The organism is Mycobacterium sp. Soil_C_30, assembly GCF_057656995.1.
This window is the reverse complement of sequence record NZ_JBDGJH010000013.1, coordinates 57,672-115,342: the sequence shown is the minus strand read 5'-3', so window position 1 is coordinate 115,342 and position 57,671 is coordinate 57,672. Positions and strand designations below refer to the sequence as shown.

Here is a 57,671-nt window from a genome sequence, read left to right as displayed (position 1 = left end):
GAGGTGCTGCCGCCGCGCGGCCCGGACGCGCCGCACTCTCCCGCTATCAACCTCCAGTCGCCGCCGTCGACCAGGCCGCGACGAAACAGCACAAGCGCGATACCCGACACCTGTTGCATTGCTCGTCACCTCCTGGCTGTCTGCGGCACACCCCGCACCTACGCGGTGGACACTTCCGCGGCCGTTTCAGGGCCGGCCGTGTCGACCCGAATAGTCGGTGATCAGGGCTGTACTTCAATCGACTTGAAGAAGTTTAAGTCCATGTGACCCACGCCGCAACAAAACCGCCCACGTATTAGAGCGCCGGCGCCAGGCTCCGTTTCACGCCGCGGCCGCTGAGTCGACCGGTGCGTTTCAGCGCATATGAACGCACCCGCGTCTATGGCCGCCCTGTGGACCGATCGACGACGCGTAATGTGGACGCACATTCGGCTCGGCACCAAGGTTTTGGGGTGCAGCCTCCTCGAGGAGCCAAGCCCGCCACATCCCGAACTGTTCAACTAAGGTGAAGAGAGACCCGGGCTCGCCCGGCGAGAGTTTTTTTCAGTAGGCCAGAAAATCGTTTGATCTTATTGAAATGGGTGTTACCCTTCCCTCGTGGCTGAGCAGCAGACGACGATGACGGGAATGCGGGTCATCTCCCGCGACGAGTGGGGGCCCGATAGCGGCTTGCTCGAAAGTGGTACGTGGCGCGAGATCGTGGGGCCCGATGCCGGCGCCAAGTGCCGCGGTCTCTTCGACCTGCAGTTCGTCGATGACGGCAGTTCAGTGCCCCTCACCCACACCTCGGAAGCGGCGTATTACGTTGTGGCAGGCTCGGGTTCGGTCATTCACGACGGTGCAGACGAGTCCGATGCCCAGCCGTTGAGCGAGGGCTCGATGGTGCATGTCCGCCCCAACACGACATACCGGTTGCGGGCCACCGCGGGCACCCGCATCGTCGGCGGCCCCTGCCCGGGTGACGCCCCCCTCAACGGGGCGCCCGCGGTGCCGTCCCCTGCCGCCGACGTCTGGCCCGAGATCTCCGTTCATCACCGGGACAACCCCGGCCTGCTCGTCCCGTTCATCTCCAACGACGCCCGACTGGTCGTCTGGCTCGGTGTCGGCGCCGTCGCCGCCAACATGAACTACGTCGTCCTCGAACCGGGCGAACGAAACCGCGAGCACGTGCACGCCTACTCCGAGGACACCATCCACATCCTCGAGGGCCACGGCACCGCCGAAAACGTGACCACCGGAGAGAAATTCACCTTCGGCCCCGGCGACACCATCCACATCCGGATCGGTTTCTGGCATGCCGTCGCAGCGGATCTGGGCGAACGCGTCGTCAGCGTCGGCGGTCCGTGCCCCGCCGATGTCGACATGCTGCGCGCCGCGGGTGTCGACGTCGACACGATCGAACTCCCACCCGGCACCTCCCTTCCGGTGCGTCCGGACGCCGCCGCCCAGTCCTGACAGGCGCCACTAAGCCTCCACCGAAGCGAGCAACGCAAAGTCGGGAGGGCTGCCCCCATGCGTGAAGTATTGCCAGAGCTGATGCGATGGTGGGAAGCCGGCGACACCGTCGGCCTCGGAACCGTGGTGGCCACCTTCAAGTCCGCTCCGCGACCTGCCGGTGCGTCGATGCTGGTGGCGCCCGACCTCACCGTCACCGGTTCGGTGTCGGGCGGATGCGTCGAAGGGGCGGTCTACGACCTGGCCCGCGAGGTCGCGGGATCCGGGGCAGCGGTGCTACAGCGCTACGGCGTCTCCGACGACGACGCCTTCGCGGTAGGCCTGACCTGCGGCGGAATTCTCGACGTCTTCGTCGAGAAGGTCGACCGCCAGACCTTTCCCGAACTCGGCGACATCGCCGCCGATATCGACGCCGGCCGACCCGTGGCGGTGGCCACCGTGATTCAGCATCCCGATGCAGGCCGGGTCGGGCGGCGCCTCGTGCTGCGTCCCGGCCGGGAACCGCAGGGCTCACTGGGATCGGCACACACCGACGCTGCCGTCGGTGACGATGCGACAGGGCTGCTCGCCTCCGGCACCAGCGGCACACTCAGCTATGGGCCCGACGGCGAGCGGCGCGGTGAAGGCATGCGCGTCTTCGTCTGGGCGTTCGCGCCCAAACCGCGGATGTTGGTCTTCGGAGCCATCGACTTCGCCGCGGCAGTGGCAAGGGTCGGCGCCTTTCTCGGCTACCAGGTCACGGTGTGCGACGCCCGACCGGTTTTCGCGACCAAGGCCCGGTTCGCCGAGGCCGACGAGGTGGTCGTCGACTGGCCACACCGCTATCTGGCCGCCGAACGCGACGCGGGCCGCCTCGACGCACGCACGGTCATCACGGTGCTCACCCACGATCCCAAGTCCGATGTCCCACTTCTCGAAATCGCGCTGCGGCTCCCCGAGCTCGCCTACGTCGGCGCCATGGGCTCCCGGCGCACCCACGAGGACCGGGCGACGCGGCTGACGGCCGCCGGTCTCACCGCCGCGGAACTCGAGCGTCTCTCCAGTCCCATCGGGCTCGATCTCGGTGCTCGAACGCCGGAGGAAACCGCCATCAGCATCGCCGCCGAGATCATCGCCGGCCGCTGGGGAGGCACCGGCCGGCCGCTCGCCGACATCCGGGGGCCCATCCACCGAGCGCCCGCCGGCTGACCCCTCGACGTGTAGATCTGGCTACCACCCGTTCAACACCAGAGAAATACAGTGGTATCGAATCGTTATCGGGATTCGCTGCCCTGCGGCGCCCCCAACCCAGCTTCAGTTGGACTGCAACCAAAGCTGACGTGCGCATGTGCGCATCAACAGTTTGCCGCTGCCCGTGTGGTTGCAGGCACGCTGTCACCGGGACGCGCCCCCGGTTGGCCGCCAGCGCGCGTCGGAGCCGCTGCCCATCACGGTCTGAGCACGGTGGCCCCGGTTCGTTTCCGGTATCCCTAAATGCAGGCTGGGCAGCGTCTTTCACCAATACAACGGAACCCGAACGCACCGTTGCGCAGTGGGAGACGACCGGCAAATCGCATGATCGGTCGCATGACACCCACTCTCGCATTCACCGCACAGCCATTCAGCAGAGATGAAATCTATTTCGGTGGGACTTAGGTGGCGCTCACAACAATTAACCCGTCCTCCGGGAGCCCCGTCAGTCCTCCGAAGGGGGATTCGATCGCACGTATCCGCCGCCGTAAACCCTCTTGAACAGCCCGAATATGGCATAGTCGAGTCCCCGCGGCCTCACTGCGCACCCCCTCTTGCGATCTGGGTCACATTCCCTTAGTCTTTCAACCATCTTGAATTCCGACGTGGAACCGGGCGAGAAGATTAACGCCGCTGTAACGAGATTGAGCGAATAATTTTCAACCAGATTGTACGCTCGGCGGCAGTAGAGGCATCAGGTTTCACTCGGACAGCAAGTCCTGCCCGCCCGTTCTTGGAGGTCATTGAATGAAGTTGAAGTCCTGCACCACGGTCCTGGCTGCGGCTGCCGCTCTGGCACTCGTGCTGACCTCATGCGCCGAGAACGGCGATCGCAGCGGCGGCAGCGGTAGCGGCGGTGATGGCGGCGATTCCGCCAGCGGCGACATCATCTTCGGTCAACTCATCGGCGTCACCGGTAGCTACGCGCCGTTCACCCCGCCTGCCATCGCCGCAGCCAACATCGCCGTCGAGGAGATCAATGCGGCGGGCGGCGTACTGGACCGCAACGTCCGACTGGTCACCGAGGACAACCGCTCCACGGTCGACGGCGCCGTCGCCGGGTTCTCCAAGCTCACCTCGGTCAGCAACGTGGACGTGCTCGGCAGCCTCGAATCCGACGGCCAGGTAGCCCTTTTCGATCAGATCCAGCAGCGTCAGCTCCCCAACATCTGCTCCTCCTGCGGCACCACCTTCCTCGACGCGAAGGGTGGGAAATTCTCCTTCCGCGTCGCCGCCTCCGACAGCGACGCCGGCATCATCGTCGCTCAGGTCGCCCGCGACGCCGGCGTGAAGAACCTCGCCATGATCGTGCAGAACACCGAAGGCGCCTCCGGGCCTGCCGAAGTCGCCACCGAGGCGTTCGAGAAGACCGGCGGCACGATCAACCGTGTGTCCATCGAACCCGGAGCGTCGTCCTACAACAGCGAAGTGGCCAAGGCCTTCGAAGGCAATCCGGACGCGCTGTACGTCGGGACGGGTGTCGAGGCCGGTATCCCCATCCTGCGGGAGATCGAGCGCCGCGGTTACGACAAGCCGATCTACGTCTCCCCCGATCTGATCACCCATGAGGTGGCGGCCCTGTCGAACTCCGACCAATTCTCCGCCGCCCTCACCGCTTTCGACACTGCCAGCCCCGCGTACAAGTCCTACGCCGAGCGTTTCACCGCGGCCACGGGCGACCAGCCGGAACCCGGTATGTACGACGCCAACAACTACGACCAGTACATCCTGTTCGCACTGGCGATGGAGGCGGCCAAGAGCACCAACGGCGCCGACGTCGCCGGCAAGATCATCGAGGTGGCCAGCGGTCCCGGCAAGGAGGTCTACTCCTTCCAAGAGGGCAAGGACGCACTGGCCGCGGGTGAGGACATCAACTTCCAGGGCGCGTCGAGCACGCTGGACATGAACGAGTTCGGCAACCTCGAGTCGCCGCTGCTGGCCATCCTCACCGTCCAGAACGGCGATTGGACCCCGGGCGACCAGATCGAGGTCGACCCGTCCCTGCGCGCCGAGGGATGACCACCGTTGGTGGGGCGGGCGCATCACCGCCCCACCAACCGGCACGACATCGAGAAAGGCAACATCTCTTGAACAATCTGCTGTTCGGACTGCTGACCGGCTGCATGCTGGCGGTGGCGACGTCGGGGTTCGCGCTGTTGCGCAACACCGAACGCTTCCTCCACATCGCACACGGTCAGTTCATGGCGTTGGGCGCGCTGATCGCGCTGGCCCTGGGCGAGATCTTCGGTGTCGTCGCCGGTATCGCAGGCGCGATCGTCCTCACTTCGGTGATCGCGGCAGTCTGCGGCAGACTGCTGTTCGATCCCGTCAAGCATCGCGGCGGTAACGTACTGCTGTTCACCTCGGTCGGCCTGGCCTTCGTGACCTACGGCGTGATGATCGCGGTCTTCGGTACCGAACTGCGGGTGTTCAACATCAATCTCGGTGCGGCGCAGCCCATCGGTCCCTTCGACGTCGCCCCGGGTGAGATCGTTCTGCTGCTGGTGGCCGCGGCCGTGATCGGCGGGCTGTGGCTGCTGCTCGGACGCACCGGCGTCGGACGCGACATCCGCGCGGTGGCCTCCAACCGCGAGCTGGCCCAGATCCGCGGTGTGGCCATCGGGCGCGTCAGCACCACGGTCTGGCTCATCTCGGGCGCCCTGGCGGCCGTCGCCGGCATCATGACCGGCATCCTCGGCTCGGTGTCCATCGAATCCGGTTGGGGTTACATCCTTCTCGTGCTGGCCGCCGCGGTGCTCGGCGGCACCGGCAACATCCTGGGGGTCATCGCCGCCGCGCTGGTCCTCGGTGTGGTGATGGACCTCAGCGCCCTGGTCATCGACACCACGTACCGGCCGGTGGTGGCATTCGCCATCCTGATCATCGTGTTGCTGATCCGCCCGCAAGGACTCTTTTCCTTCCAGTCCCGTAAGGAGGCGGCAGCGTGATCTCGATCGAATTCGTCGTCACCATCGCCACACTGGCGTTCGTGTTCGTGATGGCCGGCCAACTGCTCAACCTGGAAGCCGGCTGGGGCGGCATGTGGGACCTGGGTATCGCCGGTCTGATCGCCGTCGGCGCGTACTCCTACGTTCTTCTGACCACCTCCCCGGACTCCGCGGTACCGGGACTCGGCCTGCCGTTCTGGGCGGGCATGCTCGGATCTGCTCTGATCACCGCCTTGGTGGCCGTCCTGATCGGGTGGCCCGCCCTGCGGCTGCGCGGGGAGTACTTCCTGATCACCACCTTCGCCTTCGCCGAGATCATCCGGCAGGTGATCATCATCCAAAAGGACCTCACGGGCGGCACTTTCGGTCTGACCTCGGTCGTGAAGCCCTTCGAGATGCAGTTCACCTACGCGGCCTACCCCTACATCCGCCTGCTGCTCGTCATCCTGATGGCCGCGGTGCTGTGGATGATCTGCTCCCGTATCGCCACATCGTCGTACGGGGCCAGTCTGCGGGCAGCCCGGGACAACGAGCCGCTGGCGTTGGCCATGGGCAAGTCCATCAAGAGTCTGCGGCTGACCACCTACGGCACCGTCGGCCTGCTCTGCGGCCTGTTCGTCGGACCGGCCTACGCCTGGATTCTGGAAGCACTGGTGCCCTCGGCGTTCCGCTCCAGCCTGACGTTCACCATCTGGGCTGGTCTGGTGATCGGCGGCCTGGGTAGCCGGTTCGGTCCGATCGTGGGCGCACTGCTGCTCACCGCGGTCAGTGAGATGGTGCGTCTGGTCGAGGTTCCGCACGAGTACGCCAACCTGCACGCCGCAGCTCACCCGCTGCTGGTGGGCGTGCTGCTCATCGCGCTGCTGAGGTGGCGCCCAGACGGATTGCTCTCCGAGAGCGGCACTTTCGCCAGACTGCGCAAGCGCTACCCCCGGCCGGCCTCCGCGTCCGCAGCAGCGGCCGCATCGGCAGAGCAGACCACCAAGCAGCCGATCCTGAACGGGGACCGCGCATGAGCAAGGCAGCAGCCGATCTGGAAGTGATCGGCGTCAACAAGACATTCGGCGGGGTGCGCGCCCTGCGGGATGTCAACATCAAGGTCTCCGGCGAGGAGATCACCGCGCTGATCGGACCCAACGGCGCGGGCAAAACCACCCTGTTCAACGTCATCTCGGGTTTCGGCACGCCGTACACCGGCAAAGTCCAGTTCGGCGGCACCGATCTGACCGGGCTACCGGCGCACAAGGTGGCCCGCGCCGGCCTGGTCCGCACATTCCAGACGCCGGTCGGGTTCAAATCCATGACAGTGGTGGAGAACATCGCACTCGCCACCGGCGGTTCCGAGTTGGACTACCCGTGGACGCCGTTCCTGCAGTGGAAGAAGGACCGGCGCCGCCGCTCCGAGGCGCATGACGCCGCCTGGGCGCAGCTGGAACAGGCGGATGCCGCCCACCTCGGGGACCGGTCCATGGCCGACCTGTCCCCCGGCGACGCCAAACTCGTCGAGATCCTGCGCCAACTGGCGCTTTCGCCGCAGATGTTGCTGCTCGACGAGCCCGCTGCGGCCATGACGGTCAACCAGATCGAGACTCTGGCCGGCATCATCCGCAACATCTCGGCGCGCGGTATCGGCGTACTGGTCATCGACCACAACCTCAGCTTCGTCCTCGGCCTGGCGGCGCGGGTGCACGTGCTCGAGCACGGTGCCGTGATCGCCTCGGGCACACCGGATCAGATCGGCAATGACCCCGACGTCAAACGCATCTACCTCGGAGGAGCGGAGGAATCCGATGTTGCTTGAAACTCGCGGTCTCAGCACCGGTTACGGTCCGCTGACCGTCGTTCGCGACGCCACCTTCTCGGTGGCCGAAGGCGAGATCGTCGCCATCGTGGGCCCCAACGGCGCGGGCAAGTCCTCGTTGATGAAGGCCATTGCGCGGTCGTTGCCCCTGCACGGTGGGTCACTGACGTTCAAGGGCGAGGATCTGTCGGCCGTCCCGCAGAACGCCATCGCCAAGCGCGGCATCGGCTATGTACCCCAGCAGGGCAACGTCTTTCCCGAGCTGTCCGTCGGCGAGAACCTGCAGGTGTCCTGCCGCGGCAGCCTCGCCGAGAGCCGTGCCATCACCAAACAGGTGCTGTCTCAGTTCCCCCGGTTGAATGAGCGGTTCACCCAGGCGGCGGCCACCCTGTCCGGCGGCGAACGGCAGATGCTCGCCATCGCCTGCGCTCTGGTGGGCTCACCGGCGTTGCTCATGCTCGACGAACCGACCACCGGATTGGCCCCGCTGATCGTGCGGGAACGCATCGCCGACATCCAGCGGTTGCGTGACCAAGGTGCCGGGGTGTTGTGGATCATCGAGGAGCACCCCCGTATCTGCCTGCCCGCCGTGGACAAGGTGCACTTCATGTCGGACGGCACGCTCGGACCCGCAACAGACGCTCGGTCCCTGCTGGCCGAGGGCGCGCTCGAAGAACTGTTCTTCGGTGTCGCGCACTGAGGGCGCCCGCTGAGGGTTCCCCGCTGAGCTGCCCGCGGGTTGGCGCGTTCCCCCGCATGCCGCCAACCCGCGGTGCACAGTGTGGACCCCGCGTTCCAGTCGTACTGCAGTCGATCCTGGCCGAATGTCGAGGAGGTACATGAGCGTCGGTGGCGAAAGCGCCTCATCCCCAGGCGAGCCCTCCCTCACCGGCCTCGTCCCTCAGCCGGCTCGTCGACCCACCTCATCCCCAGGCGAGCCCTCCCTCACCGGCCTCGTCCCTCAGCCGGCTCGTCGACCCGCCTCATCCCCAGGCGAGCCCTCCCTCACCGGCCTCGTCCCTCAGCCGGCTCGTCGACCCGCCTCCCCCGACGCGGAGTCTGCATCGGAGCTCGCAACTCGACGGCTCGGCGCCGAGATCCGGCGTGTTCGCGCTGAGCGGGGCCTGACCCTCGTCGACATCTCCACCACCACCGGACTGAGTGTTTCGATGCTGTCCATGCTGGAGCGCGGCAAGACCGGTGTGTCGGTGGGATCGCTGGTGGCCATCGCCTCGGCCATGGGTGTCGCTGTCGGTGAGCTGTTCCAATCGTCCTCAGCGCCAAGCCTTTCACTGGTGCGCTACGACGAGCAGCAACAGCTGACGATCGGGCGCGGAGTGGTGCGCCGGGTGATCCAGCGCAGCCGCGAGCACGGACTGGAGGTGGCATCGCTTCACCTGGAGCCGGGTTCACACACAGGCTCGGAGCTGGTGCGTCACGAAGGACAGGAAGTGGTGGTCGTACAGAGCGGGACGCTGACGGTCCACATCAACGAGACGGCGACCGAGCTCGAGTCGGGCGACTCGATCCGCCTTGATGCCGAGGTCCCGCACCGGTTCGCCAACAACGGCGCCGTGGCATCGGATTGTCTTCTCGTGGTGCGCATTCCCGTTCCGCATCAGTACGGACACTGATCGGCTGCGGCGGGGTCGGAGATGCCGCCATCGCCGGCGTGCCCACCCCCGACATGCAACTGGACATGCCGCTGGTCGACTTCCCCACCCTCATCAGCCTCTACCTGCAGGGTGGGCGGCCGTTGCAGAAATTCGTCTCCGAACGCATCGGCCTGTCCGACATCGAAGACGTTTTCCACAAGATGCACGCCGGTGAAGTCCTTCGCTCAGTGGTGATCCTCTGACGCCGAATCAGCTGTTGTAATCCCAGAACTGCAACCAGTGCACGGACGCGAACAGCACCAGCGTCGCGGCGTAACCGGCCACAATGACCGACGCTCCCGCGCAGCCGGTCCGCCATCCACGGCCGTCGACCGGGTCCAGCCATCGCTTGAAGGGTGTGGTGGCCCACGGCATCAGCCACCACTGCATCAGCGAGATACTCAGCACCTGGCTCAGCCAGAGCGCGAGCCACGGCGGCGCGCCCCATTCGTCGAAAAACGGACCGGCGAATCGCGACAAGAGCATCACGGTCGGATAGAGCACGAGCAGCACCATCATGGCCGACTTCCAGTTCGGCGTCATGAGTGTGCGACCGTTCTCGATACGCACGGTTGTCGCGAATGGTGTCGTAGAGGTCAGCGGGGCGAATTCCTCGGTGAGCACCGAACGCAGCGGGGTCAGCGCCTGCGCCCGTTCCGCGGACGCTTTCCACGCTGAAAGCTGTTCTGCAGTGCGGTATCGCACCAGCGACAACCACTCGTTGCCGACGGTGGGCCCGAACAGTGCGGCACCCTCGAACCCCGGATACCCGGCGCTGGCCTCGTTGAGCCCTCGCTGAGCTGCGGCGAAGTCCGCCTCGCGTCCCGGTGACACCGCGTGGCGGAAGGCGTTGACTCCGGTGGGACCGGGCTGGCCGTCCACCATCACGAGATCCGTTGTCCGCAAGTAGTAACCGCGCGCGTTACCCGCCTGCAATACCGCAGCCCGGCCGGGGCCGTCGAGCCACGCGTTCAACTGTGCGTCGTCGTCGAACGTCAGCGCCACGGCCCAGTCGAGATATGCGGCGTCATGCAGCGAGATCTGACCCGACCGGAAGCCTGCCGCGGAGCGGGCCGAATGCACGACATCCCCGGCCCATGTATCGAAGTCCACCGCATCACCAGCCTGGTGGAACACGCTGACAACGGTGGCGGGCGTGCTCACGTCGGTTCTGCCGAACCCGCGGCGATCCGGCGCCCCTGGACATACACCTGCACGATCGCCGCTTCCCGCAGTCCCATCAGCAGGGCGAAAAGCGTTTGATCTCTTGCCAATCGGGGATCACCGGAGCGCACTCCGTGGGTGAGCGCCGAATCCAGCGCGGGCACTGCGGAAGGATCGACGACCACAAAGTCGGCTTCCTTGCCCGGGTCGAAGTTACCGAAGCGGTTCTCCATGTCGAGGGCCCGTGCACCGGCAAGGGTTCCCAGGAACAGCATCTCCGCGGGTTGCATGGACACCCCGTCGGGTTCGGTGATGTGCACCTTGAAGGCGTCTCCGAGCACCCGCGGGATCAGCCACTCGTCGCCGCCACCGAAATCGGTGCCGGCGGAGATGTTCACCCCGGACGCGACGGTCCGTTTCCACGGCATGGTGCCCGACCCGAGGAACAGTTGCGAAACCGGGCAGTGCGCAATCGAGGTCCCGGTCTCTGCCATGCGCTCCAGTTCGGCGTCCTGGCAGTGCACGCAGTGCGCCAGGACGGTGCGACGGCCCAGCAGACTCTTGCCGCCGACACTCGACCCGGGCAGGAATTTGCCGTCGTACGTGTCCAGGTACGAGTCCACCTGGTAGGCCTGTTTGGTGCTGTCCACTTCGCCCGTGCCGGGGCGGTTGTTCTCGTTGAGGTGGGTGTGCACGTACACACCGCGATGACGGACCGAATCGTAGAGCTCACCAAGGTTTCTCAGCGTCTCGGTGGTCACCGCCAACGAGAACCGGGGCACGATCGCGACATGCAGCAAGGCGGTGTCGACGTCCCCGGTGTCGGCGGCGTGCCAGGTGTCGATCTCGTCGCGGGTCAGCCGGATGGCGTCCTCCTCCGAAGTGATCAGCGCCGCCGCCGATTCCGGTCCTACCGTCTGGATGCCGCGACCACTGACCAGGCGCAGGCCGCGGCGCTGTGTTTCGGTGAAAAGCGCGTCCTGGGCGTGCGGGAACGCCGAGCCGAAAACCAGGGCCGCCGTGGTGCCCGCCGCGACCCGGCGATCACAGAACTCAACGGCGGCTCGTCGGGCGAACTCGGGGTCGGCGAACCGCGACTCCGCCGGGAAGATGCACAGATCGAGCCACTCGAGCAGCTGCCCGCCACCGTAGGAGTCGCCGGCATAGGTCTGCGGGAAATGGATATGGGTGTCGACGAAACCGGGCAGCAGGTAGCCCGGCCGATGGTCGTGCACCGTCGCCGAATCGTGCCGGTCGAGCGCAGTCGCACGGTCGCCGCAGAACACGATGGCGCCCGCGTCGTCGATCACCAGCGCACCGTCGGGTATGGAGACCAGCGCATCGGCTGCGTCGCTGACCGTCGGGGCACCGGCGATGTGAAAGATGTGGCCGAGGTGGATCTGGGTCATGCGGCAACCTCCGATTCGGTGTGGAACCACACGAGCAATACGAACACAGTGGCTGCACGGCCGCTGCCCAGACACTAGGTTCATGGCGTGGCTACCAGCTTGGGTTCGGCACTGACAGAGCTTGTTCCGCTCTCGTTGGTCGTGGCCTTGTCTCCGCTGTCGATCATTCCCGCGGTTCTGGTGCTGCACACCCCGCGCCCGAAACCAACCGGCCTGGCCTTCCTCGCCGGGTGGGTGGCCGGACTCGCTGGGCTGACCGCGTTGTTCCTGGCCATCTCGAGTCTGCTCGGTGGCATGCACGACCAACCACCCACCTGGGCATCGTGGCTGCGCGTTGTCGTCGGCGCCGCACTGATCGTGTTCGGCATCTTTCGCTGGGCGACGCGGCATTCCAAGCCGCACCAGATGCCGGGTGCACGCCACCTGACCGAAGCCGGCCCCGGAAAAGCCCTGGCGCTCGGGGCCCTTCTGACGGTTGCCAATCCCAAGGTGTTGTTCATCTGCGCGGCAGCCGGTTTGGCGATCGGCACCTCGGGACTGGGCGGCGCCAGCACCGGTGCCGTCTTCGTCTTCGTCGTGTTGTCGGCGTCGACCGTGGCGCTGCCGATTCTGGCCTACGTGGCCTCCGGTTCGCGCCTGGATCCGACCCTGACCCGGGTGAAGACCTGGATGGAGAAGCACAACGCAGCGTTGGTGGCGTGCATTCTGGTGGTGATCGGCGTGATGGTGCTCTACAAAGGGGTCCACGGTCTGTAGCCGTTGGACGTTTTGACGCACTGGTAAGGTCCGGTGGTCGAGCGTTTCACAGGAGTTGTTGATGGTCGTGTCGGCCGAGCGATGGTGGCGGCAACCCGATCAGTTCGACTGGTTCAGCGCCTACCTGCGTGATCGTGGTCTGCAATCACGCTGGCGGGCCACCACCTTCGTGTTCACGGTGTTGCTTGCGCTCATTCCGGTGGTCCTGATCGCCAGCCCCACCGGCCCCGACCGACCCGTCACCATCGGGGTGTCACTGATCTCGTCGCTGGTCGCGGCGGCAAGCGGGGTGTTGTGGCTGCGGCGCTGGCCGACCCGCCGGCAATCGATGCTGTTTTCCATGGTGGCGATCGGGGTCATCGCAGTGACGTGCCTGTCCCAGTCCGACCCGTACGCCGCGCTGATGGGCTGCACCACCTTCGCCATCATCGGCGGCTTCGTGGCCTATTTCCACACCGTCGCCCTGATGACGGTCAACCTCGGCGCCGCCATGGCCTGCGCAGTGATCGGCGCCTGTCGGCTCCTGCACGGCACGGGTGACGTCGCGCTGGCCGCATCGGCTTTCCTCATCGTCATCGCGCTCAACGTCGGAGTGCCGTTCGGCATCCATTCCCTGGCGCATTCCCTGCGCAGCGACCTGAGGAACTCGGGCTTTGATCCGCTCACCGGTCTGCTGAATCGGGGCGCGTTCTATCGCGCAGCACACGAGCTCCAGATGCAAGACAGTGCCCCGAGCAACCGCTACCTCGTGGTCACCCTGGTCGATCTCGATGAGTTCAAGCAGCTCAACGACACTCAAGGACACGCCGCGGGCGACCAAGCCCTCATCAGTGTGGCTGCGGCGCTGCGGGAGAACTCCCGCGACACCGCGGTGATCGGTCGGATCGGCGGCGAGGAATTCGTGATCGCCGATCGGCACAGTGCGGCGGATCCGGCGCCGCGGGCCGAATGGGTGCGCGCCGCGATCGAAGCGCTGCCCTACCCGGTCACGGCCAGCGTCGGCACCTGTGGCGCTCCGCTGGCGGGCGGTTCCCTTCAGCTCGAGGCGAACCTGGTCGAAAGGTTGGTCCGGGCTGCCGATTCAGCGATGTACGAGGCGAAGCGTGCCGGCGGAAATCAGGTGCGTCACCGCCCGGATTTCCCGGCACCCCACGACACTCACGGCCTGTAGCCGTCGGGCAGGCCCAATTCGTCGACGTCGGCGGTGAGGTAACGCTGCACGCTGGGGGCGATCATCCGCACGGCCTCCTCGGTGGACACCTCTGCGAGCGGACCCACGCGCATGATGTAGCGCAGGAATACCGTCCCGATCATGTTCGTGGCAGCCAGCACCGCGCGCAGCCTGGTGTCCGGCCCGCCGCCGAGTGCGCCGGAGACCGCGGTCAGGACGTACTCGCGCATGAAGTCGCGAAACGCCTGGTTCGCGTCGGGGTTGGACGTCGCCGACGAGAGCATCGCCACCATACTGGCCCCGGTTTCGGGGTCATCCCAGATGCCCAGATAGGTACGCACCAGTCGGGTACCGAGATTGTCGGCGCCGCCGCCGGCGATGGCGTCGACCAATCGCTGGGGGTCGATGATCAGCTTCATCGCTTCCCGGAACAGGCCGTCCTTGGAACCGAACAGATACAGCACCATCGATGGGTCGACGTGGGCGTCGGTGGCGATCTGGCGCAGCGTCGTCTTCTCGTAACCCTGCTCGGCGAACCGTTGTTTGGCGGCGGTCAACACCGCATTGCGGGATACCGGACTCCCCTGCCGGCGGCCCCGTCTCCTCGAGGTCGGCGCAGGTGAGGGCATGAGACGACATTAACATTTCACCGACTGTTGAAAAGATTGGCTCGTCGCGTTACGCTGCGCTCAGTAATTCAACCGTCGGTGAAAAGAGTCGTGAGATGGCCACCAACACCGTTCCCGCGCCCAGTCGGCATGCCGCCCCCGCGCACCCGAGCTCACCCCTGGGCCACGCCGCCCGGATCATCCTGGGTCTGACCGCGGCCCTGGCGGTGGTGTTCATTGCGTTCGCCCTGCCCGCCGCCAAGTCCGCCCCACACGACGTGCCGATCGGGGTCGCCGGCCCGGCCGCGTCCGCCGCACAGATCGAAGAACGGTTGACACAGAGCGCACCCGGAGGCTTCCTCGTCACCAACTACGGTGACGAAGCCGCACTGCGTGAGGCGATCACCCGCCGCGACGTCTACGGCGGCGTCGTTGTGACACCGCAGGGCCCCACGGTGCTGATCGCCAGCGGTGGCAGTCCGATGATCGCCCAGTCCCTCAGCCAGATTGGCGCGGCACTGTCGCAGCATTCCGGCGTGCCGGTAGCCACTGAAGACGCCGCCCCACTGCCGAGCACCGACCCGCGCGGAGTCGGGTTGTCGGCCGCCGCACTGCCCCTCACGTTGGCCGGCATTCTGCCCGCCGCCGCACTGCTACTGACCTTCCCGAATCGGCCCTGGCTCCGCCTGGGTGCGTTCGCCACCGCGGCGGTACTGATGACGCTGACCATCACCACACTGCTGCGCTTCGCGTTCGGCTCCATCGACGCCCACTTCTGGGCCGTCAGCGCCGGCCTGCTGCTCGGTGTACTCGCGATGGGACTGCCGGTGCTGGGCCTCGGATCACTGTTCGGACGCGCCGGTATCGGCATCGCCGCCGCGGTGGGCGTACTGCTCGGCAACCCGCTGTCTGGCCTCGCCGGTGCACCGGAACTCCTGCCGCGCGGATGGGGAGCCTTCGGACAATTGCTTCCCCAAGGCGCCAACGCGACCCTGCTCCGGTCGACGGCCTACTTCCCGGAACCCTTCTCCGGCGCGACCGCTGCCGGCGCCATCACTGTCCTGGCATGCTGGGCGCTGGCCGGTGCACTGCTGATAGGTATTGCGGCGCTGCGTTATTCGGGATCAGACCGTTGACGCCCCAACCGCGCTGCCAGCTCCAACCGGCGCGCCAGGTCATAGTCGGACGTGCTGCGGTCCAGTGCGCTGGTCGCCCATAACGCCAACAGCACATCCGCTGCGGTGATGAACAGCCCCCACCAGTACATCCATTTCAGCGTCGGGTCGGGCTGCGCGGCGAAGTAACCGATCAAGAAAATCGGGCCCACGATGCCAAAGACGAACATCATCAGCTGGAAGCGCACGTAACTCCAGAACCGGGACACTCGCAGCCTCCTGGCATCGGTCAGCTCGGCGGTCAGTGTAAGGCTTAAAATCGCGCGAGTGGGCCTGGAAGATCGCGAAGCACTCGCCGTGCTGCAGTCCGCCCTACTCAACTCCGATGCGATGGTCGGCCGGTTCTACACCACCTGGTTCGCCATCGATGAGTCGGTGCGCGACATGTTCCCGCCCGACATGACCGGTCAGCGTGCGGTCTTCGGCCAGGCGCTGAACTGGCTGCTCGGTGAGTTCATCGCACAGCGCGCCAACGAGCCGGTGGCCTTCCTGGCCCAGCTGGGCCGCGACCACCGCAAGTACGGCGTCGCCGCCAAGCACTACGAGACGCTGGCGCACGCACTGTATGCGACCTTGAGCAATGAGCTCGGCCCGGCCTGGACACCGGCCGTCGAGGACGCCGCCCGGCAGGCCATCAACCTGATCGGCGGTGTCATGAGCGGGGCCGCCGCCGCCGAGGAAGGCCCCGCCTGGTGGGAGGGTACGGTGGCCGAACACCACCGCGTCTCGCGCGATCTGGCGGTGGTCCGGCTGTACCTCGACCGCCCCATGGACTACCACCCGGGCCAGTACGTCAACGTCGAAGTGCCGCAGTGGCCGCGCCGGTGGCGTTATCTGTCGCCGGCCATCCCCGCACAACCCGACGGCGGCATCGAGTTCCACGTCCGGGCCGTCTCGGGTGGCATGGCCAGCACCGCGATCGTCGAGGAGACCCGGCCCGGCGATCGGTGGCGGTTGTCGAGCCCGCACGGGGGCCTCGAGGTGAATCGCGACGCAGGTGACGTGTTGATGGTGGCCGGCAGCACCGGGCTGGCCCCCCTGCGGGCGATCATCATGGACCTGTGCCGATTCGGGGTCAATCCGCGCGTGCACCTGTTCTTCGGCGCCCGTTACCCCTGCGAACTCTATGACCTGCGCACCCTGTGGGAGATCGCCTCCACCAATCCGTGGCTGTCGGTCACACCCGTCTCGGAGTACGACACCGATCCCCCCTGGGCGCCCGAATATCCGGATCCGCATCCGCCGCGGGGTCTGCACGTGCGGCAGAAGGGCTTGTTACCCGACGTGGTGACCCGCTACGGCGGCTGGGGTGATCGCCAGATCCTCATCGCGGGCGGGCCGCAGATGGTGCCCAGGGCCCGCGCGGCGCTGATCGCCAAAGGCGCGCCGCCCGAACGCATTCAGTTTGACCCGCTGGGGGGCTAGGGTCCGTCCGTGCAACTCCCCTGTCGCCCCATTTCTCCGCAGTCCCCTGCCGCGCCGTCGTTTTCTGCACCAGGGTCGTGAAATCGCGCGGTGCACCGCCGTGGCGCAGAAATCGACGAAGCACAGACGCCGCCCGCTAGGCTCGGGACATGCACATCGTCACTCTTCATGACGGACCCGTCGCGGCGCAGTTCGTCCCCGGCGCCGGGATGATCGGCATCTCGCTGACCGACGACGGTGTCGAGCTGCTGGGGCAACGGCGCGGCCTGGACAAGTACATCTCCGACGGCAAGACGATGGGTCTGCCGCTGCTCTATCCGTGGGCCAACCGGTTGAGCAGCAATACTTTTGAGGCTTCGGGCATCAAGGTGGACATCGCACCGGATGGCGCCGGGGTGCGCACCGATCCGAACGGACTGCTGATCCACGGCCTGCTGGCCGCCCACAAGGACTGGCAGGTGGTCTCCGAGACCGCCGACGAACTGGTCGCGTCGTTCGACTTCGCCGGCCATCCCGAACTGCTGGCCAGTTTCCCGTTCCCCCACACCGTCGATGTCTCCGTCACGCTGCGGGCGCGGACGTTGACGATCCAGACCGTGGTCAGCGCCACCGGCGACGTCGGGGTTCCGTTGTGCTTCGGTTTCCACCCGTACCTGCAACTGCCCGGCGTGCCGCGCGATCAGTGGCTGGTGGAGACACCCGCGATGCGACACCTGGCCGTTGATGACCGGGGTATCCCCACCGGAGCTGCCACCAGGCAGGAAGCAGAGCGGGAGCTGTTGGGCGACAAGACCTTCGATGACGGGTACGACGAGGTCGCCGACGGTTCGGTGTTCGCGGTGTCCGGTGCGGGCCGGCGTATCGAGGTGCGGTTCGTGCAGGGGTACCCCGCCGCGCAGATCTTCGCCCCGCCCGGGGAGGACGTCATCTGCTTCGAGCCGATGGCCGCGCCCACCGATGCACTGACCCGGGGCGGGTACCGGACCGCCGAGCCCGGCACACCGAGCCTGGCGGAATTCACCATCAGCGTCTAAGCGGTCACCACACGCTGGGGCGCCGCCCTCCGCAAGCTCCGGGTGTCATCGTCGATTTCGGGGCTGCCAGACCACGAGTGCCGTACTCGTCTTGGGTGGCCCGACATCGCGGCGCTGATTGGTCCGCAGCATCTCGATCTCCTGCGCCATCTCCTGCACCCGGCCCTGCAGCGCCTCGACCTGATTGGTCAGCTCAATGATGCGTTTGATACCAGCGAGATTCACGCCCTCATCCTGTGAGAGTCGCTGCACCTCGCGCAGCAGGTCGACATCACGCTGCGAATACCGCCGGCCGCCGCCCGAGCTGCGCTGCGGACTGACCAGCCCGAGCCGGTCATAGGTCCGCAGCGTCTGCGCGTGCATACCGGCCAGCTCGGCAGCGACCGAGATAAGGAATGTCCGTGCTTCCGCAGCTCGATCTGCCTTGCTCATAGCCGGTTGCCCGCCCATCCGGACCGCGGATCGAAACCGCTGGCGCGCTCGGCGGCGGCGTAGGCCTCCAGCGCCTCCAGCGCCTCGCCCTCGAGGCTCGGCGGCACCGCCACCTTCACGGTCACCAGCAGATCACCATGACCGCCACTGCGCTTGGGCACTCCTCGGCCACGCACCCGCAGGATCCGGCCGTCAGCGGTGCCCTTGGGCACCCGCACACCGACCTTGCCCTCCAGCGTCGGAACCGAAAGCGTTGTGCCCAAAGCCAACTCGTGGAAGCTGACCGGAACGGTCACGGTGAGATCGTCCCCGTCACGACCGAACACCTTGTCCGGACGCACGTGCACGGTGACATAGAGGTCACCCGAGGGCGCCCCGCGAAGTCCGGCCTCACCTTGTCCGGCCAGTCTGATGCGCTGGCCGTCTTCGACTCCCGGGGGAATCCGCACATTGATGGTGCGGGTCCTGGTGGTCACGCCGGTGCCCTTGCACTCGTCACACGGGTGCTCGATGATCGAGCCGCTGCCCCGGCATTCGGTGCAGGGCTCGGAGAATCCGAACGCACCCTGGTTGCGGTTGATGACGCCGGCGCCGTTGCAGCTCGGGCACACCTTCGGGCTGGTGCCCGGGCGCGCTCCGCTGCCATGGCAGTTGGTGCACGGTGCCGGGCTGGTCAGCCGCAGTGGCATCGCGACACCCTTGGTGGCTTCCAGGAAGTCGAGTTCGGTCTCGGTCTCCAGGTCGTTGCCACGCCGGGGGCGGCTCGGGCGCTGTTGCGCGCCGCGCCCGAACAGCCCACCGAACAGGTCGCCGATGTTCGTCCCACCGGTCTGGCCGGCGGCGTCGAACAGATCGCCGAGGTTGAACTCGGCACCGTCGGAGCCGAACCCGCCCGGGAAGCCGCTGGCACCGCCGGTACCGCCGCCGTTGAACCGCCGACCGAAACCGCCGCCCGCGAACAGGCGGCGGGTTTCGTCGTACTCCTTCTTCTTGGCGTCATCCGAGAGCACGCTGTACGCCTCGGACACCGCCTTGAACCGCTCGGTGGCGGTGGGGTTGTCAGGGTTCTTGTCGGGATGCAGTTCGGAGGCCAGCTTGCGGTAGGCGCGCTTGATCTCGTCGGGGCCGGCGTCAGAGGAGACGCCGAGCTCCTTGTAGAAGTCCTTCTCAACCCATTCTCGCTGGGCCATCGTGCGTCACCTCCTTACCTGTCTTCATCGTCGTGTACGCCTCACTTAGATTCTGTCGCCTGATCGGCTGTCGCGCCGGAGTTCTCGGTCGTGTCGGGGCTCAAGTCCTCGGCGGGCGCATCGACCACGCCGACGAGTGCGTGCCGCAACACCTGCTCGCCGAGGCGGTAGCCCTGACGCATCACGGTGCCGATCACCGGATTGGACCCGTCACCCTCGTGCTGCACGGCTTCGTGCAGTGAGGGATCGAACGGATCGCCCTCGGCGCCGAACGCCGCCAGCCCCACGCCGTCGAGAGCGGTGGCGAGCTTGTCGGCCACCGACTTCAGCGGCCCGGTCTCCAGGTCACCATGGCTACGGGCCCGGTCCAGGTCGTCGAGCACCGGCAACAGCTGGTGCACGACGGTGGCCTTGGCGCGGTCGGCGGCGGCCTGCTCCTGACGCACGGAACGCTTGCGGTAGTTGTCGTACTCCGCCTTCACCCGCTGCAGCGTGGCCTTGAGGTCGGAGACCTCGTCGGTGTCAGCTGAATCAGCGGGCGCCGCCTCCGGCGCCGGCCCACTGGGGGCCGGGCCGGAGTTCGGTTCGCGTACTTCGCCGGTGGTCGGATCGATGCGCCGTTTGTCGGTGACAGTCACCGGCTCCTGCGGATCGTTCTGGCTCACTTGCGCTCCTGGTCGTCGTCGACGACCTCGGCATCCACCACGTCGTCGTCACTGTTCTTGCTGGCACCGCTGGCGTCTGCGCCGGCGGCCTGCTCGGCCTGCGTGGCTTCGTAGATCGCCTGACCCAGAGCCTGGCTCTCCTGGCCCAACTTCTCCATGGCGGCCTTGATGGCAGAGATGTCGGTGCCGGCCAGAGCCGTCTTCGCCTCGGCGATGGCACCGTCGACCTTGGTCAAGGTGTCTTCGGGGACCTTCGAGCCACCCTCGGCTTCGCGCTGTTCCTTGACGAACTTCTCCGTCTGGTAGACCAGCGACTCGGCCTGGTTGCGGACGTCGGCCTCTTCGCGACGCTTCCGATCTTCGTCGGCGTGCGCTTCGGCGTCCTTGATCATCCGGTCGATCTCTTCCTTGGAGAGGCCGGAGCCCTCCTGGATCTTGATCGTGTTCTCCTTGCCGGTGCCCTTGTCCTTGGCGGTGACGTGCACGATGCCGTTGGCGTCGATGTCGAAGGTGACCTCGATCTGCGGCACGCCGCGCGGGGCCGGCGGGATGCCGGTCAGCTCGAAGGAGCCGAGCAGCTTGTTGTGCGAGGCGATTTCGCGCTCACCCTGGAACACCTGGATCTGCACCGACGGCTGATTGTCGTCAGCGGTGGTGAAGGTCTCCGACCGCTTGGTGGGGATGGTGGTGTTGCGCTCGATCAGCTTGGTCATCACGCCGCCCTTGGTCTCGATACCGAGCGACAGCGGGGTGACGTCAAGCAGCAGAACGTCTTTCACCTCACCCTTGAGCACACCGGCCTGCAGCGCGGCGCCCACGGCGACGACCTCGTCGGGGTTGACGCCCTTGTTGGGCTCCTGGCCGCCGGTCAGTTCCTTGACCAGTTCGGTGACCGCGGGCATACGGGTGGAACCACCGACGAGCACCACGTGGTCGATGTCGGCCACCGAGATGCCGGCGTCCTTGATCACGGACTGGAAGGGCTGACGGGTGCGATCCAGCAGGTCCTGCGTGATGCGCTGGAACTCGGCGCGGGTCAGCTGCTCGTCGAGGAACAGCGGGTTCTTGTCGGCGTCGACGGTGATGTAGGGCAGGTTGATCGAGGTGCTCTGGCTCGAGCTCAGTTCGATCTTGGCCTTCTCGGCGGCTTCCCGCAGCCGCTGCATGGCCATCTTGTCCTTGGTCAGGTCGATGCCCGAGGTGCCCTTGAACTTGTCGACCAGCCAGGTCACGACGCGCTCGTCCCAGTCGTCACCACCGAGGTGGTTGTCGCCGGAGGTCGCGCGGACCTCGACCACGCCGTCACCGATCTCGAGCAGCGAAACGTCGAACGTGCCGCCACCGAGGTCGAAGACCAGGATGGTCTGTTCCTTCTCGCCCTTGTCCAGGCCGTACGCCAGCGCGGCCGCGGTGGGCTCGTTGACGATGCGCAGCACATTGAGGCCGGCGATCTGACCGGCTTCCTTGGTGGCCTGACGCTGAGCGTCGTTGAAGTACGCGGGCACGGTGATCACCGCGTCGGTGATGTCCTCACCCAGGTAGCTCTCGGCGTCGCGCTTGAGCTTCATCAGCACACGGGCGCTGATCTCCTGAGGGGTGTAGTTCTTGCCGTCGATCTCCACGGACCAGTCAGTGCCCATGTGGCGCTTGACCGACCGGATGGTGCGATCGACGTTGGTCACCGCCTGGTTCTTGGCGGGCTGACCGACCAGCACCTCACCGTTGCGCGCGAACGCGACGACGGACGGGGTGGTACGGGAGCCCTCAGAGTTCGCGACGACGACGGGGTCGCCACCTTCGAGAACCGATACGACGGAGTTGGTGGTCCCGAGGTCGATACCGACCGCACGAGCCATAGTGGTGCCTCCTGAATAGCTTGATAGGGGTCTGAGTGGACCGGACTCAAGATTGCTCCCGTTGACCGTCTGCTGTCAACTCAGAGTTGAGTCTAATGCACTCAAGTTGGTGTCGAATGGGTCAACTGAGACCATCGCGGTTTTGTTCCCGGGCCGCTCATCGCCCTCGCCGGACCGCCGCCACGCCGGGTTTCCCGATCACCCTCCTTCCCAAAACGACCCGCGTGTGTTGCAATCGATTGCACAGCACTGGCCAGTCGACAGGAGCGGCCTCATGCCGGCAACGGGCTTTCCCGTGATCACCGAGCCCGTGCCCGGATCGTCCCGGCCGGTCAGCTACCGCCTGGCCGAGACCTTCGACGGGCTCTACGTTCCCTACGCACTGCGCCTCCCGGCGGAAGCCCCTGCCGGCCTGCCGTTCGTGTTCCTGGCCTACGGCAACGGCGGCGGTGGCCTGGAATGGCTGCGCCGCCGGGTCGCCACCCACGGCTACATCATGGAGCGCCTCCTCGATGCCGGCTACGCCTGCGCCTGGGGCCGATATCGGACCGAAGTCGAACTCGGATTCCACCGGGGCGGGCCGCTGGTCGTGGACCGGCGACAGGGCATGGATCTGATGAGCCGGTCGCCGCTGGAGTTCGAGGACGAGCTCGCCATCCTGGCCGACGTAGCCCGGCACCCGCAGATCGACGCCGACCGGCTCGGGCACCTGGGGGTGAGCCATGCCGGCGAGATGCTGTTCAAGATCGCCTCGCAGTACGACAGCCCGCTCAGAGCGGGAATCGCCTGCGAGCCCGCCAATCACGAGTTCCTCGATCTCACCCCGGACGACACAGCGTTCACCAATCCCGACACGCAGCTGCGCAACATCGAGGCGATGCAGATGCGCGACCCGGCGTTCGTCCGTTCCCGCATCAACGAACCGCTGGCCCTGGATCGGATCGCGCCCATCTCGCTACCCATGCTGGTGATGGGACGCGATGACGATCACCTCCAGGGCATCTTCCGGATCAGTTACGACCTGCTGGCCGCCAGCGGGAAGAACGCCGAATGGGTCTCGTGGGATCACCCCTTGCACGGCTATGTGTTCCCGGTCGCTGGCGCGGACGGCCGGGTCCAGGTCGACGACATCCAGGAACGCGCCATCGACGGGGTGATCGCGTTTCTCGACCGACACCTCGCCGGCTCGCGCACCGCCCGATGATCGAGGCCCTGCTCGAACCCTCGGTGATCTTCGTGGCCGGGGTGTGGGCCGGCGCGATCAACACCATCGTCGGGTCGGGCACTCTGGTCACCTTCCCGACGCTGCTGCTGTTCGGTTATCCGCCGCTGACGGCGAACATCTCCAACAACATCGGCATGGTCGCCGGTGGCGTCTCCGGCGTCTACGGGTATCGCCGCGAGCTACGCCCCAACCGGGACGTCCTGCTGAAACTGGCTCCCGCCTCCGTGGCGGGCGCACTGGTGGGCGCTGTCCTGCTGCTGGTGCTTCCCGACGACTCGTTCAAGGCGATCGTGCCCGTGCTGATCGCGATCGGGCTGCTCATGGTGATCATCGGGCCCAGTGTGCAGCGCCGGTCGGCCGCGGCGCGGCACCACGGGCCCCCGGGCACACTCTCCCAGGTGCTGCTGACCGCCGGGATCTTCGTCCTTGGCATCTACGGCGGTTATTTCGGTGCGGCGCAGGGCATTCTGCTCGTCGGACTCATGAGCATGATCCTCAGCGACGGCATCCAGCGCCTGACTGCGATCAAAAACGTGCTCGCCACCGTGGTGAACGGAGTGGCTGCGATTCTGTTCATGATCGTCGCGACGGACCGCATCGACTGGTCGGTGGTCGCACTGATCTCGGCCGGGGCGTTCCTCGGCGGTTATCTCGGCGCGCGGTACGGCCGGCGGCTCCCGCCCATGGTGCTGCGGGCCTGCATCCTGGTGATCGGCGTTGTCGCCCTGGTCAAGATCCTGGTGTTCGACTGACCCTTGACCACCGCAGCGCAGCGGCACATACTGACAGCAATCGATTGCAGTGCCTTCACAAGGGAGTGACATGGCCACCACGGACCCGCGCATCAGTTACGTGCCCTTCGAGCAGATGGACGAGCGCATGCAAGCGGAGATGGAGCGCTGCGCCCGGCACGGGACACCGCGACCGGAGAGTTCCGCGGTGCGCGCGCACTCCCCCGAAGCCTTCTGGGCCTTCGCCGACAGCTGGAAAGCCCAGTTCCACAGCGGCGTCGTCGATCACGCGATCAAAGACCTGTGCCGGGTCTACATCTCCAGAACGGTCAAGTGTGAATTCTGCGGTAACCAGCGCTCGGAGAAGGCCACCAGCGCAGGGCTCCAGGAGCAGCAATACGACCAGCTGCTGAACTTCGAGACGTCCGATCTCTATGACGATCGCCAGAAGGCCGCACTGGCCTACGCCGAGGCCATCGCCTGGGGCAGCCAGGACCTCGACACCCTCTGGGCGCGTCTGCACGCTCACTTCTCTGAGCAGGAACTCGTCGAGTTGGGTTGTTGTATCGCACTGACATTCGGTCAGCAGAGCTGGATCCGGCTGCTGGGCATCGACCATCACCAGTACATGGCCGGTACCGCCGCGTCGATGGCGCCCGGCTTCACCACCGCCGAAGACCTCGCCGCCAGCAAGGCCGACCCCGCCTACTGGGCAGCGCAGAGCCACGCCTGAGACACCAGTGCCTTCGTTCCAGCTGACCGTCAACGGCCGTCAGTACCACGTCGACGTTCCGCCGGGTACTTCGCTACTCGAGGTGCTACGCAACGACATCGGCGACAAATCACCGAAATTCGGCTGCGGCCTCGGTCAGTGCGGGGCGTGCTTCGTCTGGGTCGACGGCCACCCCACGCCATCGTGTGACACCCCGGTCGAATACGTCCGCGGGGAGGTCCACACCGTGGCCGGCCTGGGCCGTCCCGGCGCCCCGCATCCGGTGCAGTCCGCATTCCTGGAACTGCAGGCCGGGCAGTGCGGTTACTGCATCTCCGGGATGATCGTCAGTGCTGCCGCGCTGCTTCGGGACAATCCCCGGCCGACCCGCGCCGAGGTGACGGCGGCATTGGACCGCAACCTCTGCCGGTGCGGCACCCATCTGCGTTTCGTCGATGCTGTTCTGGCAGCGGCAGAGTCGACCACATGACACCCGATCTGCCGCCGTCACTCTCCGACAACCCGTGGATCTCGACGTGGCTGAGCGTGAGTGAGGACGGTGTCTTCGCGCTGCGGGTGGGCAAAGTCGAGCTCGGACAGGGGATTCTCACCGCCCTCACTCAGATCGCAGCTCACGAACTCGATGTCCAGCCCGAGGCGGTCAGGGCCACCGGTACCAACACGGCGTGCTCGCCCGATGAGGGGCTCACCGCAGGCAGCCTCTCGATCACGTTCTCCGGAGCCGCCGTGCGCCGGGTGTGCGCCGAGACCCGGGAGTTGTTCCGCGGAGCAGCCGGACACAAGGCGGGTCTGGACATCACCCAGGTTCGGCTGGCGTCGGGAGTGTTCAGCGGCCCCGACGGCGCCCGCATCGGGTCCTATGCCGACCTCTCCGGCGTCGTCGACCTCGAGGTGCGGGTCGGCGACTCGGCACTGGAGGTCAAGCTCGCCGCCCCCACTTCGAAAGACCTGGCGCGCATCGACCTGCCCGACAAGGTGCTGGGCCGCGCGCGTTTCATCCACGACCTGGAATTCGAGGACATGCTGCACGCCAGGGTGGTGCGACCCCCCAGCCCTGGTGCCCACCTCGAAGAGGTGGCAGTCGCGGACTTCTCGTCGATTCCCGGTGTCGAACGCATCGTGCGGGAAGGCGACTTCCTGGCCGTCATCGCGCGCCGGGAGGGCCAGGCGGCAGCGGCCGCCCAGACCATCGCGGGAGCCTCCACGTGGTCGGCCGGGATCGAGTTGCCCGACCCCGGCAACGTGGAGAGCTGGCTACGGACGGCCGACGCCGAGACCAACCTGGTCCGCACCGACGGTGCCCGTCACCCGCAGGCAGCAGTGACATCCGCCAGCTTCTCCCGGCCGTTCCTGGCCCACGCGTCCATCGGTCCCAGCTGTGCCATCGCACGGTACGACGGTGCACTACTTCAGGTCTGGAGCCACAGCCAGGGCGTGTTCACCCTGCGCCACGCGATCGCGGCGGCGTTGGACCTGAGCCCCGCCGCGGTGGTGGTCCAGCACGTGGAAGGCCCGGGCAGTTACGGCCACAATGCCGCCGACGACGCGGCGATGGACGCCGCTCTGCTGGCGACCCGAGTCCCGGGCCGGCACGTACGGGTGCAGTGGAGCCGCGGTGACGAGTTCTCCTGGGAACCGTTCGGCCCGGCCATGGTGGGCGAGGTGACCGCCAGCATCGACCGGAACGGGACCATCACCGACTGGACCTACGAACTCTGGACCAACGGTCACACCGCCCGGCCGGGCTATGCGCCGAACCACAGCCTGCTCGCCGACGCCCACCGCGCCGGTATCGCGATGCTCCCGCCCGCTGTCGACCCCCCGGCCGCGCGCGGTCACGGCTCGGCCCGCAACGCCGAGCCGTACTACGACATCGCCCGGGTGGACGTGACGGTCCACCGGCTGCTGACGATGCCGGTCCGCACGTCGTCGTTGCGCTCGCTGGGCAGCCAGCTCAACACCTTCGCCCTGGAATCGGTGATCGATGACCTGGCCCAGGCCGCCGGCCGGGACCCGTTGCAGATGCGGCTCGACCACCTGTCGGACCCCCGTGCGCGTGCGGTGCTCAGCACCGCCGCGGCAGCGGCCGGCTGGGGAACGCCCGCACCGGAGGGACACGGACGCGGAATTGCGTTCTGCCGCTACAAGAACCGCGGCTCCTACTGCGCCGTCGTGGCCGACGTGGAGGCCACCGACCGAGTGCACGTCCATCGCCTGACCATCGCCGTGGACGTGGGTCGGGTGGTGAACGTCGACGGGGTGCGCAACCAGATCGAAGGCGGCGCCATCCAAGCCACCAGTTGGGCATTGTTCGAGCAGGTCCGCTTCGACCGGCGTGCGATCACCAGTACCGACTGGGAGTCCTATCCCATCGCCCGGTTCAGCCAGGTGCCCGCGGTCGACGTGCACATCGTGCACCGCCCCGATGAGCCGCCGCTGGGCGCGGGCGAGGCGACCCAGGGACCGGTCACCGCCGCCATCGGAAATGCGCTGGCCGACGCCCTCGGAGTGCGGGTCCGGACACTCCCGTTCACCGCCGACAACATCGTTGCCGCTATCGACGCTGCGGGGTGAGGCTGGCCGCCATCCAGTCGGCGGTGCGGTAGCGGTGTGCGGCAAGCACATTGGCGCAGCCATGGTTGCCGTCTTCGAGCAGTAGGAACTCGCTGCCGTCGACCTCGCGGTGCAGCCGCTGGGCCTGCTGCCAGGGAATCAGCCGGTCCTTCTTGCCCGCGACAACCAGCGTTGGGCACCGCAGCGTCGACGTCCGGCCCGCCATGGTGAGCGTCAGCGCCAGGGCTCTGGCCTGGTCTTCGTTGTCCGAGCGGGACCGCACCTGCAACGTCTCCCGGGTCAGCGCGGGCAGACCCTCCCAGTTCTCGCCGAAAGTGTAGGGGCCGCAGAGGCTCACGCAGGCCTTGATCCGCTGATCGCCACTGGCGAACCGTGGTGCGTAATAGCCGCCGAGACTGACTCCCCAGACGCCGATGCGGTCGGCGTCGATGTCGTCGCGCGCCACCAGGGTGTCCACGAAAACTCGGCCCGGAACTTCCCAGTCCGGCCGGATCGGCAGGTCGTACTCGGCCTCCCCCTGCCCGGGGCCGTCGACGCTGAATGTCGCGAGGCCGCGTTCGAGGAAGAGCTGCTCGGTAGCCCTGAGCTCCTCCTTGGTCGAGTCCAGCCCCGGGACCAGGATCACGGTGGGATGAGGTGGCGCCGCTTCGGGCTTGCGCAGGATTCCGTAGAGGGTTGAGCCCGCGAACGGGATCTCGATCCGCTCACCTGGCGGATCAAGGTGGGGCAGCGCCGCATTGAGGCACCGCACGGCCGCCTCGTGGGCGGTCCGCATCTGTGCGAGATCGCGGACGTAGACGAACTTCGCGAAGTGATACACCACGGCCGCGGTGCTCAGGTGCGCGCCCGCGGAGCGAAGCCGGCCCTGGTCGAGAGCTTCGTTCCCGAGATCTTCGTGCACCCGCGCTGCGGCCGACCACGCCGCACACCAGTCGTCCCATGCCTCCAGACCGCCCATCACGCGGTCGAAGTCCGCCGCTGGGACACCGTTGGCGGTGAATCGGGGTCCCCAGTGCGAACGGGCGGAAGCGACGTAGTCGTCCATGGTGTGAGCCTCTTCCGATTCCCTATTGCAAACGATTGCGGCCTCTCCTACCGTAGCAAGTGGCTCCCGCCGACGGAAGGACGAAAGTGCCTACACAATCTGATCATTCGGCGGTGACTGATGTTGTCGTGGTCGGCGGCGGGCACAACGCCCTGGTGTGCGCCGCGTATCTCGCCGAGGCCGGGGTGTCGGTCACCGTACTCGAGGGCCGCGAGGTACTCGGCGGCAACACCGTGACCGAAGAACTCACCCTCCCCGGTTGGCAGCACGACTCCTGCTCCACGGCCCACGTTGTGCTGCAGTCCAATCCACTCATCCGCGACGACGAACTCGGCCTCATCGCGCGGTACGGACTCCGGTACCTCGTGACCGACCCGGCGGTGACCTTCCCACTCGCCGACGGCGACCTGTTGACGGTGCACCCGGACCTGCATGCAACGGCGGCCGAGTTCGCCCGCTACTGCCCTGCCGACGCGGACGCTCTTGTCACCATGATCGACGACTGGAATGCCGGTCAGCGCCTTGCGCACGCCCATGTGTCAGCGGGTCTGCCGCTGCCGGACAAACCGTGGTCACACAGCTATGAGGCGCTCCGCCGCCGCAGCGCCTGGGACGTCATCACCTCGACATTCGAGCACGCGGTGACGCGCCAGGTGATGGCCTGGATGGCTTTCGCCACCATCCAACCACCGGAACGGCCCGGCACCGGCGTGTTGCCCGCCGCGATCATGGCCGGTCGACTGGCCTACGGATGGGCCACCCCGGTCGGCGGCTCGGGCGCGTTGCCGAACGCGCTGGCGGCGCACATCACCGACCACGGTGGAACCATCGAGACATCGGCGTGGGTGCGCGCCTATGTGGTCGAGAACGGGCGCTGTGTCGGGGTGCGCACCGATGACGGTCGCGAGTTCCGGGCTGCCCGCGCGGTCGTCGCAGGCAGCCACCTTCGCGAGCTCCCCGGGATGCTCGACGCCGACTCCCGGGTGGCCGACGAGGCATCCCGGCGCTGGCGTCCCGGAATCCCGTTGTTCGCCGTTCATTTCGCACTACGTGCCGACGCGCGCTACCGTTCGGCGAATGGGCCCGTCACCTCGGCGGCCGGGGGTCTGGGCACCCCGGAAGGACTACTCCGCCAGGTCGCCGGCCTGGAGTCCGGACACCTGGAGACCGAAGACCCGTGGCTGCTGATGATGTCGTCGACGGCAGTCGATCCCGGACGGGCGCCGGGTGGCACCTTCAAGTTCCTGACCGCAGCGCCCATGATGCGCAACGGCGATCCGTGGTCCGACGACGACGCCATGGCCTACGCTCAGGTGCTGCTCGACATCGCCCGTCGCCACCTCGACGGACTCGACGACTCCGACATCCTGGCCGTCAGACCGGAATCCCCCACATCCCTTGCCCGGCACAATCTCTCGAACATCGGCGGATCGTGTCACGGCGGCGAGTTCACCCTCGATGACGGCACCGTCATCCCCGGCTGGCTCGACTACCGCACCGACATCGACGGCCTCTACCTGACCGGTTCGACGTCGCACCCGGGCGGCTCGGTGTCAGGGCGGCCGGGACGCAACACCGCGCGCACGGTACTGGCCGACCTCGGTCTCACAGCGCCGATGTCGACCCCCTAGACCGTCAACCGGACGATGTGCAGACCGTGGTTCTTGTCCGAGAAGTAGATGTTGCCGCGCGCGTCCACCACGACGTCCTCGGATTGGGTGACCAGCGTCTTGGGCAGTAATCCGCGGCGTTCGACGGGATCATCCGGCAGATACCAGGCGATCTCGCGAGGCAGGTAGGCGTCGCTGATGTCATAGACCCGTAGCCCGGCGTTGAACCACGTCATGAACATCAGGTTGTCATCGGCGAAGAGTTCGGGGCCTTGCGGGTGGTGCTGATTGTGCGGGCCGAACCGTCCACCGCGGGTACTGAAGTTCGGATAGGTCGCCCCGGGAGCCGGTTGGGGTATAGGGAGCAGCGACATCAGCCTGGGGTTGACCTCGTCGCTGACGTCGACGATGCCCGCGAAGTTGTACGGTTCCTGTTGCCGTTCGGCGATCGCTTCGGTGTTGACCAGCAAGAGGTTTCGCGAAGGGAGGGGGACGACGGTGTGCATCGCGATCATGCTGGAGAAGGCGGCGCCGATGTCCAACCGCGAGATCAGTGTCGGGTGTTCGATATCGGAGACGTCGAGGATGACCAGCCCGGCCGCGCCGTAGCTGAGGTAGGCCCGGTCGCCGAGCACATAGGGTGGCCCGTGCAGCGAGACCCGGCGGGGCGGCGCGTGGCCTGCCGCGGTGAACTGCTCAGGGAGAAACCACATCGCGATCTCGACCGGGTTTCGGGGATCAGCGATGTCCAGGACCACGTAGATGTTGCCGTCGAAACCGCGGCGGCTCGCGGTCACATGCAGGTAACGGCCACCGGTGAAGTGGTTTCGGTGGACCCCCTGATCCCCGGTTCGCCACTGGCTCAACAGTTTCGGTGTCTCCGGATCGTGGACGTCGAACAGCCGGATACCCTCGTCAGAGGTGTCCAGCGGGTCACCACCCCAGGCCGGTGGTCGCCGCTCCATGCCCTGGACCAGCAGACCGTCTGCGACCTGCACCTGCCACGTCGCGGCCTGGTCCGGGCCTTCGATGGCACCGACCAGGCGGGGATCGGCCGGGTGGGTCACGTCGAAGATGGACAGCCGCGGTTCCCAGAAGTGGCTCGCGTAGAGATACCAGCGGTCGCCGGACGGGGAGGGCACCACCTGCATCGCCAGCTTGAACACCGGCTTGCCGCCGACATCGTGGTATCCGACGAATTCCACACCCTCAGAGGTGAACCCGGGTGCGGTCAAGAAGCCGCCTCCGACATCAGATCCGCCAACTCCGGCAGCGGCTCCAGGCAGAAGACGCCACCGGTACCGCGGTCGGTCACCCAGATCAGACCCTGGTCATCGACGAAGAGATCATTGGCCTGCGGCACAGCCGAACCCGCGGGCGCCTCACTGACCCAGTGCGCGACCTCCCGGGGATCCTCTGGATCGGACAAATCGTAGACGCGCAGGCCGGCACTGAAGTAGGTGGCGAACACCACCCTGTTGCTGCGGTAGGACCCGTCCCGGTTCTCGTGCAGGTTGTGCGGCCCGTAGCGCTGCGGAAGTTCCTCGAACGACGCACCGGGCGCAGGCAACGTGCGCAGATGACGGGGCGCCGCCGGGTCGGCGATGTCGATCAGGTGGATCCGGCGTTCGGCGCCGTGGGGTCCGTCGTGCTGTTGCTCATCGGTGGCCACGAGCAGGCCACGACCCACCAGGGGCATGCAGGTGTGGGTCGCACCGCCGCCCCAGTGCAGACGCGAGACCTCACGGGGGTCCGTCGGATCGGACGTGTCCAGCACCACCAGGTTCGCGTCGTCGTAGCCGAGATAGGTGTGGACGCCCTCGGCCAGCCCATGGTGTGCCGCCACCCGGTGACCATCCGGCCAGTCGACGGTCTCACCGCCGTCGGTCCACTGCCCCGGCCACCACCAGCGTGCGGCGAGCACCGGCTTCTCCGGCTCGGCCAGGTCGATGGTCATCCAGATGCGGTCGGTGAACCCCGCTGGGGTACCGGACATGTGGGCATATCGCCCGCCCTCCCAGACGATGCGGTGGACACCCTTGCCACCGGACTCCCAGAACGAGATCTGCTCGGGTTGGAAAGGATCAGTCAACCGGTAGATCGCCACGCCGGCCGAATGCGGACCCAACGGTTTCTTGGGCCGGTACGGGAAGCGTTCGTGGTTGACGAGCAGGAGGCCGTCGGCGGTCTGCACCTTGTGCGTGTGGGTGTTGGGGGGAGCGTCCCACTGCGCCACCAGCACGGGGCGGTCCGGTGCGGACACGTCGAGGATCGACGTGCCCGCCCCGGTGGTGCCGGCGTGCCCGACATAGAGGGCGTCGCCATGGCGCATCACCTGCATCCCGTCGCCACGCCCGGCGAGGTCATGCTGGCCGATGAGCCGCACGCCCCGAGCTGATGCGGTTCTGGTGGTCACTGGGCGGACATTTCCTCCGGCGTGGGCCGCAATGGCAGATCCAGTGCCTTCTGTGCGCGCCACAGGGGGATGAGGTCGACGAACTCCCGCCAGTTCGTGCCTTCGGGGATCACTTTCAGCTCGATCTGCTCGTTGATGAACTGATCCATGTCGGCCACATCGAATCCGCCGTCGGCGATGTGATAGTCGGGGCTCTGCTCGTCGGCGTAGGCATCCCGGTAGGGCTGCGGGAGGTCGAAGTCCTTGGTGGCCATGAGGTTCAGCACCTCGTCCTTGTTCTTGACGTCGGTGATGAACTGCCGGGCCTTGAGTGTCGCGGTCAGGAACGCAGCCGCGGTCTCGGGGCTCTCGGTCAGGATCTTGTTCGCAGACCAGCCGTTCTGTGGCGCGCGTCCCAGTTCCTCGAAGAGGAAGGTGCCACCCTCAGCTTCCAGCAGCGATCGGTGCCGGAGCTGGAGGCTGGCGCCATCCACGGTTCCCGCGATCACCGACTGCAGCCGCTCATTGGACTGACCACCGGTGCTCACCAGGTTGACGTCGGTTTCGGGATTCAACCCGTTGTCCGTCAACAGCTTCCGGATCAAGAAGTCATTGCGACTTCCGAACTGGCCGCCGGTGATGGTCTTGCCCTTGAGGTCCTCGGCCGAGTTGATCCCTTCGCGCACTCCGAGAATGTTCGCCTCGCCGCCGAGGTACACCGAGAGATAACGCACGCCCGCGTTCGACTTCTTCGCCGCGGCGATGGTGGTGTCGGTGTCGTACAGTGCGAAGTCCAGCGACCCGCCGATCAGAGCCGGCAGCGGGTCCTCGACCGTCACGATCTCGACGTTGTCGATCCCCACCTCTTGGAAGTAGCCCTTGTCCTGCGCCACCAGGACATCGGAGTGGAACAGGTAGTACGGATTGTCCACTGCCACGGTGATCGACTTCTTCACCTTGGATGGGTCGATCGTGCCGTTGATCTCGTCGGCGGTGGTGGGCATGGCTGCAGCGGAGGTCTCGCCTCCGCCGCCGGAGTCGTCGCTGCCGCAACCGGTGAGCATCGTTGCGAACGCCACACCGGTACTCAACAGGGCCAGCAATCGATTGCTTTTCATGCACTTCTCCTTGGTTCAGCTGAAACGTCGGATGAGGGAGGTGGAGCGATCAGGCCACCGCGAAACTCCGCCAGGGCGCCGCTCGGCGTTCGATCCAGCGCATGCCCTGCACCAACCCCACCGAGATCACCGCCAGCAGAAGCAGAGTCGCGTACATCATCGGCGCGTCGAACTGGTCACCGGCGCGATCGAGCAAGAACCCGAGGCCTTTACCGCCTCCGCCGAGCAGCTCGCCGATCAACATCCCGACCAGACCGCGGGCGATGCCCTGATTGATACCGCTGATGACGAACGGCAAGGTGAAAGGCAGGATCACTTTTGCGTACAACTGCGCCTGGTTCGCGCCGAAGATCCGGCCGGCACGCACCAATGACGGGTCGACGGTCTTGACCCCCTCCATACAGTTGACCATCATCGGGAACACGGCCGACAGCACGATGATGGTGAGCTGCATGGAATTACCGAATCCCAGGATCAGGATCAGCAACGGGATGAGGGCCACCCGAGGCAATGCCGTCATCGCCCACACATAGGGACTGAGGATCTGATCGATGATCCGTACGCCGCCCATCAGCAGGCCGAGCGGGATGCCGATCACCCCGGCTATCACCATCCCGATGAGGAAATTGCGCAGGCTGTGCATCAGCTGCGGGCCGATGATGCCGTCGACGAACCCGTGGTACATCGCGGCGAACATGTCGGTCGCCTTGGGGAAGAACAGCGGGTTGATGACCTCTGACAGGGCGAGCAGTTGCCAGGCCGTGAAGAAGAGCGACAGGTTGATCACCAGGATGAAGAAACTCCGGAACGGCGCCCATCTGCTCCGGGTGATCGCCTCGGTGACCGCAGACGATTCGGGGCGTGTGCTCGTGGAGGCGATGGTCTCGGCGCTCATCGGGCCCCTCCGACCTTCGCACCCAACGCCTCGGCCTGCAGCTCGCTCCAAATGTGTTCGCGCAGTTCGCCGAATCGCTCACTGCGCTTGACTCCCTCGTCGAAACGGGACCGTGGCAGATCGACGTCGATGACCTCTTTGACCCGCCCGGGACGGTTGGACACCATCACCACCCGGTCCGCGAGCGTCAGCGCCTCGTCGATGGAATGGGTGATGAAGACGACGGTCTGACCGGTCTCGGCGATGATCTTCTCGAACTCCGCCTGCATGGCCTCCCGCGTCATGGCGTCGACGGCTCCGAAGGGTTCGTCCATCAGCAGGATCTCCGGTTCGGACACCAGAGCTCGGGCAATACCGACCCGTTGACGCATCCCGCCCGACAGCTCGTAGGGGTAGGACTTCTCGAAGCCGGTGAGGCTCACAAGGTCGAGAGCGTGGGCGATTCGGTCCTGCATCACGGCCTTCGACGGCCGGGGATGCCGGTTCTCCAGAGCGAATCGGACGTTGTTGTACACCGTGCGCCACGGCAGGACCGCGTAGTCCTGGAACACCATGGTCCGGTCCGGACCGGGTCCGTCGACGACGCGGCCGTCGACGCGGATCGTGCCTTCCAACGGCTTCATGAAGCCGGCGATCATGTTGATCAAGGTGGTTTTTCCACAGCCGGACGGTCCGACGATCGCCACGAATTCGCCCCGGTACACATCGAGCTCCACGTCCCGAAGGGCGATGAGCCGGGTCTTCTGTCTCTTGTTCTCATATCCGGCAGATACGCCGCGGATTTCGATCAACGGTGCGGCGGTGGCCGCGGTGTCGGTGAGGTGCGGCCCGGGATTCCGGGTCGTCGAGGGATAAGCCTGCGCCATGTTGCCCAACCACTGTCTCGAGGAGGGGTACTGCAATCGATTGCTTCATCCTGCGGTGTGATGTGGGTCATGTCAATGGCGTGAAGTAACTAATCTCACACGATTGCGCGCAGCGGATTGCACGGGGTCGGCGAGAACTCCATCATTGGAGACGGACTGCATCCGGGGTGCAGCAACGGAGGGAGTCAGGGTCGGTGCAAAGGGCGACGCTCCGCGAGGTTGCGATCAGGGCGGGCGTTCACCCGGCGACCGCCTCGCGTGCCCTGAACCGACAGACCGAAGGTCTGGTCAACGCCGAGACGGCAGCGCGGATCAAGAAGGTCGCCGCCGCCATGGGTTACTCACCGAACCCAATTGCGCGCAGCCTCAAGACTTCTCGATCGGCCAGCATCGGCCTGGTGATCCCGGATCTGACCAATCCCCTGTTTCCCCCGATCGTGCGGGGAGTCGAGGACGTCCTGCGCTCGATCGGTTACAGCGCCTGGATCGTGAACACCGACAATCGACCGGACATCGAGCGCGCGGCCATCGAGTCGTTTCGCCAGCGCAACGTCGAGGGCTTCGTCTTCGCCACGGCGCATCTCAAGCACCCATTACTGGACGAACTGGCCGCGACATCGACACCGATGGTGCTCGTGAACCGCCGCAGCGCCGGCGCCGACATACCGTCGGTCACCTCAGACGACGCTTCGGGCGTCGCCACCGCGATGCAGCACCTCGTCGACTTGGGACACACCAAAGTCGTGCACCTCGCGGGACCTCAGGACCTGTCCACCGGCGTGACCCGCCGCCGTGCGTTCATGTCCAGCTTGGAAGACTTTCACCTGCCCGCCGAGAAAGAGCGCACGGTCGTCTGCCGGGCCTGGTCGGAGCAGGCGGGCGCGGAGGCCATGCGAGCTCTGTTGACCGACGGTCCAGAATTCACCGCGGTTCTCGCCGGTAATGATCTGCTCGCGCTCGGCGTCTACGACGCGCTGGCCGAGCGGGGCCTGCGCTGCCCCGACGACATCAGCGTGGTGGGGTTCAACGACATCCCCCTCATGGACAAGGTCTCACCGCCGATGACAACGGTGCGGATCCCGCACTACGAGATCGGTGCCGAGGCGGCCCGGTTGTTGCTCGAAGTACTCAACGATCCCGCGCGGCATCCGCGTTCACTGTTGCTGCCGCTCACGTTGGTGGTGCGGTCGTCCACCGGTCCGGCGGCGGGGCGCCTTCAACGATCCAAGTGATCGCCAAGTGCGCTTCGCGAGACTGCCGCAGTGCAAGCGACACCCGTGCAGCAATCCCTGGTGCAACGCCTGTGGGAGGACGCCAAGCAACGGCCGGCGCGGCTTCGTCCCGGCTCCCTTCCGGTACCGCTGGAAGTGCTCGCGATACTCACCTGGCTCGGCGCGGCCACCGTGCTCGCCTTCGACTTCATCCCGGGCCTTTTCACCCCTGAAGAGACCTCGCTGTACGGCGGAGCGCTGACCTTCGAATACGCGCCGTTCTGGCCGCTGCTGTGCGGTGTTGCGCTCGGGTCGGCCGTGGCGGCGGTCGGCTACACATGCACCGCGATAGATCCGGGCGGGCCGCGTCATCACGTGGTGTTGGCCTGGTGCGCGGGCATCGCGACTCCGTTGATACCGGTCCTGGTTCTCGCGATCGACCGCGTCTGGCAGACGATTCCGGTGGCGATCGCCTGGTTGGCCGCGGCCATCCTCGTGATCGGGTGCGTGCACGTGCGGCGCAGGGCTCCCGGACCGTGGACGAGCCTGCTGCTCACCGGTTTGGTGGCGGCGCCATGGATTCCCGCCGTGTACGCCAACATTGCCCTGGGCTCCGCACTCAACACCACTCCGCGCGACGAAAGCGCAGTGCTGCACCTGCTCCTCGCCGATCTGCCCGCCAAGACCTACGTCCCCGGCATTGCCCTGGCCTTCGTCGCCGCCATGGCCACCGCGGGTGTGGCGATCGCCGCGCATTCCCGCGCAGCTGTCGCACACCACATCTCGCGGCACCGCGCCGGCTGGCGACTCAGCGCGGTCATCTGTGTGCTCGCGGTCGGCGTCATCGCACTCGAAGTGTCGGGTTTCGCAGGCATCGACTCAGGGTTCCTGGACACCTATTGGGATCTCGGCGATCTGTGGACCTGGCCGCACGCAGTGCTCGTCGCCGGCGCCATCACCTTCGTGACTCGCCGCTCCTTCCACACCCCGCTCGTGCAACGCGGTGATGTGGCAACAACTTTGGCGATCGGTGTCAGCACGCTGTGTGGTCACATCGTGATCGCTCTCGCGATGGTGGTGAACCTGGTCGCCAGCGCGGTCATCGGTCCGACCCACACGCTGATCGGCCCGCCTGCCGGCCTCGAACTCGTCATCGCCTGGGTGGCCATGGTCACCCTGGTGCCTGTGGCGATCGGCACACGATGGCGTGGGACGGTCGGCCAGTCGGTCGCCAGGGTGAGCCTGCTGTTCCTGACTCCGGTCTATGTGGGCGTCACGGGACACGCACTGGGGCTGTCTTGGCCCATCCCGTTCTGGGCCAAGGCACCACAGGTCGCCATCTGCCTCACCGTCATCGGCTGCGCCGCGACCGTATTGGGTGTTGCGGGGAAGCGGTCGTTTCTGTCTCCCGAGATCGCCAACCGGTTGGTGCTGATTCCGCTGCTGATCGTCAGCGGCGCGTCCTGGCTCCCCAATGTGATCGCCACGCCGCTGACACCGGTGATCGCAGTGACGGCCGCCCTGTTCGCCCTGTTGTGGGCGTTGCCGCCGGACGAGGAAGGCGGCCACACCGGCGTTGTGCTCACCGTTTCCGCGCAGCTGCTCCTGGTGGGTGCCGCCGCCGGGGTCGTGGCGCTGCTGCCCGACGTTGCCGGCGACGATCCGGTTCTGGCGTTGCTGCTGTTCAGCGTTCCGCTGACCACCCTGCTGTGCGCGCAGGTCACCTCCGGCTAGTTCCTGCCAGCTGTCCGATATCGACCCGTTAGCCAATCGAGACCGAGTCACACCCGCAACTCCTGCCACAGCGGGAATACGCTCGTGATGGTGGTGAAATCGGTGAAGTGGTGTCTGATCAGCGCGGGGGTCGTCGCAGCGACGGCGCTCGCCGGATGCTCGGCGATGACCGACGGAGAACCGACCTCCGACGGAGTCAGTACCTACGTCGAGCCCACGGCGGCCACCCCGCCCCCGACGAAGACCACAACCGAGACGACGACGCTGCCGCCCAGCCCCATCCCGACGGCGACCGCAGCCCCGCCGCGGGCAGAACAGCTCCCCACCAACGAGCAGGGTTACGTCTACATCGAAACGAAGACGGGCAAGACCCGCTGTCAGCTCAACAGCCAGACCGTTGGCTGCGAATCGGCGTTCGAGAACTCACCCGTGGTCGACGGCGCACCCGCCAACGGTGTGAGGATCACCTCAGACGGCTCCGTGGAGTGGATCCTCGGCAACCTCGGCAACATCCCCACCGTGACGATCGACTACCGCACCTACCAGGCCGCGGGCTGGACAATCGCCGCCGACAGCGAAGGCACCCGCTTCACCAACAACAGCACCGGGCACGGCATGTTCGTGGCCGTGGAAGGCGTCGACACCTTCTAGCGCACTAGGCTTGCGCAAGTGGACTTTCGCGTATTCGTCGAACCTCAGCAGGGCGCCTCGTACGCCGCACAACTGGCCGTAGCGCGGGCAGCGGAATCACTGGGCTACTCGGCCTTCTTCCGCTCCGATCACTTCGTCGCGATGAGCGGCGACGGCCTGCCCGGACCCACCGACTCCTGGGTGACGCTGGCCGGTCTGGCGCGCGATACGCAGCAGATCCGGCTCGGCACGATGGTGACCTCGGCGACGTTCCGCTTTCCCGGACCGCTGGCCATCTCCGTGGCCCAGGTCGACGAAATGAGCGGCGGCCGTGTTGATCTCGGCATCGGAGCCGGCTGGTTCGAGAAGGAACACCAGGCCTACGCCATCCCGTTCCCGCCGCTGGGTGAACGCTTCGACCGACTCGAAGAACAGCTCGACATCCTCACCGGGCTGTGGTCGACGCCGGTGGGCGACACCTTCGACTACAGCGGCAAGCACTACACCGTCACCGACTCTCCCGCTCTGCCCAAACCTGCTCAGCAGCCGGGACCGCCGATCATCATCGGCGGCAAGGGCAAGAAGCGCACGCCCGACCTGGCGGCCAAGTTCGCCTCCGAGTTCAACGTGCCGTTCTCGTCGCTCGAGGAGATCACCACCCAGTTCGATCGCGTCAAGGCCACCGTTGCCGAGGGCGGACGCGCCCCCGAGTCGATGACGTACTCGGCGTGCTTCGTGGTGGCCGCCGGCCGTGACGATGCCGAAGTGGCGCGCCGCGCTGCGGCCATCGGCCGCGAAGTCGAGGAACTGCAGACCAACACCCCGTTGGTCGGTACACCGGATCAGATCGTCGACAAACTCGGAGCTTTCATCGACGGCGGGGTGCAGCGGGTATACCTGCAGGTGCTCGATCTGGGCGACCTGGATCACCTCGAGTTGTTCGCCGACGGTGTCGTTCGGCAACTTCTCTGACTGAACTTCTGCATCATCAGTCCAGGCAAGGCCGTTAAGCTCGGTAGCTGTGGCTACACACGAACCCGAGCAGGGGGCCGGGTTCTTCGGTGGACGCACAGACACCGGAGACGCAGAACCCGAGGCTTCGCACGCCTCGAGTCCGCCGGACACCTCTTCGCGCACCCCAGCATCGGATCACGGTTTCTTCGCCTCCGACCGCGGTGACGAAGGGGGCGGATTCTTCGGCAGCGCCCCTGGCGCTCCCCCGAAAGCACCACCGCCAGCGCCGCCACCGCCCACTCCGCCACCGCCCACTCCGCCGCCGGCCCAGGAAGAGCCGCCGGCTGGGTTCTTCCGCGGCACGGCGTCGGAACCCGAGACACCGCCGGAACCCGAGCCCGAGCTCGTCGTCACCGAGGAGCCGGAACCCGAACCCTCCCGGTTCTTCACTGCCACCACCACAGCCGAGACCACCACGGCTCAGCCGCGGTATCCCGACGACCAGGACGACGCGCACACCGACCCGTCGATGCCGATACCGGCGTTCGTCGCGCCCCCGCCGTTCGAGCGAGACACCCCGTGGCACAGTAGGTCGTCGGCGAAGCTGGCGTTGGGAGCGATCGCCGCCGCCGCCGTCGCGATCGTCATCGCAGCGGCGCTGCTGCTCGCGGGCGGCTCGGACGGCGACTCCGCCGATACCAACGTCGCACCTAGCACCTCGCCCAGCCCGACGGCGGAGTCCGCAGCGCCCACGTCGTCCAGGGCGCCGACGCTGGCACCGTCGAGCGTGGTGCCGCCGCCTCCGCCACCGCCACCACCACCTCCACCACCCCCACCGCCGTCGGCCGAGAACCGGAACACCTACGTTCCGCAATACACCCAGCGGCCCCGCAGTACCTGGACCCGGCAAACTCCTGCTCCGGGCGGCCAAGGCGGGGTTACGGGCGACGACGGTCCCACGCGCAACTTCCCGACGGCGGGACGCAATCCCGACTGGGGCGGACGCGACTAGCTACTATCAGCCCGTGGCGCGTAACGACGATCCGAACGAGTATTCGGACCAGGACCCGACGCAGTACGCCAACTACACCGGTGACACCGGCACAGGTGGTACCGGTGGCCAGGCCTACAGCGAGTACCAGGGCCCGGAGTACAGCCAGACTGACTACGGCTACCAGCCTGACTACGGTCAGCCGGCCGCCCCGGAACCCACGCCGTGGTTCAAGAAACCCGCGACGCTGGTCGGCATCGGTGCGGCCGCGGTCATCGTGATCGCGCTGGTGATCTACGCGATCGTGTCGATGTCGGGTGATTCATCGAGCACCACCGACACCACCACGTCGACATCGGCCACCACCTCCGGGCAGGAGGCGACCACCCAGCCCGTGGTTCCGGCGCCGGGTCAGACCGAAACCGTGACGGTTCCGCCGTCGACCACGGAGTCGGCGCAGACCACCACCACAACGCCGCCCCCCACGACCACAACCACCACGACGACCACCACCACGCCGACCACGACGACGACCACCACCACGGTCCCGCCGAGCACGGTCACCCAGACCGAGACTCAGACCCAGACCGAAACCGTCACTCAGCCGGCGCCGGTGGAGCCCGCGCCGGAGGAGGGCGCGTAGGTCAGCGCCTGCCGGCCTGCCCGAACTGCGCGACCATGGCCTCGGCGCTGCGTACGGCGGCCCGACACGCCCGCGTGGTGAACGGATCGTTGAGCGGATGTTCGGCGCGGCGCCGCCACCGTTGCGCCGCCGCGAACGCGGCCCGCGGCCCGTCATAAGGCTCCTCGGGTCGCAGCCCGAGCCGGCTCGCGGCGTCGGTCCCGGAGCCGCCGATGATCCGCCGCAGTGAGGCCATCTCGTCGTCGTTGAGAGTCGTCGGCCGTGACCGCAACGCCGACAGCAGCCGCAACTCCTCGAAGGCATGTGTGTCGGCCAGGAGCGGGTCGATGTCGGCGACGATGTACGGCGTCGCACGGATCGGGTTCACCTCGACGAAGCGGCGCAACGACAGCAGCGCGGTATGCGCTTTGAGCAGCTCGGAGCGCTGTGCGAACTGTTGATCGATCACGTCGCGCAACGCCACCAGCCCGCTGCGTTCCAGCAGTTCGTCGGCCAGCGCCACCGAATCGGTGACACCGGCGCGCAGCACCGCGATGGAGATCCGGACCCCGAACATGCCGAACCGGTCCAGCAACCGTGCGCGGGTCGCCGCGTCGACGGGCAGTGTGCTGTCCTCGCGGACGAAGCGGTCCACCGACAGCATCGCCTTGTTGAGTTCCGCGGCGTCGACACCGGCCAGCTTCTCCAACGCGACGAACTCACTCTGCCGAAGGGTGCGTGCCGTCAGTGCCAGCAGTCCCGACACCGGGACGACTGCCTGGCAGATCCCGGTCTTGTCCATCTCGGTGGTGAACCGGGTGGCCACGTCCTTGGCCGAGAGCATGGCATCGAGCCGGCCCGCGCCGATCTCGTCGGCCCGCGAGGCCACTCCGATCACACCGAGCGCGCCCGACGATCCCCCTACCAACTCGCCGATCTGCTTGAGCAGGGCGATATCGGTGGCGTTGAGCGTGCGCAGCAGGAACACCACCGCATCGACGCGGGGCACCCCGTCCTCGGGAACCAGCAGCCGCAGCGTGCGTTCGGAGACGTCCCGCGACAGCGACGACGTGCCCGGGGTGTCGATGATCGTCGCATCGATCAGTTCCGCGGCGGGCCACTCGACGTCCAGGTCGGTGACGTCGGCGGGATCGAGCCGGCCGAGGTCGAAAGTCAGGCCGTCATCGCGGGTGATGGGCACATTGCTTCGACGGCCGCCGACGTGATTGGCGGTGACCTTCGGTGTCGGCCCGTGCCGAAACCAGGTGACGATCCGCGTGGCCTCGGTGGCATCGGTCGGGGCGATGTTCTCCCCCACCAGTGCGTTCACCAGGGTGGATTTGCCGGCTTTGAGGGTGCCGGCCAACGCGATCCTGATCGGTTGGTTGAGTCGCCAGCCGATCCTGTCCAGTTCACTGAACACGTCGGGTCGCTGCTGATAGGCGGGTTCGCCCTGGTAGGCGCGGATAGTTCCGCCGAGGATGGCGCGCACCTGGTCACTCGTGCTCATTGCCGCATGAGTTTACGGCCCGCAGCTGTTCGCAAGGCCCATCACGTTGCCAGTGCCGGCGCGCTCGCTAGTATCGGCGCCCGTGGGCCCAACCTCGAAACCCGATCCGGATCAACCGCCGGAGATGTGGTATCGCAGCCCGGCCGTCCTCTCCGTCGCCGGCGTGGTCGGGGTGGCGTTGATCGCCGCGCTCGTCGTCACCGTGGTGCGGATGTCGGACCAGTGGAGCAGCCCGTCCACCCCGACGGTGATGACCACCACCAACGCACCCACCACTCAGCAGACCTTGCGCAGCACGGAACCGTTCATCGCGACACCGTCCTACGAGTCGTCCACCTTCCCCACCAGTGTCGACCTGTCCACCACGGACATCGGTGTCCCTGGCGAGGCGACGAGCACCACCCCGAGTTCGGAGACCAGCTCCGGGGAGTCGACGACATCGCGGCCCAGCCGTACGCCGCGCATCCGCGACGATGATGACGACGACAACGAGACCACGACCACCCGAAAGCGGCCGCGACTCAACGAGACTCGCACCCTGAGCCCTTAAGCCGACACGGCGGGCGTTCTCAGCTTCTGCACGTTCTCGTTGACCTGCTTGAGGATGTTGAGCTGGCGCTCGAGCTCCTTGACCCGCGTAGTACGTTCGGCCTCTTCGAGTTTGGCGGCAGCCATGGCGGCCTGTAAAGATTCGTTGAGCGACCGGGTGGTCTGGTTGGCGATGTCACGGTAGTGGTCACGCAGCTGTCGCTGGACCCCTTTGAGCCGGTCGCGGGATTCCTTGCTGACCACGAACATCACGTCGTCGACGAACTTGCGCAGGTTGGTCTTGGCCTCATTGCGCACCCGCAGCATCCGGTTCTCCATGTCCTCCCGATAGGCCTTGCGGCCCAAAAGGAGACCGGCACCCAGCGACAGCGGATTGAACATACCCAGCCCGGCCACCGAGGTCAGCATGCCGAACATCAGGATGCCGCCGTAGGAGCCGCGCATACTGGTGATGGCCTTGTGTCCCGCGCCGATCGGCTTGGACTCGAGTTTGGCCAGCGACTTCAGCCCATCGAAGCCCGCCCCCATCTCCCGTGCACTGACCTCGGGCATTTTCACCGCGTCCAGGCCCGCTTCCACGAACGTGCGCGCCACTTCCTCGGCCAGCGCCTCGGCACGCTGATAGGCCCAGACGAAGTTGTCGCCGACGGCGGTGGCCACGGCGTTCTCCACTTCGGCACCGATCTCGGCCCAGTGCACCGTGGGATCGCAGTTGTCGATCACCTGCTCGGTGTGATGGGTGATGGCACGGAAGCGTGAGCGCAGGTCGTGGTCCACGTCTGCGGTCAGATCGGCGATACCGTCGCTGAGGACCTGTTGCCACAACGCGGTGTGCGCCAGGGCCTCCTGCGCTTCCCGTTTGCGTCGCTCGAGATCGTCGGTGAGCCGGCGGGCGTCGTCAGGATCGTTGATCGCCGACAGTTCCGAGCTGACCGAGAGAGTGAGATGCTCTGCGGCTGCCGCGATTTCGTTGATCACCTGGTCGCGCACCCGGTCATTCTCCCGGGACAGCACTTTCTCCGAGAGGAACTTCACAATGGCGGGAAAGTTGGATTCCTCGTTGAGTTCTTTGTCGTTGTGCGCCACGGCGTGGCTGCGCAGCAGCGAGGACGCCGGAATCACCGGCAGCGCAGCGAGTCCGGCGCGGTGCAGATGCGCGATGTTGGTGTCGACGATCTGCCGCCAGTACGGGTACAGGTCGGTCTTGGTCGCGACGACGGCGCCGACGGGGCAGATCTCGTGGGCCTGGCGGATGAACCGCATCTCGGGTTCGGTGAATTCCTGGCTGGTGTCGGAGATCATCAGCATCGCGTCGGCATCGGGCAGCAGTCCCAGGGTGGCCGACAGGTGCGGCTGGCCGTGCCCACCGACGCCCGGGGTGTCGACGAACGCCAACCCGCCTTTGAGCAGCGGACTGGGTGCACTGACCTCGACCCGGATCACCTCGCGGCCACCGGCCTGGGGTGCCCGGCGCAGATCCTGTTTGATGTCGGCGACCGGGATTTCGATGACCTCCGGCTCGGTACCTCCGGGTGGGGGCGCCACCACCAACCGCGCCGAGGCCTGCTCCGCGTAGGACACGATGGTCACCAGCGCCGTGGTCTCGTCGTCGCCGACCCGCGCCACCGGCATGTTGAGCAGGGAGTTCAGCAGCTGGCTCTTGCCTTGTTTGAGCTGTCCGGCGATCACCACCCGGATCTGCGGGTCGGTGATCCGCTCCTTGGCCACCATGAGGCGCTGGCGCAGGTCACCGCGATCATTCTGTTCGGCGATCCTGGCGGTGTGGTCGATGAGCTCGACGATCACCCTGACTTTTCTCGGGTCGACCTTTTCGGCTGCATTGGGCTGCGTCACTGAACTCTCCTGTCGGACTCGTCCAACTTAGGCGGCGAAACGGCGGGGACCGGTGTGCGGTCCCCGCCGTCTCAGCGGTCAGGTTCTAGAAACCCAGGTTGGCCACGCTGGTCTGAGAGTCGTTGGCCAGCGTCGTGTCCACGCCCAGCGACGGGTCATTGTCCGAAAGGACCTCCGTCGACACGGCGGTGTCGTTGCCCGAGAACATCTCATTCGAGAAATCGTTCTGCAGCGAGGTGTCGTTTCCGCTCAGCAGGCTGGTGTCGATCAGCGAGCTGTCCGAGTGATCCGAGCTGTCGATGGCGGTGGTGCTGCTGTCGGTCTCGCTGATCACCGAGGTGTCCGCGGAGTTGCCGCTGCCGTAGTCACCGCCGATCGCGGTCTGGTCGCCGCCGACCGAGGTCTCTTCGGTTCGGTTGTCCACCAGGATGATTCCGCCACCGCCGGCGTTGCCACCGTCATTGCCGCCGCCGATACCGATCAAGCTGCCGCCGCCGCTGGCGTTACCGCCGTTGCCGCCGGAGGCGTCGACATCCTGGAACACCGGGGCCTCGTTGTCGGTGATGATGCTGCCGCTGCCGGTGTTGGTGTTGCCGTTGTCTTCGATGTCACCTTCGCCGATGTTGACGTTCGAGCCGGCGCCGGCCAGCACATCACCGTTGTTGACGTCGTTGTTGTTGCCCAGGACGGCGCCGTCACCGCTCACGATGTCGCCGGTGTTGTTGCCGTCGACCACCACGCCGCCGTCGGTGGCGGTGTTGGAGGTCTTGTTGCCGAAGGTGATGTCACCGAAGCCCAGGTTGAAGGCGCCGTTCTGGGCGTTGGCCCCGGCGGCCTGGTCGGGGCTGGCGATCGGGACGCTGTTCCCGCTCAGCAGGTCGGTGTTGTTGCGGCTGGCCAGCTCGGTGTTGGTTTCCGGTGCGAAGCTCGGCGACAGCAGGCTGTTGCTCGGCGAGTAATCGGTGGCCGGGGCGAAGCCGTAGTTGTTGGACACGGCGCGCTGCAGGCCGACGATCGGGTCGCCATCACCGAGCACCAGGCCCGGAACCGCGGTGGTGGCGACGGCGCCCAGCTGGGCGGCCGACACACCGGCGAGGCCGGCGTCGCGCAGGGCCTGCTCGGGGGCGGCGACGAATGCACGGGCCACGTCTTCGCTGCGGAACAGGTCGAGGATCCAGTCGATGATGTTCATGTGAGTCCCTTTCGCTTGCTCGCTCCGGGGTGTCCGGGGCTGATGGGAACAACGTTATGGGCGCCGCAGGAGCCCGGAAACGGGGCGCAATCCCCTCCCTGAGCCGGAGGTGTCCGGGGTCAGCCGGTCCGGGGCGTTAGGGGATTAGGGGGTCGATAGGGGCTTGCCTCAGAAACCCTGAGAATTGCCCTCAACTGCACAAAAAGGACCGCCGGCAACGCAGTCGCATTGCCGGCGGTCCGGGGGTGGAGCTGTAGCCCCTAATCGAACAGGTCGAAGGCGGGGTGCCCCTGATCGTGGGGTTGGGGATCGATCGTGGACTGCTCCCAGGGGGCGGGCTGGTCGGTGCCGAACGGATCGGTGTCCACCTCGCTGAGCTGCACCGACTCGTCGGCCAGGAAACTGTCGGCGGTGGGTTCCAGGTCTGCCACCACGGATGCGGGCTCGGCTGACACCGCACTGGCGACGTCGATGACACCGCCGGCGTCGGGTATGTCGACGGGCGCCAGCGGTGCGAACGCGTCGAACGCGGCCGTCGCGGCGCCGCTGGTCCACACGTTGCTGTCGATCACCTCGTCAACGCCTGCTCCGAATGTCGGTGCGGCCATCGAGAGCGAATCCGACACCATGGGAATCAGGTTGTTGACATCGGCACTGGTCACGTCCGTCAAGTGCGCGTCGGCGATGGCCCGGGCAGGATCGGCGGCGTACCGTGCGGCGGCGTCCGGATCACGGACCAGCCCCATCACGAAGTCCAGCAGTTCGTTCGCCATTCCGTCTCTCCCCTGGTCAACAACGAGTCCCCTAGTGCTGTCGATGCTATGGCCGCCGCAGAGCCGCCGAATCGGTGCGCAACCCACCGCCCCGAGTCCGTCATTAGGGGGTGCCCCAATAGGGGATTGACTCCGGTAGGGGGATCGCGGCCCGGCGTAGCTGGTTCGACGTGGCGCGGCGGTTAAGGTGAGGGCCGCACCACGCGCAGAAGTTAGGTAGGGGATATGACCAACTCGTTGGGGTTGTCGATCGGGGCGACGAACCTGGTGGCAACTCGTACGGGGCAGCCCCCCGTGGTGCGCCGGTCGGTGCTCACGTTGTTCGAACACCGCGCGCCTGAGGTCGGCCTGCCCAGCGAGAACCCGAATCTGACCGAGCCCGGGCTGGTGATGTGGGGTTTCGTCGAGCGGGTGGGGGACCCTGTGCCGCTGGTGGCACAGGACGGTTCCTCGCACCGCGGCGAGGCACTGACCGCCGAAGCGCTCGACGCCATGGCCCGCTCGGTCGCCGGCAGTGGCGCCCCGGATCGGGTGGCCATCGCCGTGCCCGCGCACTGGGGCCCGGCCACGGTGGGGGCGCTGCGCGGTGCGTTGCGCGCCAAGACCGGCCTGTTCTCCGACGGCGCCCCGCCCGATCTGGTTCCCGACGCCGCAGCCGCCCTGGCCGCCCTGAAAGCCGGGCAGGGGTTGCCGGAAAGCGGTGTGGTGGCGCTGTGCGATTTCGGCGGCAGCGGAACCACTTTGGCCCTGGCCGACGCCGGCGCCGGGCTGCTCCCCGTCGGTGAGGTGGTGCGCTATGCCGACTTCTCGGGGGACCAGCTCGATCAAGCCGTCCTCAGCCAGGTTCTGGCCGGCATCTCCGACGCCGGCGCGGCTGAGACAGCAGGTACGGCCGCGGTGGGCGCTCTGACGCGGCTGCGTGGTGAATGCAAGTCGGCCAAGGAGCGGCTGTCCGCCGAGACCGCCACGGTGATTCCGGTCCAGCTGCCCGGCACCACCACCGATGTGCGCTTCACCCGGAGCGAGCTGGAGGCGCTGCTGGCCGACCCGCTGGCCGGCTTCTTCGACGCCCTCGGAGATCTACTGGAGCGCAACAGGATTCCTGCGGCGATGCTGTCTGCGGTAGCCACCGTCGGCGGTGGCGCCGCGATCCCGCTGATCACCCAGCGCCTCTCGGAGGAACTGCGGGTACCTGTCATCACGTCACCGGATCCCGCTGCGACGGTGGCCGTGGGTGCCGGACTGCTCGCGGTCCAGGGCCCCTCCCCCGATGCGCCCACCGGAATGGCGACCTCGGTCGATGCCGCCGACCTGCCGACGGGACTTGCGCCCGCGGCGTGGGCGGCGGGCGCGGCCGGTGCGGCGGCAGCCGAATCCGCGTCGGACGGTTCACCTTCGGCGACGTTCCGGGCGCTGGCCTGGTCCGACGACGATTCACCGGGCGACGAACCGGTGCCGTATTCCGGCGAGGACTACACATTCGACACCTATGCCCAGCAGGGCGCCACCAGCGCGCGTCCGGCCGTGGACTTCGACCACGGCGACGACGAGACCTATGTGATGGAACCCCCGCCGCTGCCCTGGTACAAACGCCCGCCGGTGTTGTTCGGCGCCGCGGCCGCCGCGGCGCTGCTGGCAGTGGGCGGCCTGGCCGTGACGTTGACGGGCACCAGCAGCGACAGCGGACCGGTCACCGAAACCACCACGCTGCCAACCGAATCCGGTGCCCCCAGCTCTGAAGTGCCGCCACTCACCACCGAAACCGTGACGATCACCGGCGAGAACGGCCAGATCACCACCTCGGAGGTGCCCCCTCCCCCGCCGCCGAGCACCACCACCACACCGCCGACCACCACCACCACGTCGCCGACCACGACGACAACAACAACGACCACCACCACGACCACCACGACGACGACCACTCCCACCACCACGACGACGACGCGGACCACCACGACACCTCCGACGACGACACCGCCGCCGACCACGACGCAACCGCCGCCGACCACCACGTTCTCGCCGCCGCCGACAACACCCGATGAACCCGTGATACCCGACGTGCCGGATGTTCCCGACGATCCGGTGGTCCCCACCTTCCCGGATGCGGGATGACCATGGCCGACCCGGCGGGCACCCGCCGGTGGTCGACCCTGCTCTCCTCGGTGCACGACTCGCCGGTCAAGCTCCTCATCACCGGCGGGATCGGCACCGGAAAGAGCACATCACTGGCTGAGCTGCGAAATGCTCTGCGCAGCAATGGCATTGATGTGCGCAGCCGCCCACCCGCCGGTGGCGGCGACGCGGCGGTTCTGGTGGATGACGCCCATGTGCTGTCCGCGGCCGAGCTGAACTCTCTGGCCACGCTGGTGGCCGATCCGCACAGCACCGTGATCGTCGCGACCGAGGCCAGGGAACACAACGCCGCCCTGCGCGAGTTGATGGCCGCTCTCGAGCGCGAGAACCCGCGCATCGTCCTCGGTCCGCTCTCCCGCTCGGAGGTCATCGCACGGTTGTCGGATCCCCCTGCCGGCCGGGTCGATTCGATCATGTCAGCCACCGCGGGGCTGCCGTTTCTGGTGGCCGCAGCACTGGAGGCCGATACGGATCCCGCCGCCGTCACACAGAATGTGCTCACCGAACGCCTGCGCCGCACCGAGCAACCGGTTCTCGATGCGCTGCTGGTCACGTCGTTGAGTCCGGATCTGGGGCCGACGGATGTCGCCGCGGCGCTGCGTCTCGGGCTGGAGGAGGCGCACGCACTCGTCGCGAGCGCACACGCCACCGGATTGTTGAGTCCGGCGCACGGAGCTGCTTTTCTGTCGGCGGTACACGGTGCGACCACGCGGATCGTCGGCACCGCGCGTCACCACGAGATCGAAAGCTCTTTGCTGCGTTCACAACTCGACATGGGTGCCCTCGCCCCGGAGTTGGCGCTGCGCCTTGCCGAACACGGTGTGCGTGACCCCGCGCTCACCGCCGTCCTCAGCGACGAGGCCGCCCGCATCCGCGGCAGGCCGCAGACCGTCGCGCGGCTGCTGCGCGCTGCCACCGCCGCGGGCGCCGACGCGCCCACCGTCGCGCTGGCCGACGCGCTGGCCCTCACCGGTGACTGCGCCGGCGCCGCCGCGCTGACCGATGAGCTGCTGGCCTCCCCGAGCGCTGAGGAACGGGCATCTGCCGTGCGCATCGCCGCGGCCGTCGCCGCCCATGACGGCGACGTCGCGCACGCCGCCGAACTGTTCGGATGGATCGGGCCGCAGAACGACGCAGTACTGAGCGCCAGCGCCGTCGTCGTTCTCCTGGGAGCCGGGCAGGCTGTCGCGGCGCGCGAGTCGCTTTCGGCCCCGAGCGGTCCCCCCACCGCCGCGGCGCGAGCCGCACGCAGCCTGGCCGAGGGGCTGCTGAGCACGGTGGAACAGTCCTATCCGGCCGCGGTCACCCGATTCGGCCAAGCCATCGGCCCGGAGAAGGCCGCGTCCGAAGCACTTCCCGACAGCCCGGCCGCACTGGTGAGCCTTGCGGCCTTGCATGCCGGTGATGCGGTACGGGCTCGCAGTGTGCTGGCCAGGGCCGCCGGCACCTCGGAAACCGTGATGTTCAGTCACCGGCTGCACCTGCTGTCGGCGTGGGTCAAGATGCAGGACGGTCAACTGGCCGGGGCGGCCGCCGAGGTCAGCGGTATTCCCTCCTCCGGTCTGCACCGGCGCGACGCGCTGTGGGCCGCAGCGCTGCGCACCGGCCTGGCGCGCCGCAGCGGTGACGCCGGTGCGCTGCTCACCCACTGGTCAGCGGCCATGGATGTGGTGACCGAGTACTCGGTCGACCTGTACTCGCTGCTGCCGCTGGGCGAGTTGTGGGTGGCCGCCGCGCGGCTACGGCAGATGGACCGGCTCACCCATCCGATCGAGCAGGCATTCAGCATCCTGGCCTCCCTCGGTAATCCCGGCGCGTGGTCCCTGCCCCTGCACTGGGCCGGTGTGCACGCCGCGATTCTGGCCAATGCACCCGAGTCGCTGGCCCCGCACGGGCAGGCGCTGACCGCAGCCGGCGCCACCAGCGACTTCGCCCGCGCACTGGCCGTGGCCGGGAGGTCATGGCTGCGTGTGCTCGCTCGGCAGGTCGACGTCGACGAGGTCACCGCCGCCGCTCGTGGGCTCGCCCAGTTCGGACTGACCTGGGATGCGACACGGCTGGCCGGCCAGGCGGCGCTGCAAGCCCCGGATCCCCGGGTCTCCGGCGCGATGCTGCAGATCGCGCGTGATCTGAAGATGACCTCAGGCGGTGCGGACCTGCCGGCGACGGAATCCCCGGTGACCGCATCGACGCCCGGCGGACCCGCGACACCTACCGGTTCCCCGTTGTCGGACCGGGAACGCGAAGTCGCCGAACTCCTGATCCTCGGGATGCCGTATCGGGACATCGGCGCCCAGTTGTTCATCTCCGCCAAGACGGTCGAACACCACGTCGCCCGGATCCGTCGACGCCTCGGCGCCGAGTCACGGTCGGAGATGTTGTCGATGTTGCGTGCGCTGCTTTCACCCCAGAGGTGAGACGCGTACCACATTTAGCGCCAAGTTAGGTAAGCCTCCGTAGCGGACATTTGCGCCGGGATGTAACTATGAGCTGGATCGCGCTTAAGTTACCGACCGGTAACATCCAATAAGTTACTGTTGAGTAACTTCGATTGGGGAGGCACTTGTGGGCACGTTGGAATGGGTCAGGCTGGCAATAGGCCTGCTCGGAACGGCCGTTGTGGCCGGCCTCGCCGTCAAGCGAGTGCTCTGGCTCGTTAACTTGATTCGCTCCGGACAGCCCATCAGCGATGCTGCCGGACGCAAAGACGACGTCCCCGACCGGATCAAAGCGCAGTTCACTGAAGTCCTCGGTCAGGCGAAATTGCTCAAGTGGAACCTGCCCGGCATCGCCCACTTCTTCACCATGTGGGGCTTCTTCATCCTCGCCTCGGTGTACCTCGAGGCCTACGGCGTGCTGTTCAATCCCGAGTTCCACATCCCGCTCATCGGCCGGTGGGACGCCCTGGGCTTCCTACAAGACTTCTTCGCCCTGGCCGTACTGCTCGGCATCATCGTCTTCTCGATCATCCGACTGCGGTCCGAGCCCAAGGAGCACGGCCGCGACTCGCGCTTCTACGGCTCGCACACCGGCGGCGCATGGCTGATCCTGTTCATGATCTTCCTGGTCATCTTGACCTACGCGATCTTCCGCGCCGCGGCCGTCAACAACCTCGGCGAGGCCTTCCCGTACGGCTGGGGCGCGTTCCTCTCCCACGGTCTGGCGATCGTCCTGGAGCCGCTGGGACACAGCGCCAACCACATCATCGAGACGGTCGCACTGCTCGCCCACATCGGCGTCATGCTGGTCTTCCTGTTGATCGTGCTGCACTCCAAGCACCTGCACATCGGTCTGGCGCCCATCAACGTCACGTTCAAGCGGCTGCCCGACGGCCTGGGCCCGCTGCTGCCCATGGAGCACAAGGGCGAACTGATCGACTTCGAGGATCCCGCCGAGGATGCTGTGCTGGGCCGCGGCAAGATCGAGGACTTCAGCTGGAAGGGCTACCTCGACTTCACCACCTGTACCGAGTGCGGCCGCTGCCAGTCACAGTGCCCGGCGTGGAACACCGGCAAGCCATTGTCGCCGAAGCTCGTCATCATGAACCTGCGCGATCACCTCTTCGCGAAGGCGCCCTACATCCTGGGCGACAAGGAAACCCCGCTGGAGAACACCCCTGAGGGTGGTCTCGGCGAGGAGATCCGCGGCGAGAAGCACTCCGAGGAGCATTCGCACGAGCACGTGCCCGAGTCCGGGTTCGAGCGCATCATGGGCTCGGGACCCGACCAGGCCACCCGCCCGTTGGTTGGCACCCTCGAGCAGGGCGGCGTCATCGACCCCGACGTGCTGTGGAGCTGCACCACCTGCGGCGCCTGCGTCGAGCAGTGCCCCGTCGACATCGAGCACATCGACCACATCGTCGACATGCGCCGCTACCAGGTGCTGATGGAGTCGGAGTTCCCCTCCGAGCTCGGTGTGTTGTTCAAGAACCTCGAGAACAAGGGCAACCCCTGGGGTCAGAACGCCAAGGACCGGCTGAACTGGATCGACGAGGTCGACTTCGACATCCCGGTTTACGGCAAGGACGTCGACAGCTTCGACGGATACGAGTATCTGTTCTGGGTCGGCTGCGCCGGCGCCTACGAAGACCGCGCCAAGAAGACCACGAAGGCCGTCGCCGAGCTGCTGGCGGTGGCCGGGGTGAAGTTCCTGGTGCTGGGCGACGGCGAGACCTGCACCGGCGACTCGGCGCGGCGCTCGGGCAACGAGTTCCTGTTCCAGCAGCTCGCCGCGCAGAACATCGAGACCATCAACGACCTGTTCGAGGGGGTCGAGACCGTCGACCGCAAGATCGTGGTCACCTGCCCGCACTGCTTCAACACCCTGGGCCGCGAGTACTCCCAGGTGGGTGCCAACTACACGGTGCTGCACCACACTCAGCTGCTGAACCGGCTGGTCCGGGACAAGTTGCTGGTGCCGGTGAACTCGGTGAGCCAAGACATCACCTACCACGATCCCTGCTACCTGGGCCGGCACAACAAGGTCTACGAGGCTCCGCGTGACCTGGTCGGCGCGTCCGGCGCCACGCTCAAGGAAATGCCCCGGCACGCCGACCGCGGCCTGTGCTGCGGCGCCGGCGGCGCGCGGATGTGGATGGAAGAGCACATCGGCAAGCGCGTGAACGTCGAGCGCACCGAAGAGGCCATGGACACCGGCGCCTCCAAGATCGCGACGGGTTGCCCGTTCTGCCGCGTCATGATGACCGACGGCGTGGACGACGTCGCCGCGACCCGGGACGTCGAGAAGGTCGAGGTGCTCGACGTGGCTCAGCTGCTGCTGGGCTCGCTGGACCTGAGCTCGGTGACGCTGCCCGCCAAGGGCACCGCCGCCGAGGAAGCAGAGAAGCGTGCCGCCCAGAAGGCGGAGACCGAGGCCGAAGCCGAGGAAGCGCCCGCCGAGGTCGAGGCCGAGGACATCGAGGCCGAGGACATCGAGGCCGAGGACATCGAGGCCGAGCCCGAAGCCGCTCCGGCCGAGGCGAAGACGCAGGCGCCGGTCAAGGGCCTCGGCATCGCCGGCGCAGCCAAACGCCCCGGCGCCAAGAAAGCCGCGGCCACACCGGCCGCCGCATCCGCCCCCGCCGAGGAAGCCAAGACCGAGGCACCCGTCAAAGGCCTCGGCATCGCCGGCGGAGCCAAACGTCCCGGCGCCAAGAAAGCCGCGGCCACACCGGCCTCCGAGACCCCCAAGGCCGAGGCACCGAAAACCGAGGCACCGAAAGCCGAAGCACCCGTCAAGGGCCTCGGCATCGCCGGCGGAGCCAAACGCCCCGGCGCCAAGAAGGCTGCACCCGCCGCCGCCAAGGCCCCTGAAGCCACAACCGAGGCTCCGGCTGAAGCGGCCCCGAAAGCCGAGCCGCCGGTGAAGGGTCTGGGGATCGCCGCCGGCGCTCGTCGCCCCGGCGCCAAGAAGGCCGCCCCCGCCAAGGCATCGCCGAACGAAGGCGCGGAGACGGTGGTGCAGCCGGCCAACGTCGACCCGGATCAAGCCAAGGCAGGCACCGAGGACGCCGACACGGCCGACTCCGATCTGGGCCTGGAGACCGCCAAGCCGGAACCGCCGGTCAAGGGCCTCGGTATCGCACCGGGCGCCCGTCGCCCCGGCGCCAAGAAGGCTCCGGCAGCGCCGAAGGCGGCGCCTGCGCCCGCCCCTGAGCCCGCCCCCGAGCCCGAAGCGGAGCCCGAGCCGGCGCCCGCCCCCGAGCCGGACGCACCGTCATCCAACGGCAACGGTGAAGCACGCGTCGTCGGTGACGAGCCACCGGTGAAGGGCCTCGGGATCGCCAAGGGTGCCCGCCGCCCCGGCAAGCGCTAGAAGACGAACGCCGAGACTGCACACTGTGCGTGGATTCCGCCGAAATCTCGCACTGTGTGCAGTCTCGGCGGTGTTTGTCGCCCTCGGCGTCGCGGCACCCGCCGGCGCGGCACCCGACGCGTGCGTGGTGATCGACACCGATTTCGACATCGACGACATGATGTCCATCCCGACGGTCATCGGGGCACGCCACGTCGCCGCGATCGTGACCACGGAGGGGTACACGCTGCCGGCGCTCGGAGCATCCGCCGTCAACCGGCTGATCGCCGAACCCGGGCAGCGCACCATTCCGGTGATCGTCGGCGCCGGGATCAACCGCGCGGAAGCGGACATCGCCCAGACATTCGGTGACTACGTGCTCGTCTACCGGGCAATCATGAACCGGCTGAACAACTTCCTGCCGGCCGCGCTGCCGCCCACCCCCGCCCGGCCTGACTACGCACAACAGGTGGCCGACGCGGTGGCCGGCTGCGCCACGGTGGACGTGTTGATACTCGGCGCCTTCACCTCCTTCGTGAACTACAGCCCAGCGATCCGCCCGAAGCTGGGCCGGGTGGTCATCACGGGCAGGCCGTTGGAGGGTGACCTGGAGCTCGAAGCCGGCGAATCCTTCAACTGCGTCTATGACCGGCCGTCTTGCGAGGAGGCGTTTCACCAGCAGCTGCCGGGCCTGGACCACACGTTCGTCGACGTCCCGAGAACCGGCTGCGATCTCACCCCCAACAAAGCGGGGTGCAGCGGCACGGTGTACGGCCCCACCTTGGCGATGGCGCGCTCCCTCGGCGAGACCGGGTTACCCAACACCCTCAAGCAGATCCTGCTGCACGAGTCGGGCACCTGGGCCATCGACACCTGGGAACAGTCGGGGTATGGCGGGCGCTCGATGTTCTGGGATCAGTCGACCGCGCTGGCACTGCTGGCGCCCGAGCTGTTCCGGCCCGTCGGCGCGCACGTCGAGACCGTGCTGAATCCTCAACAGTTCCAAGCGAAGTGGGCGCAACTCACGAACCTGGCGGCGGACTTCGGCTAACCCACCTTGGTCAGCGTGAACGGCGTCTGGGTGACGGTGCCGCCGGGGCAGCTGTAGTTGTCGTCCAGGGTGATGAGGCCGTTGAGGGTCGCAGGGTCGACCTCGAGTTCGATGTAGGCGGGCGCATAGCTTCCGTCGCTGCAGATCGCGCCATCCGGCTTGGTGATGATGAACTGCCACAGGCCGTGCACCATCTTGGCCGGCACCTGCCAGCCCTGGTTGCTGGCCACCGTTCCCGTGCATCCCTCCGTGGGACAGCTGGTGGTGACGGTCCAGACGTTCTCGGCGTCACCGCCGGCGTAGGTTCCGTTGAACGACGGCGGCTCGGCCGCAGCCGGGGCGGCCAGGCCCACCGCAACCGCCGTCGTAGCAACCACCGATGCCAGCCCGTATCCCGCTGTCAGCTTCATGTCCCGCCTCCCGTGTTTCGAAGCGAGTTAACAACCCTGGCTGTGCAAATCCTGGGAGCCGCGCGATCGTGTCGGGAAAAAGGCGTCGACAGCCGTGGGACACTGGTTCCCGTGAGCACCCACCAGCTGCCTTGGCAATCGACCGGCCAGGGGCACCGGCAGCGAGTCTTCACCCAGTCGACCAAGCTGCAGGATGTCCTCTACGAGATCCGCGGGCCGATCCACGAGCACGCTACCCGGCTGGAGAACGAGGGCCACCGGATTCTCAAGCTCAACATCGGCAACCCCGCGCCGTTCGGTTTCGAAGCGCCTGACGTGATCATGCGCGACATCATCCAGGCACTCCCGTACGCCCAGGGGTACTCCGACTCCAAGGGCATCATGAGCGCCCGCCGCGCGGTGTTCACCCGCTACGAGCTGGTGGACGGCTTCCCGAAGTTCGATGTCGACGATGTCTACCTCGGCAACGGTGTCTCCGAGCTGATCACCATGACGTTGCAGGCGCTGCTCGACAACGGCGACCAGGTGCTCATCCCGGCGCCCGATTACCCACTGTGGACCGCGTCGACCGCCCTGGCCGGCGGCACCCCGGTGCACTACCTGTGCGACGAGACCCAGGGCTGGCAGCCCGATATCGCCGACCTGGAATCCAAGATCACCGATCGCACCAAGGCGCTGGTGGTGATCAACCCGAACAACCCCACCGGCGCGGTGTACACCCGCGAGGTCCTCGAGCAGATGGTCGAGTTGGCCCGCAAACATCAGCTGCTGCTGCTGGCCGACGAGATCTACGACAAGATCCTCTACGACGACTCCAAGCACATCAGTCTGGCCACATTGGCCCCCGACGTGCTCACGCTGACGTTCAACGGCCTGTCGAAGGCCTACCGGGTGGCCGGGTACCGCTCCGGCTGGCTGGTCATCACCGGCCCCAAGGAACACGCGAGCAGCTTCATCGAGGGCATCAGCCTGCTGGCCAACATGCGCCTGTGCCCCAATGTGCCTGCGCAACATGCCATTCAGGTGGCCCTCGGTGGACATCAGAGCATCGATGATCTGGTGTTGCCCGGCGGGCGGCTGCTCGAGCAGCGTGATGTG

General features: G+C 67.0%; 50 protein-coding genes and 1 pseudogene (1 of these 51 only partly in view). 32 read left to right on the top strand and 19 right to left on the bottom strand.

Going from position 1 to position 57,671, the window contains the following annotated elements; all coding sequences use genetic code 11:
• Nucleotides 1–597 precede the first annotated feature (597 nt).
• The 9 genes and pseudogenes from AC3A6P_RS22840 to AC3A6P_RS22800 all read left to right on the top strand — a co-directional run.
• Nucleotides 598–1,455 (top strand): cupin domain-containing protein, encoded by an 858-nt coding sequence (locus AC3A6P_RS22840; RefSeq protein ID WP_487694105.1) that lies wholly within the window; start codon nucleotides 598–600, stop codon nucleotides 1,453–1,455.
• 57 nt (nucleotides 1,456–1,512) lie between these two features.
• Complete coding sequence (locus tag AC3A6P_RS22835) at nucleotides 1,513–2,643, top strand: XdhC family protein (protein WP_487694104.1); 1,131 nt, start codon at nucleotides 1,513–1,515, stop codon at nucleotides 2,641–2,643.
• 789 nt (nucleotides 2,644–3,432) lie between these two features.
• Complete coding sequence (locus AC3A6P_RS22830; protein WP_487694102.1) at nucleotides 3,433–4,704, top strand: ABC transporter substrate-binding protein; 1,272 nt, start codon at nucleotides 3,433–3,435, stop codon at nucleotides 4,702–4,704.
• Nucleotides 4,705–4,772: 68 nt separating this feature from the next.
• A complete protein-coding gene (locus AC3A6P_RS22825; RefSeq protein ID WP_487694101.1) occupies nucleotides 4,773–5,633 on the top strand; it encodes a branched-chain amino acid ABC transporter permease in 861 nt (286 codons plus the stop codon).
• Nucleotides 5,630–6,649, top strand: a complete 1,020-nt coding sequence (locus AC3A6P_RS22820) for a branched-chain amino acid ABC transporter permease (RefSeq protein WP_487694099.1) — start codon at nucleotides 5,630–5,632, stop codon at nucleotides 6,647–6,649. The genes AC3A6P_RS22825 and AC3A6P_RS22820 overlap by 4 nt, the downstream gene beginning before the upstream one ends.
• Nucleotides 6,646–7,434: an ABC transporter ATP-binding protein gene (locus tag AC3A6P_RS22815; RefSeq protein ID WP_487694097.1), complete on the top strand. Its 789-nt coding sequence runs from the start codon at nucleotides 6,646–6,648 to the stop codon at nucleotides 7,432–7,434. Before AC3A6P_RS22820 ends, AC3A6P_RS22815 begins: the two co-directional genes overlap by 4 nt.
• On the top strand, nucleotides 7,424–8,134 hold the full coding sequence (locus AC3A6P_RS22810; protein WP_487694096.1) for an ABC transporter ATP-binding protein: 711 nt from the start codon (nucleotides 7,424–7,426) through the stop codon (nucleotides 8,132–8,134). The genes AC3A6P_RS22815 and AC3A6P_RS22810 overlap by 11 nt, the downstream gene beginning before the upstream one ends.
• A gap of 124 nt (nucleotides 8,135–8,258) precedes the next feature.
• Complete coding sequence (locus AC3A6P_RS22805) at nucleotides 8,259–9,068, top strand: helix-turn-helix domain-containing protein (protein ID WP_487694095.1); 810 nt, start codon at nucleotides 8,259–8,261, stop codon at nucleotides 9,066–9,068.
• A gap of 17 nt (nucleotides 9,069–9,085) precedes the next feature.
• Nucleotides 9,086–9,292, top strand: a pseudogene (locus tag AC3A6P_RS22800) (S-(hydroxymethyl)mycothiol dehydrogenase); the annotation flags it as partial.
• 7 nt (nucleotides 9,293–9,299) lie between these two features.
• Here AC3A6P_RS22800 and AC3A6P_RS22795 read toward each other — a convergent pair.
• Both AC3A6P_RS22795 and AC3A6P_RS22790 read right to left on the bottom strand, forming a co-directional pair.
• A complete protein-coding gene (locus tag AC3A6P_RS22795) occupies nucleotides 9,300–10,253 on the bottom strand; it encodes an antibiotic biosynthesis monooxygenase (protein WP_487694094.1) in 954 nt (317 codons plus the stop codon).
• Nucleotides 10,250–11,662, bottom strand: coding sequence for a guanine deaminase (locus tag AC3A6P_RS22790; RefSeq protein ID WP_487694093.1), 1,413 nt, complete (start codon nucleotides 11,660–11,662; stop codon nucleotides 10,250–10,252). Before AC3A6P_RS22790 ends, AC3A6P_RS22795 begins: the two co-directional genes overlap by 4 nt.
• Nucleotides 11,663–11,749: 87 nt before the next feature.
• Between AC3A6P_RS22790 and AC3A6P_RS22785 the strand changes: the two genes are divergently transcribed.
• Together AC3A6P_RS22785 and AC3A6P_RS22780 are read left to right on the top strand one after the other, a co-directional pair.
• A complete protein-coding gene (locus AC3A6P_RS22785) occupies nucleotides 11,750–12,418 on the top strand; it encodes a GAP family protein (protein ID WP_487694092.1) in 669 nt (222 codons plus the stop codon).
• Between the two features lie 61 nt (nucleotides 12,419–12,479).
• Nucleotides 12,480–13,589 carry a GGDEF domain-containing protein gene (locus tag AC3A6P_RS22780; RefSeq protein WP_487694091.1) on the top strand — a complete coding sequence of 370 codons (1,110 nt, stop codon included), beginning with the start codon at nucleotides 12,480–12,482 and terminating at the stop codon, nucleotides 13,587–13,589.
• On the opposite strand, the gene AC3A6P_RS22775 is transcribed toward AC3A6P_RS22780, so the two are convergent.
• Nucleotides 13,577–14,218, bottom strand: a complete 642-nt coding sequence (locus AC3A6P_RS22775; protein WP_487694089.1) for a TetR/AcrR family transcriptional regulator — start codon at nucleotides 14,216–14,218, stop codon at nucleotides 13,577–13,579. The genes AC3A6P_RS22780 and AC3A6P_RS22775 overlap by 13 nt on opposite strands.
• A gap of 95 nt (nucleotides 14,219–14,313) precedes the next feature.
• On the opposite strand from AC3A6P_RS22775, the gene AC3A6P_RS22770 reads away from it, so the two are divergent.
• Nucleotides 14,314–15,333, top strand: coding sequence for an ABC transporter permease (locus AC3A6P_RS22770; RefSeq protein WP_487694088.1), 1,020 nt, complete (start codon nucleotides 14,314–14,316; stop codon nucleotides 15,331–15,333).
• Here the strand turns inward: AC3A6P_RS22770 and AC3A6P_RS22765 are convergent.
• On the bottom strand, nucleotides 15,312–15,581 hold the full coding sequence (locus AC3A6P_RS22765; RefSeq protein ID WP_487694086.1) for a hypothetical protein: 270 nt from the start codon (nucleotides 15,579–15,581) through the stop codon (nucleotides 15,312–15,314). The genes AC3A6P_RS22770 and AC3A6P_RS22765 overlap by 22 nt on opposite strands.
• A gap of 58 nt (nucleotides 15,582–15,639) precedes the next feature.
• Here AC3A6P_RS22765 and AC3A6P_RS22760 point away from each other — a divergent pair, with 58 nt between their 5' ends.
• Together AC3A6P_RS22760 and AC3A6P_RS22755 are read left to right on the top strand one after the other, a co-directional pair.
• Nucleotides 15,640–16,797 carry an FAD-binding oxidoreductase gene (locus tag AC3A6P_RS22760; protein WP_487694085.1) on the top strand — a complete coding sequence of 386 codons (1,158 nt, stop codon included), beginning with the start codon at nucleotides 15,640–15,642 and terminating at the stop codon, nucleotides 16,795–16,797.
• A gap of 149 nt (nucleotides 16,798–16,946) precedes the next feature.
• Complete coding sequence (locus AC3A6P_RS22755) at nucleotides 16,947–17,831, top strand: aldose 1-epimerase (RefSeq protein ID WP_487694084.1); 885 nt, start codon at nucleotides 16,947–16,949, stop codon at nucleotides 17,829–17,831.
• A 45-nt stretch (nucleotides 17,832–17,876) separates the two neighbouring features.
• Here AC3A6P_RS22755 and AC3A6P_RS22750 read toward each other — a convergent pair whose 3' ends face one another.
• Genes AC3A6P_RS22750 through dnaK form a run of 4 tightly spaced genes read right to left on the bottom strand, consistent with a single transcriptional unit; the run spans nucleotide 17,877 to nucleotide 21,974 of the window.
• Nucleotides 17,877–18,263 carry a heat shock protein transcriptional repressor HspR gene (locus AC3A6P_RS22750; protein ID WP_487694083.1) on the bottom strand — a complete coding sequence of 129 codons (387 nt, stop codon included), beginning with the start codon at nucleotides 18,261–18,263 and terminating at the stop codon, nucleotides 17,877–17,879.
• Complete coding sequence (dnaJ, locus tag AC3A6P_RS22745) at nucleotides 18,260–19,453, bottom strand: molecular chaperone DnaJ (RefSeq protein WP_487694082.1); 1,194 nt, start codon at nucleotides 19,451–19,453, stop codon at nucleotides 18,260–18,262. Before dnaJ ends, AC3A6P_RS22750 begins: the two co-directional genes overlap by 4 nt.
• A gap of 41 nt (nucleotides 19,454–19,494) precedes the next feature.
• Nucleotides 19,495–20,118, bottom strand: coding sequence for a nucleotide exchange factor GrpE (gene grpE / locus AC3A6P_RS22740; protein ID WP_487694081.1), 624 nt, complete (start codon nucleotides 20,116–20,118; stop codon nucleotides 19,495–19,497).
• On the bottom strand, nucleotides 20,115–21,974 hold the full coding sequence (gene dnaK / locus AC3A6P_RS22735; RefSeq protein ID WP_487694080.1) for a molecular chaperone DnaK: 1,860 nt from the start codon (nucleotides 21,972–21,974) through the stop codon (nucleotides 20,115–20,117). Before dnaK ends, grpE begins: the two co-directional genes overlap by 4 nt.
• Before the next feature lie 274 nt (nucleotides 21,975–22,248).
• On the opposite strand from dnaK, the gene AC3A6P_RS22730 reads away from it, so the two are divergent.
• From AC3A6P_RS22730 to AC3A6P_RS22710, 5 genes are all read left to right on the top strand, one after another.
• Nucleotides 22,249–23,178: an alpha/beta hydrolase family protein gene (locus AC3A6P_RS22730; protein ID WP_487694078.1), complete on the top strand. Its 930-nt coding sequence runs from the start codon at nucleotides 22,249–22,251 to the stop codon at nucleotides 23,176–23,178.
• Nucleotides 23,175–23,951, top strand: a complete 777-nt coding sequence (locus AC3A6P_RS22725; protein ID WP_487694077.1) for a sulfite exporter TauE/SafE family protein — start codon at nucleotides 23,175–23,177, stop codon at nucleotides 23,949–23,951. Before AC3A6P_RS22730 ends, AC3A6P_RS22725 begins: the two co-directional genes overlap by 4 nt.
• A 70-nt stretch (nucleotides 23,952–24,021) precedes the next feature.
• Entirely contained in the window at nucleotides 24,022–24,663 is a 642-nt protein-coding gene (locus AC3A6P_RS22720; RefSeq protein WP_487694075.1) for a carboxymuconolactone decarboxylase family protein, read from the top strand.
• Between the two features lie 7 nt (nucleotides 24,664–24,670).
• Nucleotides 24,671–25,132, top strand: a complete 462-nt coding sequence (locus tag AC3A6P_RS22715) for a (2Fe-2S)-binding protein (RefSeq protein ID WP_487694074.1) — start codon at nucleotides 24,671–24,673, stop codon at nucleotides 25,130–25,132.
• Nucleotides 25,129–27,237 carry a xanthine dehydrogenase family protein molybdopterin-binding subunit gene (locus AC3A6P_RS22710; protein ID WP_487694073.1) on the top strand — a complete coding sequence of 703 codons (2,109 nt, stop codon included), beginning with the start codon at nucleotides 25,129–25,131 and terminating at the stop codon, nucleotides 27,235–27,237. The genes AC3A6P_RS22715 and AC3A6P_RS22710 overlap by 4 nt, the downstream gene beginning before the upstream one ends.
• Here the strand turns inward: AC3A6P_RS22710 and AC3A6P_RS22705 are convergent.
• Nucleotides 27,218–28,282, bottom strand: a complete 1,065-nt coding sequence (locus AC3A6P_RS22705; protein ID WP_487694072.1) for an alpha/beta hydrolase family protein — start codon at nucleotides 28,280–28,282, stop codon at nucleotides 27,218–27,220. The genes AC3A6P_RS22710 and AC3A6P_RS22705 overlap by 20 nt on opposite strands.
• A 113-nt stretch (nucleotides 28,283–28,395) precedes the next feature.
• Between AC3A6P_RS22705 and AC3A6P_RS22700 the strand changes: the two genes are divergently transcribed.
• Nucleotides 28,396–29,913 (top strand): phytoene desaturase family protein, encoded by a 1,518-nt coding sequence (locus AC3A6P_RS22700; protein WP_487694070.1) that lies wholly within the window; start codon nucleotides 28,396–28,398, stop codon nucleotides 29,911–29,913.
• Here AC3A6P_RS22700 and AC3A6P_RS22695 read toward each other — a convergent pair.
• The 5 genes from AC3A6P_RS22695 to AC3A6P_RS22675 are packed head-to-tail and all read right to left on the bottom strand — an operon-like array spanning nucleotide 29,910 to nucleotide 35,166.
• Nucleotides 29,910–31,127: an LVIVD repeat-containing protein gene (locus AC3A6P_RS22695; protein WP_487694068.1), complete on the bottom strand. Its 1,218-nt coding sequence runs from the start codon at nucleotides 31,125–31,127 to the stop codon at nucleotides 29,910–29,912. The genes AC3A6P_RS22700 and AC3A6P_RS22695 overlap by 4 nt on opposite strands.
• On the bottom strand, nucleotides 31,124–32,308 hold the full coding sequence (locus AC3A6P_RS22690; protein WP_487694067.1) for an LVIVD repeat-containing protein: 1,185 nt from the start codon (nucleotides 32,306–32,308) through the stop codon (nucleotides 31,124–31,126). Before AC3A6P_RS22690 ends, AC3A6P_RS22695 begins: the two co-directional genes overlap by 4 nt.
• Entirely contained in the window at nucleotides 32,305–33,405 is a 1,101-nt protein-coding gene (locus tag AC3A6P_RS22685; protein ID WP_487694065.1) for an ABC transporter substrate-binding protein, read from the bottom strand. The genes AC3A6P_RS22690 and AC3A6P_RS22685 overlap by 4 nt, the downstream gene beginning before the upstream one ends.
• 49 nt (nucleotides 33,406–33,454) lie before the next feature.
• Nucleotides 33,455–34,300: an ABC transporter permease gene (locus AC3A6P_RS22680; RefSeq protein WP_487694063.1), complete on the bottom strand. Its 846-nt coding sequence runs from the start codon at nucleotides 34,298–34,300 to the stop codon at nucleotides 33,455–33,457.
• Nucleotides 34,297–35,166, bottom strand: a complete 870-nt coding sequence (locus tag AC3A6P_RS22675) for an ABC transporter ATP-binding protein (protein WP_487694062.1) — start codon at nucleotides 35,164–35,166, stop codon at nucleotides 34,297–34,299. The genes AC3A6P_RS22680 and AC3A6P_RS22675 overlap by 4 nt, the downstream gene beginning before the upstream one ends.
• 194 nt (nucleotides 35,167–35,360) lie before the next feature.
• On the opposite strand from AC3A6P_RS22675, the gene AC3A6P_RS22670 reads away from it, so the two are divergent.
• From AC3A6P_RS22670 to AC3A6P_RS22645, 6 genes are all read left to right on the top strand, one after another.
• On the top strand, nucleotides 35,361–36,398 hold the full coding sequence (locus tag AC3A6P_RS22670; protein WP_487694061.1) for a LacI family DNA-binding transcriptional regulator: 1,038 nt from the start codon (nucleotides 35,361–35,363) through the stop codon (nucleotides 36,396–36,398).
• A 30-nt stretch (nucleotides 36,399–36,428) separates the two neighbouring features.
• Entirely contained in the window at nucleotides 36,429–38,111 is a 1,683-nt protein-coding gene (locus AC3A6P_RS22665; RefSeq protein ID WP_487694060.1) for a hypothetical protein, read from the top strand.
• Nucleotides 38,112–38,198: 87 nt separating this feature from the next.
• Complete coding sequence (locus AC3A6P_RS22660) at nucleotides 38,199–38,762, top strand: hypothetical protein (protein ID WP_487694186.1); 564 nt, start codon at nucleotides 38,199–38,201, stop codon at nucleotides 38,760–38,762.
• Between the two features lie 18 nt (nucleotides 38,763–38,780).
• Nucleotides 38,781–39,713 carry an LLM class F420-dependent oxidoreductase gene (locus AC3A6P_RS22655; RefSeq protein WP_487694059.1) on the top strand — a complete coding sequence of 311 codons (933 nt, stop codon included), beginning with the start codon at nucleotides 38,781–38,783 and terminating at the stop codon, nucleotides 39,711–39,713.
• 49 nt (nucleotides 39,714–39,762) lie between these two features.
• Nucleotides 39,763–40,707: a hypothetical protein gene (locus tag AC3A6P_RS22650; RefSeq protein ID WP_487694058.1), complete on the top strand. Its 945-nt coding sequence runs from the start codon at nucleotides 39,763–39,765 to the stop codon at nucleotides 40,705–40,707.
• Nucleotides 40,708–40,720: 13 nt separating this feature from the next.
• Nucleotides 40,721–41,329 carry a hypothetical protein gene (locus AC3A6P_RS22645; protein ID WP_487694056.1) on the top strand — a complete coding sequence of 203 codons (609 nt, stop codon included), beginning with the start codon at nucleotides 40,721–40,723 and terminating at the stop codon, nucleotides 41,327–41,329.
• A 1-nt stretch (nucleotide 41,330) separates the two neighbouring features.
• On the opposite strand, the gene AC3A6P_RS22640 is transcribed toward AC3A6P_RS22645, so the two are convergent.
• The gene (locus tag AC3A6P_RS22640; protein ID WP_487694054.1) at nucleotides 41,331–42,818 is read right to left on the bottom strand and encodes a dynamin family protein; all 1,488 of its coding nucleotides are present in this window, start codon (nucleotides 42,816–42,818) and stop codon (nucleotides 41,331–41,333) included.
• Nucleotides 42,819–42,900: 82 nt separating this feature from the next.
• On the opposite strand from AC3A6P_RS22640, the gene AC3A6P_RS22635 reads away from it, so the two are divergent.
• Complete coding sequence (locus AC3A6P_RS22635) at nucleotides 42,901–43,368, top strand: hypothetical protein (protein WP_487694052.1); 468 nt, start codon at nucleotides 42,901–42,903, stop codon at nucleotides 43,366–43,368.
• Here AC3A6P_RS22635 and AC3A6P_RS22630 read toward each other — a convergent pair.
• The 3 genes from AC3A6P_RS22630 to AC3A6P_RS22620 form a co-directional block, all read right to left on the bottom strand.
• Nucleotides 43,365–45,221: a dynamin family protein gene (locus AC3A6P_RS22630; RefSeq protein WP_487694051.1), complete on the bottom strand. Its 1,857-nt coding sequence runs from the start codon at nucleotides 45,219–45,221 to the stop codon at nucleotides 43,365–43,367. The two genes, AC3A6P_RS22635 and AC3A6P_RS22630, sit on opposite strands and share 4 nt — an antisense overlap.
• An 85-nt stretch (nucleotides 45,222–45,306) precedes the next feature.
• Entirely contained in the window at nucleotides 45,307–46,413 is a 1,107-nt protein-coding gene (locus AC3A6P_RS22625) for an IniB N-terminal domain-containing protein (protein ID WP_487694050.1), read from the bottom strand.
• A 260-nt stretch (nucleotides 46,414–46,673) separates the two neighbouring features.
• Nucleotides 46,674–47,186, bottom strand: a complete 513-nt coding sequence (locus tag AC3A6P_RS22620) for an Rv0340 family IniB-related protein (protein ID WP_487694049.1) — start codon at nucleotides 47,184–47,186, stop codon at nucleotides 46,674–46,676.
• Between the two features lie 225 nt (nucleotides 47,187–47,411).
• Here AC3A6P_RS22620 and AC3A6P_RS22615 point away from each other — a divergent pair, with 225 nt between their 5' ends.
• The 4 genes from AC3A6P_RS22615 to AC3A6P_RS22600 all read left to right on the top strand — a co-directional run bounded on the left by AC3A6P_RS22615 (nucleotide 47,412) and on the right by AC3A6P_RS22600 (nucleotide 56,163).
• The gene (locus AC3A6P_RS22615; RefSeq protein WP_487694048.1) at nucleotides 47,412–49,298 is read left to right on the top strand and encodes an Hsp70 family protein; all 1,887 of its coding nucleotides are present in this window, start codon (nucleotides 47,412–47,414) and stop codon (nucleotides 49,296–49,298) included.
• Between the two features lie 2 nt (nucleotides 49,299–49,300).
• A complete protein-coding gene (gene iniR, locus AC3A6P_RS22610) occupies nucleotides 49,301–51,736 on the top strand; it encodes an isoniazid response ATPase/transcriptional regulator IniR (RefSeq protein WP_487694185.1) in 2,436 nt (811 codons plus the stop codon).
• Between the two features lie 148 nt (nucleotides 51,737–51,884).
• The gene (locus AC3A6P_RS22605) at nucleotides 51,885–55,133 is read left to right on the top strand and encodes a (Fe-S)-binding protein (RefSeq protein WP_487694047.1); all 3,249 of its coding nucleotides are present in this window, start codon (nucleotides 51,885–51,887) and stop codon (nucleotides 55,131–55,133) included.
• A gap of 70 nt (nucleotides 55,134–55,203) precedes the next feature.
• Entirely contained in the window at nucleotides 55,204–56,163 is a 960-nt protein-coding gene (locus tag AC3A6P_RS22600; RefSeq protein ID WP_487694045.1) for a nucleoside hydrolase, read from the top strand.
• On the opposite strand, the gene AC3A6P_RS22595 is transcribed toward AC3A6P_RS22600, so the two are convergent.
• Nucleotides 56,160–56,573, bottom strand: a complete 414-nt coding sequence (locus tag AC3A6P_RS22595; protein ID WP_487694044.1) for a hypothetical protein — start codon at nucleotides 56,571–56,573, stop codon at nucleotides 56,160–56,162. The two genes, AC3A6P_RS22600 and AC3A6P_RS22595, sit on opposite strands and share 4 nt — an antisense overlap.
• A gap of 51 nt (nucleotides 56,574–56,624) precedes the next feature.
• Here AC3A6P_RS22595 and AC3A6P_RS22590 point away from each other — a divergent pair, with 51 nt between their 5' ends.
• On the top strand, nucleotides 56,625–57,671 hold the 5' portion of the coding sequence (locus tag AC3A6P_RS22590; protein ID WP_487694184.1) for a pyridoxal phosphate-dependent aminotransferase. 279 nt of this gene lie beyond the right edge of the window; 1,047 of the gene's 1,326 nt are visible here — the first part of the coding sequence; its start codon is at nucleotides 56,625–56,627; its stop codon lies off the right edge, out of view.

Excerpts from the sequence above, each read along its gene's own strand:
- AC3A6P_RS22835 (WP_487694104.1), top strand. The coding sequence starts at position 1,513 with ATGCGTGAAGTATTGCCAGAGCTGATGCGATGGTGGGAAGCCGGCGAC.
- AC3A6P_RS22830 (WP_487694102.1), top strand. The coding sequence starts at position 3,433 with ATGAAGTTGAAGTCCTGCACCACGGTCCTGGCTGCGGCTGCCGCTCTG.
- AC3A6P_RS22815 (WP_487694097.1), top strand. The coding sequence starts at position 6,646 with ATGAGCAAGGCAGCAGCCGATCTGGAAGTGATCGGCGTCAACAAGACA.
- AC3A6P_RS22810 (WP_487694096.1), top strand. The coding sequence starts at position 7,424 with ATGTTGCTTGAAACTCGCGGTCTCAGCACCGGTTACGGTCCGCTGACC.
- AC3A6P_RS22805 (WP_487694095.1), top strand. The coding sequence starts at position 8,259 with ATGTCGAGGAGGTACATGAGCGTCGGTGGCGAAAGCGCCTCATCCCCA.
- AC3A6P_RS22790 (WP_487694093.1), bottom strand. The coding sequence starts at position 11,662 with ATGACCCAGATCCACCTCGGCCACATCTTTCACATCGCCGGTGCCCCG.
- AC3A6P_RS22780 (WP_487694091.1), top strand. The coding sequence starts at position 12,480 with ATGGTCGTGTCGGCCGAGCGATGGTGGCGGCAACCCGATCAGTTCGAC.
- AC3A6P_RS22775 (WP_487694089.1), bottom strand. The coding sequence starts at position 14,218 with ATGCCCTCACCTGCGCCGACCTCGAGGAGACGGGGCCGCCGGCAGGGG.
- AC3A6P_RS22770 (WP_487694088.1), top strand. The coding sequence starts at position 14,314 with ATGGCCACCAACACCGTTCCCGCGCCCAGTCGGCATGCCGCCCCCGCG.
- AC3A6P_RS22755 (WP_487694084.1), top strand. The coding sequence starts at position 16,947 with ATGCACATCGTCACTCTTCATGACGGACCCGTCGCGGCGCAGTTCGTC.
- AC3A6P_RS22750 (WP_487694083.1), bottom strand. The coding sequence starts at position 18,263 with ATGAGCAAGGCAGATCGAGCTGCGGAAGCACGGACATTCCTTATCTCG.
- dnaJ (WP_487694082.1), bottom strand. The coding sequence starts at position 19,453 with ATGGCCCAGCGAGAATGGGTTGAGAAGGACTTCTACAAGGAGCTCGGC.
- dnaK (WP_487694080.1), bottom strand. The coding sequence starts at position 21,974 with ATGGCTCGTGCGGTCGGTATCGACCTCGGGACCACCAACTCCGTCGTA.
- AC3A6P_RS22730 (WP_487694078.1), top strand. The coding sequence starts at position 22,249 with ATGCCGGCAACGGGCTTTCCCGTGATCACCGAGCCCGTGCCCGGATCG.
- AC3A6P_RS22725 (WP_487694077.1), top strand. The coding sequence starts at position 23,175 with ATGATCGAGGCCCTGCTCGAACCCTCGGTGATCTTCGTGGCCGGGGTG.
- AC3A6P_RS22720 (WP_487694075.1), top strand. The coding sequence starts at position 24,022 with ATGGCCACCACGGACCCGCGCATCAGTTACGTGCCCTTCGAGCAGATG.
- AC3A6P_RS22710 (WP_487694073.1), top strand. The coding sequence starts at position 25,129 with ATGACACCCGATCTGCCGCCGTCACTCTCCGACAACCCGTGGATCTCG.
- AC3A6P_RS22705 (WP_487694072.1), bottom strand. The coding sequence starts at position 28,282 with ATGGACGACTACGTCGCTTCCGCCCGTTCGCACTGGGGACCCCGATTC.
- AC3A6P_RS22685 (WP_487694065.1), bottom strand. The coding sequence starts at position 33,405 with ATGAAAAGCAATCGATTGCTGGCCCTGTTGAGTACCGGTGTGGCGTTC.
- AC3A6P_RS22680 (WP_487694063.1), bottom strand. The coding sequence starts at position 34,300 with ATGAGCGCCGAGACCATCGCCTCCACGAGCACACGCCCCGAATCGTCT.
- AC3A6P_RS22675 (WP_487694062.1), bottom strand. The coding sequence starts at position 35,166 with ATGGCGCAGGCTTATCCCTCGACGACCCGGAATCCCGGGCCGCACCTC.
- AC3A6P_RS22660 (WP_487694186.1), top strand. The coding sequence starts at position 38,199 with ATGGTGGTGAAATCGGTGAAGTGGTGTCTGATCAGCGCGGGGGTCGTC.
- AC3A6P_RS22640 (WP_487694054.1), bottom strand. The coding sequence starts at position 42,818 with ATGAGCACGAGTGACCAGGTGCGCGCCATCCTCGGCGGAACTATCCGC.
- AC3A6P_RS22625 (WP_487694050.1), bottom strand. The coding sequence starts at position 46,413 with ATGAACATCATCGACTGGATCCTCGACCTGTTCCGCAGCGAAGACGTG.
- AC3A6P_RS22620 (WP_487694049.1), bottom strand. The coding sequence starts at position 47,186 with ATGGCGAACGAACTGCTGGACTTCGTGATGGGGCTGGTCCGTGATCCG.
- AC3A6P_RS22615 (WP_487694048.1), top strand. The coding sequence starts at position 47,412 with ATGACCAACTCGTTGGGGTTGTCGATCGGGGCGACGAACCTGGTGGCA.
- iniR (WP_487694185.1), top strand. The coding sequence starts at position 49,301 with ATGGCCGACCCGGCGGGCACCCGCCGGTGGTCGACCCTGCTCTCCTCG.
- AC3A6P_RS22595 (WP_487694044.1), bottom strand. The coding sequence starts at position 56,573 with ATGAAGCTGACAGCGGGATACGGGCTGGCATCGGTGGTTGCTACGACG.